The organism is Luteimonas sp. S4-F44, from assembly GCF_022637415.1.
In the GTDB taxonomy this organism is placed as follows: domain Bacteria; phylum Pseudomonadota; class Gammaproteobacteria; order Xanthomonadales; family Xanthomonadaceae; genus Luteimonas.
Window position 1 is genome coordinate 2549982 of the sequence record NZ_CP093340.1, and the last position, 57671, is coordinate 2607652.

49 protein-coding genes and 1 tRNA gene (1 of these 50 only partly in view) are annotated in these 57671 nt (G+C 69.6%); 16 read left to right on the forward strand and 34 right to left on the reverse strand.

The features are described from left to right. Positions 1-23 precede the first annotated feature (23 nt). From MNO14_RS11710 to thrS, 11 genes are all read right to left on the reverse strand, one after another. Complete coding sequence (locus MNO14_RS11710) at positions 24-542, reverse strand: hypothetical protein (RefSeq protein ID WP_241943910.1); 519 nt, start codon at positions 540-542, stop codon at positions 24-26. A 91-nt stretch (positions 543-633) separates the two neighbouring features. Continuing rightward, on the reverse strand, positions 634-1662 hold the full coding sequence (locus MNO14_RS11715) for a TraB/GumN family protein (protein WP_241943911.1): 1029 nt from the start codon (positions 1660-1662) through the stop codon (positions 634-636). A 136-nt stretch (positions 1663-1798) separates the two neighbouring features. Beyond that, positions 1799-1875: transfer RNA gene (locus MNO14_RS11720), tRNA-Pro, on the reverse strand. A gap of 48 nt (positions 1876-1923) precedes the next feature. After that, positions 1924-2280, reverse strand: coding sequence for a MerR family transcriptional regulator (locus tag MNO14_RS11725; protein WP_183425933.1), 357 nt, complete (start codon positions 2278-2280; stop codon positions 1924-1926). Continuing rightward, the gene (locus MNO14_RS11730) at positions 2273-2590 is read right to left on the reverse strand and encodes an integration host factor subunit alpha (RefSeq protein ID WP_183425934.1); all 318 of its coding nucleotides are present in this window, start codon (positions 2588-2590) and stop codon (positions 2273-2275) included. Before MNO14_RS11730 ends, MNO14_RS11725 begins: the two co-directional genes overlap by 8 nt. 21 nt (positions 2591-2611) lie before the next feature. Then, positions 2612-4996 (reverse strand): phenylalanine--tRNA ligase subunit beta, encoded by a 2385-nt coding sequence (gene pheT, locus MNO14_RS11735; RefSeq protein WP_241943912.1) that lies wholly within the window; start codon positions 4994-4996, stop codon positions 2612-2614. Positions 4997-5099: 103 nt separating this feature from the next. After that, the gene (pheS, locus tag MNO14_RS11740; RefSeq protein WP_241943913.1) at positions 5100-6110 is read right to left on the reverse strand and encodes a phenylalanine--tRNA ligase subunit alpha; all 1011 of its coding nucleotides are present in this window, start codon (positions 6108-6110) and stop codon (positions 5100-5102) included. Between the two features lie 166 nt (positions 6111-6276). Further along, on the reverse strand, positions 6277-6636 hold the full coding sequence (gene rplT / locus MNO14_RS11745; protein ID WP_047136498.1) for a 50S ribosomal protein L20: 360 nt from the start codon (positions 6634-6636) through the stop codon (positions 6277-6279). A gap of 13 nt (positions 6637-6649) precedes the next feature. Then, a complete protein-coding gene (gene rpmI, locus MNO14_RS11750) occupies positions 6650-6847 on the reverse strand; it encodes a 50S ribosomal protein L35 (protein ID WP_047136497.1) in 198 nt (65 codons plus the stop codon). A gap of 370 nt (positions 6848-7217) precedes the next feature. Beyond that, positions 7218-7763, reverse strand: a complete 546-nt coding sequence (infC, locus tag MNO14_RS11755; protein WP_241943914.1) for a translation initiation factor IF-3 — start codon at positions 7761-7763, stop codon at positions 7218-7220. Positions 7764-7829: 66 nt separating this feature from the next. Continuing rightward, a complete protein-coding gene (thrS, locus tag MNO14_RS11760) occupies positions 7830-9737 on the reverse strand; it encodes a threonine--tRNA ligase (protein WP_241943915.1) in 1908 nt (635 codons plus the stop codon). 307 nt (positions 9738-10044) lie between these two features. On the opposite strand from thrS, the gene MNO14_RS11765 reads away from it, so the two are divergent. After that, positions 10045-11097, forward strand: coding sequence for a LacI family DNA-binding transcriptional regulator (locus MNO14_RS11765; protein ID WP_241943916.1), 1053 nt, complete (start codon positions 10045-10047; stop codon positions 11095-11097). On the opposite strand, the gene MNO14_RS11770 is transcribed toward MNO14_RS11765, so the two are convergent. Then, positions 11076-11468, reverse strand: a complete 393-nt coding sequence (locus MNO14_RS11770; RefSeq protein WP_241943917.1) for a group III truncated hemoglobin — start codon at positions 11466-11468, stop codon at positions 11076-11078. The genes MNO14_RS11765 and MNO14_RS11770 overlap by 22 nt on opposite strands. A 163-nt stretch (positions 11469-11631) precedes the next feature. Here MNO14_RS11770 and azu point away from each other — a divergent pair, with 163 nt between their 5' ends. Together azu and nirK are read left to right on the forward strand one after the other, a co-directional pair. Beyond that, positions 11632-12087: an azurin gene (azu, locus tag MNO14_RS11775; protein ID WP_241943918.1), complete on the forward strand. Its 456-nt coding sequence runs from the start codon at positions 11632-11634 to the stop codon at positions 12085-12087. A gap of 612 nt (positions 12088-12699) precedes the next feature. Beyond that, on the forward strand, positions 12700-13869 hold the full coding sequence (nirK, locus tag MNO14_RS11780; RefSeq protein WP_241943919.1) for a copper-containing nitrite reductase: 1170 nt from the start codon (positions 12700-12702) through the stop codon (positions 13867-13869). 76 nt (positions 13870-13945) lie between these two features. On the opposite strand, the gene MNO14_RS11785 is transcribed toward nirK, so the two are convergent. The 4 genes from MNO14_RS11785 to MNO14_RS11800 all read right to left on the reverse strand — a co-directional run bounded on the left by MNO14_RS11785 (position 13946) and on the right by MNO14_RS11800 (position 19189). After that, the gene (locus tag MNO14_RS11785) at positions 13946-14341 is read right to left on the reverse strand and encodes a SirB2 family protein (protein WP_241943920.1); all 396 of its coding nucleotides are present in this window, start codon (positions 14339-14341) and stop codon (positions 13946-13948) included. Between the two features lie 68 nt (positions 14342-14409). Next, complete coding sequence (hemN, locus tag MNO14_RS11790) at positions 14410-15822, reverse strand: oxygen-independent coproporphyrinogen III oxidase (protein WP_241943921.1); 1413 nt, start codon at positions 15820-15822, stop codon at positions 14410-14412. 110 nt (positions 15823-15932) lie between these two features. Next, complete coding sequence (locus MNO14_RS11795) at positions 15933-17657, reverse strand: alpha-amylase family glycosyl hydrolase (protein WP_241943922.1); 1725 nt, start codon at positions 17655-17657, stop codon at positions 15933-15935. A gap of 53 nt (positions 17658-17710) precedes the next feature. Then, the gene (locus tag MNO14_RS11800; protein ID WP_241943923.1) at positions 17711-19189 is read right to left on the reverse strand and encodes an MFS transporter; all 1479 of its coding nucleotides are present in this window, start codon (positions 19187-19189) and stop codon (positions 17711-17713) included. 195 nt (positions 19190-19384) lie between these two features. Between MNO14_RS11800 and MNO14_RS11805 the strand changes: the two genes are divergently transcribed. Continuing rightward, complete coding sequence (locus MNO14_RS11805; protein ID WP_241943924.1) at positions 19385-21004, forward strand: alpha-glucosidase family protein; 1620 nt, start codon at positions 19385-19387, stop codon at positions 21002-21004. A gap of 4 nt (positions 21005-21008) precedes the next feature. Beyond that, positions 21009-23723, forward strand: coding sequence for an alpha-1,6-glucosidase domain-containing protein (locus tag MNO14_RS11810; protein WP_241943925.1), 2715 nt, complete (start codon positions 21009-21011; stop codon positions 23721-23723). Positions 23724-23759: 36 nt separating this feature from the next. Here MNO14_RS11810 and MNO14_RS11815 read toward each other — a convergent pair whose 3' ends face one another. The 7 genes from MNO14_RS11815 to MNO14_RS11845 all read right to left on the reverse strand — a co-directional run bounded on the left by MNO14_RS11815 (position 23760) and on the right by MNO14_RS11845 (position 34111). Then, positions 23760-24530, reverse strand: a complete 771-nt coding sequence (locus MNO14_RS11815) for a 2,3-dihydro-2,3-dihydroxybenzoate dehydrogenase (protein ID WP_241943926.1) — start codon at positions 24528-24530, stop codon at positions 23760-23762. 84 nt (positions 24531-24614) lie between these two features. After that, on the reverse strand, positions 24615-28670 hold the full coding sequence (locus MNO14_RS11820; RefSeq protein WP_241943927.1) for an amino acid adenylation domain-containing protein: 4056 nt from the start codon (positions 28668-28670) through the stop codon (positions 24615-24617). Then, on the reverse strand, positions 28670-28915 hold the full coding sequence (locus MNO14_RS11825) for a phosphopantetheine-binding protein (protein ID WP_183426800.1): 246 nt from the start codon (positions 28913-28915) through the stop codon (positions 28670-28672). Before MNO14_RS11825 ends, MNO14_RS11820 begins: the two co-directional genes overlap by 1 nt. After that, positions 28912-29547, reverse strand: a complete 636-nt coding sequence (locus tag MNO14_RS11830) for an isochorismatase family protein (protein WP_241943928.1) — start codon at positions 29545-29547, stop codon at positions 28912-28914. The genes MNO14_RS11825 and MNO14_RS11830 overlap by 4 nt, the downstream gene beginning before the upstream one ends. Before the next feature lie 508 nt (positions 29548-30055). Then, a complete protein-coding gene (locus MNO14_RS11835) occupies positions 30056-31702 on the reverse strand; it encodes an AMP-binding protein (protein WP_241943929.1) in 1647 nt (548 codons plus the stop codon). A 16-nt stretch (positions 31703-31718) separates the two neighbouring features. Further along, complete coding sequence (locus MNO14_RS11840) at positions 31719-32903, reverse strand: isochorismate synthase (RefSeq protein ID WP_241943930.1); 1185 nt, start codon at positions 32901-32903, stop codon at positions 31719-31721. Further along, positions 32900-34111: an MFS transporter gene (locus MNO14_RS11845; RefSeq protein WP_241943931.1), complete on the reverse strand. Its 1212-nt coding sequence runs from the start codon at positions 34109-34111 to the stop codon at positions 32900-32902. Before MNO14_RS11845 ends, MNO14_RS11840 begins: the two co-directional genes overlap by 4 nt. A 256-nt stretch (positions 34112-34367) precedes the next feature. Here MNO14_RS11845 and MNO14_RS11850 point away from each other — a divergent pair, with 256 nt between their 5' ends. From MNO14_RS11850 to MNO14_RS11880, 7 genes are all read left to right on the forward strand, one after another. Then, positions 34368-36428 (forward strand): TonB-dependent receptor, encoded by a 2061-nt coding sequence (locus MNO14_RS11850; protein ID WP_241943932.1) that lies wholly within the window; start codon positions 34368-34370, stop codon positions 36426-36428. A 129-nt stretch (positions 36429-36557) separates the two neighbouring features. Continuing rightward, the gene (locus tag MNO14_RS11855; protein ID WP_241943933.1) at positions 36558-38789 is read left to right on the forward strand and encodes a FepA family TonB-dependent siderophore receptor; all 2232 of its coding nucleotides are present in this window, start codon (positions 36558-36560) and stop codon (positions 38787-38789) included. Between the two features lie 19 nt (positions 38790-38808). Continuing rightward, positions 38809-39846, forward strand: coding sequence for an alpha/beta hydrolase-fold protein (locus tag MNO14_RS11860; RefSeq protein WP_241943934.1), 1038 nt, complete (start codon positions 38809-38811; stop codon positions 39844-39846). Positions 39847-39997: 151 nt separating this feature from the next. Continuing rightward, the gene (locus MNO14_RS11865; RefSeq protein WP_241943935.1) at positions 39998-41371 is read left to right on the forward strand and encodes a YncE family protein; all 1374 of its coding nucleotides are present in this window, start codon (positions 39998-40000) and stop codon (positions 41369-41371) included. A 168-nt stretch (positions 41372-41539) separates the two neighbouring features. Next, complete coding sequence (locus tag MNO14_RS11870; RefSeq protein ID WP_241943936.1) at positions 41540-42592, forward strand: ABC transporter substrate-binding protein; 1053 nt, start codon at positions 41540-41542, stop codon at positions 42590-42592. A 74-nt stretch (positions 42593-42666) separates the two neighbouring features. Then, a complete protein-coding gene (locus MNO14_RS11875; RefSeq protein WP_241946333.1) occupies positions 42667-43659 on the forward strand; it encodes an iron ABC transporter permease in 993 nt (330 codons plus the stop codon). Then, entirely contained in the window at positions 43656-44444 is a 789-nt protein-coding gene (locus tag MNO14_RS11880; RefSeq protein WP_241943937.1) for a heme ABC transporter ATP-binding protein, read from the forward strand. Before MNO14_RS11875 ends, MNO14_RS11880 begins: the two co-directional genes overlap by 4 nt. A 21-nt stretch (positions 44445-44465) precedes the next feature. Here MNO14_RS11880 and MNO14_RS11885 read toward each other — a convergent pair whose 3' ends face one another. Together MNO14_RS11885 and purE are read right to left on the reverse strand one after the other, a co-directional pair. Then, a complete protein-coding gene (locus tag MNO14_RS11885) occupies positions 44466-45623 on the reverse strand; it encodes a 5-(carboxyamino)imidazole ribonucleotide synthase (protein ID WP_241946334.1) in 1158 nt (385 codons plus the stop codon). A gap of 31 nt (positions 45624-45654) precedes the next feature. Beyond that, a complete protein-coding gene (purE, locus tag MNO14_RS11890; protein ID WP_241943938.1) occupies positions 45655-46119 on the reverse strand; it encodes a 5-(carboxyamino)imidazole ribonucleotide mutase in 465 nt (154 codons plus the stop codon). Positions 46120-46485: 366 nt separating this feature from the next. Between purE and MNO14_RS11895 the strand changes: the two genes are divergently transcribed. From MNO14_RS11895 to MNO14_RS11905, 3 genes are all read left to right on the forward strand, one after another. Continuing rightward, positions 46486-46767, forward strand: coding sequence for a Trm112 family protein (locus MNO14_RS11895; protein ID WP_241943939.1), 282 nt, complete (start codon positions 46486-46488; stop codon positions 46765-46767). 102 nt (positions 46768-46869) lie between these two features. After that, on the forward strand, positions 46870-47748 hold the full coding sequence (gene nadC / locus MNO14_RS11900) for a carboxylating nicotinate-nucleotide diphosphorylase (RefSeq protein WP_241943940.1): 879 nt from the start codon (positions 46870-46872) through the stop codon (positions 47746-47748). A 116-nt stretch (positions 47749-47864) separates the two neighbouring features. Then, entirely contained in the window at positions 47865-48197 is a 333-nt protein-coding gene (locus MNO14_RS11905) for a DUF3301 domain-containing protein (protein ID WP_241943941.1), read from the forward strand. A 45-nt stretch (positions 48198-48242) separates the two neighbouring features. Here MNO14_RS11905 and MNO14_RS11910 read toward each other — a convergent pair whose 3' ends face one another. From MNO14_RS11910 to MNO14_RS11935, 6 genes are all read right to left on the reverse strand, one after another. Beyond that, positions 48243-48752, reverse strand: a complete 510-nt coding sequence (locus MNO14_RS11910; protein ID WP_241943942.1) for a ClpXP protease specificity-enhancing factor — start codon at positions 48750-48752, stop codon at positions 48243-48245. A gap of 76 nt (positions 48753-48828) precedes the next feature. Next, entirely contained in the window at positions 48829-49449 is a 621-nt protein-coding gene (locus MNO14_RS11915; protein WP_241943943.1) for a glutathione S-transferase N-terminal domain-containing protein, read from the reverse strand. Positions 49450-49632: 183 nt separating this feature from the next. Next, a complete protein-coding gene (locus MNO14_RS11920) occupies positions 49633-50376 on the reverse strand; it encodes a cytochrome c1 (RefSeq protein ID WP_241943944.1) in 744 nt (247 codons plus the stop codon). After that, positions 50369-51628: a cytochrome bc complex cytochrome b subunit gene (locus tag MNO14_RS11925; RefSeq protein ID WP_241943945.1), complete on the reverse strand. Its 1260-nt coding sequence runs from the start codon at positions 51626-51628 to the stop codon at positions 50369-50371. The genes MNO14_RS11920 and MNO14_RS11925 overlap by 8 nt, the downstream gene beginning before the upstream one ends. After that, positions 51628-52266, reverse strand: coding sequence for a ubiquinol-cytochrome c reductase iron-sulfur subunit (gene petA, locus MNO14_RS11930; RefSeq protein ID WP_241943946.1), 639 nt, complete (start codon positions 52264-52266; stop codon positions 51628-51630). Before petA ends, MNO14_RS11925 begins: the two co-directional genes overlap by 1 nt. A 145-nt stretch (positions 52267-52411) precedes the next feature. After that, positions 52412-53305 (reverse strand): lytic transglycosylase domain-containing protein, encoded by an 894-nt coding sequence (locus MNO14_RS11935; protein ID WP_241943947.1) that lies wholly within the window; start codon positions 53303-53305, stop codon positions 52412-52414. 167 nt (positions 53306-53472) lie between these two features. Between MNO14_RS11935 and miaB the strand changes: the two genes are divergently transcribed. After that, positions 53473-54930 carry a tRNA (N6-isopentenyl adenosine(37)-C2)-methylthiotransferase MiaB gene (miaB, locus tag MNO14_RS11940; RefSeq protein WP_241943948.1) on the forward strand — a complete coding sequence of 486 codons (1458 nt, stop codon included), beginning with the start codon at positions 53473-53475 and terminating at the stop codon, positions 54928-54930. 42 nt (positions 54931-54972) lie between these two features. Here the strand turns inward: miaB and MNO14_RS11945 are convergent, their stop codons facing one another. The 3 genes in view from MNO14_RS11945 to MNO14_RS11955 are tightly spaced (at most 59 nt apart) and all read right to left on the reverse strand, a layout consistent with a single transcriptional unit that may run on beyond the window. Continuing rightward, entirely contained in the window at positions 54973-56070 is a 1098-nt protein-coding gene (locus tag MNO14_RS11945; protein WP_241943949.1) for an ABC transporter permease, read from the reverse strand. Then, positions 56067-56990: an ABC transporter ATP-binding protein gene (locus MNO14_RS11950; protein WP_241946335.1), complete on the reverse strand. Its 924-nt coding sequence runs from the start codon at positions 56988-56990 to the stop codon at positions 56067-56069. Before MNO14_RS11950 ends, MNO14_RS11945 begins: the two co-directional genes overlap by 4 nt. 59 nt (positions 56991-57049) lie before the next feature. Further along, positions 57050-57671: the 3' portion of an HlyD family efflux transporter periplasmic adaptor subunit gene (locus tag MNO14_RS11955; RefSeq protein ID WP_241943950.1), read on the reverse strand. Its footprint extends 326 nt past the window's final position; the window shows 622 of its 948 coding nt (coding positions 327-948); its start codon lies beyond the right edge, outside the window; the stop codon is at positions 57050-57052.

Below are 57671 nucleotides of genomic sequence, written 5' to 3' on the forward strand. Positions count from 1 at the left end.
GCCCCCGGCCCGGCGCGCAGGCGCTATGCGGTGTCAGCTTCGATCTTGTCCGGCAGTGCGAAGCAGCCGATGAACCGCGCGGCGATCCCGCGATCGCCGATAAGCCGCAACGCGCCCGCGGCTTCGGCCTCGTCGAACGACAGGCCGCCATAGACCAAACCGACGAAGGTCGTGGTCGTCTCGGTTTCGAACGCGACGTCCACCGCGTCCGAATCGCCGCGCTCGATCGCCAGCCCCGCCGCAGACAGCCGGCCGACGAAGGCACTGCCGGGGAAGCGGAAGGCCACCGTCATCGTCAGCGGTGCACGATCGGGCCGCAGCATCGTCCGCAGCGACAACATCGTCGACACCGCCGACAGCGGCCGCGTCGGGTCGTGCAGCGGCGAACGCACCGCCCAGCGGCCGAGCACCTGGAAGATCGGCTCGGCCTCGTAGCCCCAGGCCGTCAGCGCGTAGGCCTGCACCCAGGCCGGTGGTGGCAACTGGCATTTGCGCAGCACGCCGATGCGTGACGGCGAGATGCCGTTCGATGGCCAGCGCATGATCTACGGCGGCTTTACCCTGCTTGTGGAGGCCTGAGCCTACGCACTGCGCGTGCACGGTCCGCCGCGCCGTGGGCGCCGGCGGATGACGCTACGGCGCTTGGACCTCGTAGCCCTTCGCCGCCAGCTTGGCGAGATAGCCGTGCTCGCCGAGCACGAGCGACATCGGCAGCACGGCGAACGTCGTCTGGTTCTGCGCAAGCGCGGTCTCGGCGGCCTGGAGCCACTGCGCCTCGACGCGCCGGTCGACGTCTTCCACCCCGAGCCGCTTGGCCAGCGCGCCCTGGGTGAAGGTCCGCATACACACGGTGTAAGTGTTCTCGCCCTGCAGCGCACGCAACGCATCGATGTCGCCGACGGCCCAGGCGTTGGCACGCTCGCCCATGTGCTGCAGATCGCGCTCGATGCGCGCGAGCATGCGCTCGAAGCACGGCAGATCGTCGAGTGGGGCGCCACCGAACTCGCGTAGCGCCGCCTTCGTGTCGTCCACCCGGATCTCGAGGTCGGTGCGGACGATGGGCACCCGATGCGCCTTCGCCAGACGCGTGACCACCGGCTCGATGATGCCGTCCTGGCGCATGCGCATGCGTGCGATCGCCGAGGCATAGAGTTCGCCGGCCGCAAACACTGGGCGCCAGCGCTCGACGCGATCGCTGCGCCCGATCCATCGCGCCTTCAGCGGCACCCAGCGCGCGTAAAGCGTGGGCGGCACGACCTCCTGCAGTTGCTTGCCGTCCGGATTGCGCCGCGCCCGCAGCAACGCCGGCACCATCAGCAGCGTTCGCAACCGCCCGACATCGGCGCGCAACTCGATCTGCGGCGCGGCGATCACGGTCTGCGCGCGCGCGATGACCGCCTCGACTTCGTCGGTGTTCCAGTCGATGTCGCGCGGCAACGGCGACACCTCGCCGAGCACATACAGCGTGTGATCGCCGCGGCGCACCTGCCAGAGCCCCGGGCCCGGCTGGACGCCCGAGACCACGACCGGCCCCATATCGACGATGCCTGCCTCACCGGACGGCGGAGGCTGCGCGCCGGCCGCAGGCGCCTGCGCCCACGCGGTAACCGCGCCTGCGATCAGCACCATGCCCATCACGATTCCGACGATTCGCCCGCGCATCGATGGCTTTCCAAGTCCGAAGCCGCGATTGGATGCCGGCGCGGGTCGCCGGGCAAGTCTCTGAAGATCCAGCCACCAGGCCGCAGTCAGGTGGGCGCGCAAAAAAAAAGACCCGCGCGAGGCGGGCCTGAATATTTGGTCGGGGTAGCCGGATTCGAACCGACGACCACTTGTCCCCCAGACAAGTGCGCTACCAGGCTGCGCTATACCCCGGAAAGCTGGGCAGTATACCCGTTGGCGGGCGTTTCGCCCATGCCTGCGTCAACGCTTGAGCAGTTGCAGCACGTCTTCGAGTTCCATGCGCACCTGGCGCACGATCTGGCTGCTGAGCGCCGATTCCTGCTTGGCACCTGCGCCTTCCAGGCGCAGACGCGCGCCGCCGATCGTGTAGCCCTGCTCGTAGAGCAGGCCGCGGATCTGACGCACCATCAGCACATCGTGGCGCTGGTAGTAGCGACGGTTGCCGCGGCGCTTGACCGGGCTGAGGCTCGGGAACTCGGTCTCCCAGTAGCGCAGCACATGCGGCTTGACGTCGCACAGCTCGCTGACCTCGCCGATCGTGAAATAGCGCTTGGCCGGGATCGGCGGCAGTTCGCGGTTGCTGCCCGGGTCAAGCATGACCGGCTCCCGCGCCGACGGTGCCGGTGTAGGCCTCGACCCGCTCCTTGAGCTTCTGCCCAGGGCGGAAGGTGACCACCGTGCGCGCTGAGATCGGAATCTCCTCGCCGGTCTTGGGGTTGCGGCCGGGGCGCTCGTTCTTGCGCCGAAGGTCGAAGTTGCCGAAGCCCGACAGCTTGACCTGGCGGCCGTGCTGCAGCGCTTCGCGCAGGACGTCGAAGAACGCATCGACGAACTCCTTGGCCTCGCGCTTGTTCAGCCCGACTTCCTCGTAGAGCTTCTCGGCCATGTCCGCCTTCGTCAACGCCACGCCCGCATCCCCTTGTCCACCTCAGCCTCGGATCTTCGCGCCGTGGTCGCGCGCCAGCGCTTCGACCACGTTCGCGACCACTGTTTCGACATCGCGATCGGTCAGAGTGCGTGAAGTTTCTTGCAGAATCAAGCCCATGGCGAGACTCCTGAAACCCGATTCGACGCCCTGCCCGGCATAGCGGTCGAACAGCCGGATCCCGGTCAGCAGTGGGCCGGCGGCCCCGCGCGCGGTGGCCTCCAGCGCGGCCCAATCGACCGCGTCGGGGGCAACGATCGCCAGATCACGGCGCACCGAGGGGAAGCGCGAGAGCGGCGCCACGCGCGGCAGCGCGCGGGCCTGCAGCGCCGCGGCATCGAGCTCGAACGCCACGACCGACGTGTCGATGTCCAGCGCGCGCAGCAGGCGCGGATGCAGTTCGCCGATCCAACCGACCCGCGCGCCATCGCGCAGCACGTCGGCCGAGCGGCCCGGATGGCCATGCGCCGCGGTCGAGCGCCTGAACGTCAGCTGGGCACCGGCCACCGCGGCCAGCGCCTCGAGGTCGCCCTTGAGGTCGAAATAGTCGACCGGCCGCGCCGGTTGGCCCCACTGCTCGGCCTGCGCATCGCCGGCGACCGCCGCCGCGACCCGCAATGTCTCCGCCGGCGCGCCCGTGGTTCCCGCCTGATCCGCGCTTACGAACACCTTGCCGAGTTCGAACAACCGCACGCGCGTCTGCTGGCGGGCGAGGTTGCGCGCCAGCGTCGCGACCAGCCCCGGCAGCAACGCGGTCCGCATGACGCCCAGTTCGGCGCTGAGCGGATTGGCCAGCGGTACGGCGCCGTCGTCGGCCTGCCAGGCTGCGAGCAGCGCGGCGTCGACGAAGGCGAAGTTGACCGTCTCCAGGCAGTCGCGGGCCACCAGTTGGCGACGTAGTTCGGCCTCGGCGACCCGGGTCTCGCTGGGGGCGGCAATCCGCGTCGCGCCCCCAGGCAACGTCTTCGGCACCCGGTCGTAGCCGTGGATGCGCACGACCTCTTCGATCAGGTCCTCTTCGATCGCCAGGTCGAAGCGCCGCGTCGGCGCGGTGACCTGCCAGCCGTCGGCATCGGCGACGACCTCGAGCCCGAGCGCGCGCAGGATGCGCTCGACCTCGGCGTCGTCGACGGTCAGCCCGAGCACGCGCGCCAGCCGTGCGCGGCGCAGCGCGATCGTACGCGGCTGCGCCAGATGCGCATCGAGTTCGGCGGCGGTCACCGGGCCAGCGCGGCCGCCGGCAACATCGAGGATCAGCCGCGTCGCGTACTCGAGTGCGGTGCGCGGCAGCTCGGGGTCGACACCGCGTTCGAAGCGATGCGCGGCATCGGTGTGCAGGCCCAAGCGTCGGCTGCGGCCGATGATCGCATCGGGTGCGAAGTGCGCCGACTCCAGGAACACGTTGCGCGTGGCATCGGTCACCCGCGTGTCGAAGCCGCCCATCAGACCGGCGAGCGCGACGACGCGGTCGTTGTCGGTGATCGCCAGGAACTGCGGGTCGAGCGTCGCGTCGCGGCCGTCGAGCAGCTTGAGCGTCTCGCCCGGGCGCGCACGGCGCACACCGACGGGACCGGTCAGCAGGTCGCGGTCGAAGGCGTGCATCGGCTGGCCGAGTTCGAGCATCACGTACTGGGTGACGTCGACAAGGAAGCTGACCGGGCGGATGCCGCTGCGGCGCAGGCGCTCGGCCATCCACACCGGCGTCGGACGCGTCGCATCGACGCCCTCGATCACACGGCCCAGGTAGCGCGGCGCGTCGCTGCCGGCATTGAGCGTCACCGGCAGTGCGGCGTCCGATGCGACGTCCACGGGTGGCGCCTGCAACGGCGCGACCTGGCTACCGAAGGCGGCAGCGACGTCGAACGCGATGCCGCGCACGCTGAAGCAGTCGGCGCGGTTGGGGGTCAGCTTGAGCTCGATCGTGGCGTCCGGCAGGCCGAGATAGTCGGCCAGCGGGCGGCCGACCGGCGCGTCGTCGGGCAGTTCGAGCAGCCCCGAGGCATCGGCGTCGAGCCCCAGTTCCTTGGCCGAGCACAGCATGCCGTTGGACGCGACGCCGCGCAGCTTGGCGGCCTGGATCGTCAACGCGCCCACGCGCGTGCCGATCGTCGCCAGCGGCGCGACCAGGCCCGGGCGCGCATTCGGCGCACCGCAGACGATCTGCAGCGGCGACGCGCCGCCGGCGTCGACCTGGCACACCTGCAGCCGGTCGGCTTCGGGGTGCTTCTCGGCCGAGACGATGCGCGCCACGACCACGCCCTCGAGCGCGTCGCCCAGCGGCACGATGTCCTCGACCTCCAAGCCGATCGCAGTCAGCGTCGCGGTGAGGTCTTCGCGCGATGCCTCGGTGCGCACGTGCTGGCGAAGCCAGCGTTCGGAAAATTTCATGCTGAAATTCCGTGATTCGTCATAAGTGAGTCGTGGTTCGAAAAGGCGGCGTGGCACGATGGGGTGCGTGATCCGTCTGCCCGGATCACGTATCGCCCATCCCTCAGGCGAACTGCCTGAGAAACCGCACGTCGTTTTCGAAGAACGCGCGCAGGTCGTCGACGCCATAGCGCAGCATGGCGAAGCGCTCCACGCCCATGCCGAACGCGAACCCGGTATAGCGCTCGGGGTCGATGCCGACCGCCTTGAGCACGTTGGGATGGACCATGCCGCAGCCCAGCACCTCCAACCAGCGGGTGCTGCCGTCGGCCTGCTGCCAGGCGATATCGACTTCGGCGCCGGGTTCGACGAACGGGAAGTAGCTGGGGCGGAAGCGCATCTCGAAATCGCGCTCGAAGAACGCGCGCACGAACTCGCTGAGCGTGCCCTTGAGATCGGCGAACGTCGCGTGCTCGTCGACCAGCAGGCCTTCGACCTGATGAAACATCGGCGAGTGCGTCTGGTCGCTGTCGGAGCGGTAGACCTTGCCGGCGGCGATCATCCGCAGCGGCGGGCGGTGCTCGCCCATGTAGCGCACCTGCACCCCGGAGGTGTGCGTGCGCAGCAGGCGCGCGACCCCGGCCGCGTCGGGCGCGAAGTAGAACGTGTCGTGCATCGCGCGTGCCGGATGGTGCGGCGGGAAGTTCAGCGCCTCGAAGTTGTGCCAGTCGTCCTCGATTTCCGGGCCGTCGGCCAGTTCGTAGCCCAGCCGGCCGAAGATGTCGGCGATGCGCTCGAGGGTGCGGCTGATCGGGTGCACGCCGCCGCGGCCGGCGTCGCGTCCGGGCAGGGTCACGTCGATCGTCTGCGAGGCCAGGCGCGCGTCGAGCGCGGCCTCCTCGAGCGCACTCTTGCGCCGGGCCAGGGCCGCACCGATCGCGTCGCGCGCGCGGTTGATGGCCTCGCCGGCCGCCTTGCGCTGGTCGCCGGGCAGCGCGCCGAGCGCCTTGAGCTGGGCGGTGATACTGCCGCTCTTGCCCAGCAGCGCCACGCGTAGCGCTTCGAGCGCCTCGGGCGTGTCCGCCGCGTCGATGTCGGCCAGCGCCCGGCTCGACAGGGATTCGATTTCGCTCATCTACAGGCCCGTCACTGAGGGAGGTCCGCGTCGCGGACGCGCCCGAAACCGGGGCGCCGCACGTTCGGATGCCGCAAAAAACGATGGGGAAGGACTTGCGCCCTTCCCCACGTGGCCGCCGGACGGATCCGGCGGCAGTACCGCTTTACGGTGGAGACGACGGCCCTTAGGCCGCCAGCGCGCCCTTCGCCTTCTCGGCAAGCGCGGTAAAGCCGGTCGCATCGTGCACCGCGATGTCGGCCAGGACCTTGCGGTCCAGCGTGATGCCGGCCTTGAGCAGGCCGTTCATGAAGCGGCTGTAGCTGATGCCGTTCAGACGGGCCGCCGCGTTGATGCGCGTGATCCACAGCGAACGGTAGTCGCGCTTCTTCTGCTTGCGACCGATGTACGCGTACTGGCCGGCCTTGATGACGGCCTGCTTGGCGACGCGGAAGACCTTGCGACGGGCGTTGTAATAGCCCTTCGCGCGGCCGAGGACCTTCTTGTGACGGCGGCGCGCTTGGACGCCACGCTTGACTCGTGCCATGGTTCAGTCCTCCTCAGAGATACGGCAGCATGCGGTCGAGACGACCGCTGTCGCACGCCGGAATGTGGTTCGTCTGGCGGAGATTGCGCTTCCGCTTCGTCGCCTTCTTGGTGAGGATGTGGCTGCGATTGGCGTGGCCGGCCTTGTACTTGCCGGAAGCCGTCTTCCGGAAACGCTTGGAAGCGCCCCGGTGCGTCTTGATCTTGGGCATTGCGAGAGTCCTTGTAGGATACGAGTACTGACCGGGCGGTGGCCTGCGCCACACTTTCCATCCATGCCCATGCCGGTGTTCAGGCCTCGATCCCCACGGGATTCCGGCCGGTCCTGATACCGCTCAAACCACCCGGACAGGCCGGGAGCCGCGCATTATGCCGCGCGCCGCTTTGGCTTGCAAATCATCGGCTTGGCCTTCCGGCAGCGGCGCTTCGCCGCGCGCCGGACCCCGCGGACGCGGGTCCCGCCCGCGCCGACGGGGCACGGCGCGCCGAAACGCAAAGAGGCGCCTTGCGGCGCCTCTCTTCACCCTGCCCCGGGTCCGCAATAGGCGAACCGGAGTCCAGTCGCGCCCAGGGCGCAACCGGTCAGCGCTTCTTCGGCGCGATCATCATCACCATCTGCCGGCCTTCCAGGCGCGGCCGCGACTCGATGACGATGTCCTCGCCCAGGTCGGCCTCGATCCGCGCCGCCATCTCGCGGCCCAGCTCCTGATGGCTCATCTCGCGGCCACGGAAGCGGATGTTGACCTTGATCTTGTCGCCCTCCTCCAGGAAGCCCCGCATCTTGCGCAGCTTGATCTGGTAGTCGCCCTCGTCGGTGACCGGCCGGAACTTCAGCTCCTTGATCTCGACCTGCTTGGTCTTCTTCTTGGCCTCGTTGGCCTTTTTCTGGGCTTCGAACTTGAACTTGCCGAAGTCCATGATCTTGCAGACCGGCGGGTCCGCATTGGGCTGGATCTCAACGAGGTCGAGTCCCTCCTCCTCGGCGGCGCGCAATGCATCGTCGCGCGAGAGCACGCCAATCATTTCTCCGTCCGAACCGATCACGCGCACACGGGGTACGCGGATATCCTGGTTGCGCCGATTCTGCTTGTCAGGGGTGCTAATACTGCAATCTCCGAAATGGAACATACCGCCGGCTCGTCAGCCAACGGGGCGACCGGCGCGGCCGATGATGGCGCCGCGCCGGTGAAGAACTCATGCTGACACCGGCTCCGCACGGAGGCGCGAAACGAAATCGCCGACCGGCATCGTGCCCAGATCTTCCCCGGACCGCGTCCGAACCGCGACTGCGCCGTTTTCCTTCTCGCGGTCCCCGACCACGAGCAGATACGGCACCCGCTGCAGCGTGTGCTCGCGGATCTTATAGCCGATTTTCTCGTTCCGCAAATCGGCCTCGACCCGGACACCTTGATTCGCAAGGGATTTCCGCACCTCCTCGACGAAGTCGGCCTGGGCGTCTGTGATGTTCATCACCACCGCCTGCACCGGGGCCAGCCAGGCGGGGAACTGCCCGGCGTGGTGCTCGATCAGAATGCCGATGAAACGCTCCATCGAACCGACGATCGCCCGGTGCAGCATGACCGGGGTGCGGCGCTGGCTCTGCTCATCGACGTACTCCGCGCCCAGGCGCCCGGGCATCATGAAATCGACCTGCATGGTGCCCAACTGCCAAGTCCGGCCGATGGCGTCCTTGAGGTGGTACTCGATCTTCGGGCCGTAGAACGCACCCTCGCCCGGCAACTCCTCCCAGGCCACGCCGCAGGCCGACAACGCATTGCGCAGCGCGGCCTCGGCCTTGTCCCAGGTCGCGTCGTCGCCGAGCCGCGACTCGGGCCGCAGCGCGATCTTGATCTGGATCTCGTCGAAGCCGAAGTGCTTGTACACCGCCAGCGCCTGCTGGTGGAACGCCGTCACCTCCGACTCGATCTGCGCCTCGGTGCAGAACACGTGGCCGTCGTCCTGGGTGAAGCCGCGCACGCGCAGGATGCCGTGCAGCGCGCCCGAAGGCTCGTTGCGATGGCACGACCCGAATTCGCCATAGCGGATCGGCAGGTCGCGGTAGCTGTGCAGGCCCTGGTTGAAGACCTGCACGTGGCCGGGGCAGTTCATCGGCTTCACCGCATAGGTCCGCTTCTCGGACTCGGTGAAGAACATGTTGTCCTTGTAGTTGTCCCAGTGGCCGGACTTCTGCCACAGCGAGACATCGAGGATCTGCGGGCAGCGCACCTCGCCGTAACCGCTGTCGCGGTAGACCCGGCGCATGTACTGCTCGACCACCTGCCACAGCGCCCAGCCCTTGGGGTGCCAGAACACCAGGCCCGGCGCTTCCTCCTGCAGGTGGAACAGGTCCTGCGCCTTGCCGATGCGCCGGTGGTCGCGCTTCTCGGCTTCCTCGATGCGCTGGATGTAGGCCTTGAGCTGCTTGGTGTCGGCCCAGGCCGTGCCGTAGATGCGCTGGAGCTGCTCGTTCTTCGAATCGCCGCGCCAGTACGCGCCGGAGATGCGCGTGAGCTTGAACGCCTTGAGGAAGCGCGTGTTGGGCACGTGCGGGCCGCGACACATGTCGACATATTCCTGATGGAAGTACAGGCCCATCTCGGTGATGTCCGGGCTCATGTCGTCGATCAGCCGCAGCTTGTAGTCCTCGCCGCGCGCGCGGAACGTCTCGATGACCTCCGCACGCGGGGTCATCTTTTTGATCACGTCGTACTCGGTGTCGATCAGCTCGCCCATGCGCTTCTCGATCGCCGCCAGATCCTCGGGCGTGAACGGCCGCTCGCTGTAGACGTCGTAGTAGAAGCCTTCGTCGATCACCGGGCCGATGACCATCTTGACCTCGGGGTAGAGCTGCTTGACCGCGTGTCCGACCAGGTGCGCGCAGGAGTGACGGATGATCTCCACGCCCTCCGGGTCCTTGGGGGTGAGGATCTGCAGCGAGGCGTCGTGGTCGATCAGATCGGAGGCGTCGACCTGGCGGCCGTCGACCTTGCCGGCGACCGTGGCCTTGGCCAGGCCCGGGCCGATCGACTGGGCGACCTGCATGACCGTGACGGGGTGTTCGAACTCGCGGCGGCTGCCGTCGGGAAGCGTGATGGTGATCATGGGCGTGATGGGTATGAGGAAAGGTGGTGAGGCGCGAAAGCGGGCCGATCGCCAGCGTCCGATCGCCGCTCCCGAATGGATGCGCGTCGCACAAAAAAAGCGCCGCGAGGGCGCCTTGGAGAACCCGCGGGAACGATCAACGCTGGAAGGCAGTAGTGCTCATGTCGCACGCTCGGCCGGCGCAAACGCGGGCCACCTGTCGGCTGGAGGGACACCAGGGTCCGATTCTAGCCCAGAACGGCCGATCGGCGCTGCGCGCCGCGGCCGTGGCATCATGCGGTCGGCCCCAGCGCCGCAACCGCGTGCGATGACGATCAAAGGCAAGCCCACCTCCCTCGATATCGCGCACCTGGCCGGCGTCTCCCAGCCGACGGTCTCGCGCGCGTTGCGCGGGCACCCGTCGGTGAGCCGGGACACGCGCGAACGCATCCTCGCAATCGCCCGCGAGCTCAACTACAAGGTCGACAAGAACGCCTCCAACCTGCGCTGCCAGCAGTCCGGCACACTGGCGCTGCTGTTCTTCGAGGAACCGGCGGACGACGCGATCAACCCGTTCTTCCTGTCGATGCTCGGCGCGATCACCCGCGCATGCGCGCTGCGCGGCTACGACCTGCTGATCTCGTTCCAGCAGCTTTCCAGCGACTGGCATGCCGATTACGAGGACTCCCACAAGGCCGATGGCCTGCTGCTGCTGGGCTACGGCGACTACCTGCAGGCCCGCGACCGGTTACAGCAACTGGTCGAACAGGGCACCCGCTTCGTGCGCTGGGGCGCGGCGCTGCCGGGCCAGCCGGGGGTGTCGATCGGCAGCGATAACTTCCAGGGCGGCCGGGCGATGGCCGAGCACCTGCTCGCGCAGGGGCGCCGGCGCATCGCCTTCCTCGGCGACGCTTCCGCGCGCTATCCGGAGTTCCAGGAGCGCCACCGCGGCCTGGCCGCAGCGCTGGCCGAAGCCGGCCTGGCCGCCGGGCCTGCCTTGCAGGTCGATGCGGTCACCAGCGAACACTCGGGCTTCGAGGCCGTCCGCGCCCTGCTTGCCCGCGGCACGCCATTCGACGCAATCTTCGCCGGCAGCGATCTGATCGCAATCGGCGCGATGAAGGCGCTGCACGAGCACGGCCTGCGGGTGCCCGACGATGTCGCGGTCGCCGGATTCGACGACATCCCGCTGGCCGCGTTCGTGACCCCGGGGCTGTCGACCGTGCAGCAGGACACGCGCCAGGCTGGCGCGCTGCTGGTCGACACGTTGATCGCGCAGATCGAAGGCGCGCCGGCCGAAAGCCAGACGATTCCAGGCCGGTTGGTGCTGCGCGGCTCGACTGGTGCGCCGTCGCCAACTCAGCCGCGCGCGTCGCGGTAGCGCGCCAGGAACGTCGCGGCGACCCGCTCGGCCATCTCGTTGGCCAGCTGCTGCATCGGCGCATTGCCCAACGCGGCGGTGGTCTGGCGGAACAGTGCCAGCCAGCGCGCGAACATCGCCTCGTCGAGCCCGTCCAATCGCATATGCCGCTGGACCGGCGCGCCGCGGAACCGGCGGGTCCCGCGCAGCATCGCCGACCAGAAGTCGATCAGCAGCGCCAGGTGGGCCGACCAGTCCTCGACATGCGCCTCGAACACCGGCCCAAGTTGCGCATCCGCGCGGACCCGCGCGTAGAAGGCGTGGACCAGCAGGATCACCTCCTCCTCGGTGCACAGAGAAGGACGGGGGGCGGCGTACGAACTGTCGGGCATGGACGGTGCGCGGGGCGGTCAGCGCCCGGAATGAACGGCAGAAACGCCCATCATCCGGTCAGGTGACCCGAAAGGCCAGGACTGATCCAGATCAAGGCGCAGCGGTCGGCGAGGCGGGAAGATGGCCTTACGCAAGAAGACCAGACCCCAACGGAGACGCTCCATGAACACCCGTACGATGCTGCTCGGCCTCGCCCTCCTCGGCGCCGCCGGCACGGCCCACGCGACCCCGAACTGCAAGGTCAGCCTGAAGGGCAACGACCAGATGCAGTTCGACCAGCGAACCGCGACGGTGTCGGCAAGCTGCCGCACGGTCACGATCGAACTGGCCCACGTCGGCAACCTGCCGGTCACGGCCATGGGCCATAACGTGGTCCTGACCGCGACCCCGGACGCCGATGCCGTCGCCCGCGACGGCATCAAGGCCGGCGCTGCGGCCGACTACATCCAGGCCGGCGACAAGCGCGTGCTGGCGCACACCAAGCTGGTCGGTGGCGGCCAGACGGCCACGATCACCCTGCCCGGCTCGGCGCTCAAGGCCGGTGGCGACTACACCTACTTCTGCTCCTTCCCGGGCCACTCGGCAATCATGCGCGGCAAGCTGGTTGTCCAGCCCTGACCGCGCGACCCGGGCGCACGGCCCGACCTGCGACACCGGGCGCCACCTTCGGGTGGCGCTTTTTTCTTGGCTCTTCACCCCAAGCCACCGACAACCGGGGTCAGAGTGCAATTTCATCTTGCGAAATTGCACTCTGACCCCGGTTTTCTGGTGGCTCGTTGTCGGGATGTTGATGGCTTCACTTTGGGTGCGGGTGGAATCCGCTAAAGAAGCTGCGCTCTTTCTCATTGCGTCGCGCAGGCCGGGGGCTGCTCACGGCTCGGTGGCCCGTTCGGCTTCGCGGGTCGATCCGTACGACCACTTGCCTCGAAACATCGCAGGCGCATGCGCTGTCGGCGTTCTCGCCTGATATCGCCGCCTCCTACCCAGGTCGCGGACTGCACGAACATCGAGCTTCCAGTCTGACAACAAGCGTCCATCGAACAGGTTTTGCGATCCAATTGATCCGAATCAATATCGGTTTTGACCGAAGTCAATTCATTCAATTGAATTGAAGACCAATCGATTATTCGCTCACATATTCTTGATCCCGATCAAGGCGGAAGATAACCCCCGGGCGCATCTTGTTTCCACGCCAATCACACGCGAACGGAAACAAAGGAGACACCCCGGATGAAGGTCCTGAAGACCAGCCTGCTCGCCGCTGCGATCGCCCTCGCAGCCTCCCCACTGCTGTCCAGCCCCGCCCAGGCGGTCGATGCCAAGGACCTCGTCAACGCGACGCTGAGCGACGCCTCGGATCTGGACAACCTGCCGCGCCAGCACGTCGAACTCAAGCGCCCGCCTTTCGTCCACGACCACGACCAGGTTGCCCAGGGCGGCCCCAAGATCATCCAGTTCACGCTGCCCATCGTCGAGAAGGAGATCGTCATCGACGGCCAGGGCACCACGATGCACGCGATGACGTTCGGTGGCTCGGTACCGGGTCCGCTGATGGTCGTGCACGAAGGCGATTATGTCGAACTCACGCTGGTCAATCCTTCGACCAATTCGATGGTGCACAACATCGATTTCCACGCGGCCACCGGCGCGCTGGGCGGCGGCGACCTGACGGTCATCCAGCCCGGTGAGGAAGTGGTGTTGCGCTGGAAGGCCACGCGCCCGGGCACGTTCGTCTATCACTGCGCGCCCGGCGGTCCGATGACGCCCTGGCATGTGGTCTCGGGCATGCAGGGCACGGTGATGGTGCTGCCCCGCGACGGCCTCAAGGACGGCGACGGCAAGCCGCTGCATTACGACCGCGCCTACTATGTCGGCGAGACCGACTTCTACGTCCCGCGCGATGCCGACGGCAACTTCAAGAGCTATGGCTCGCACGCCGAGGCACTGCCCGACACCCTGGCCACGATGAAGAGCCTCACGCCTTCGCATATCGTGTTCAACGGGTCCGTCGGCGCACTGACGGGCGAGCAGGCGATGACCAGCAAGGTCGGTGAAACGGTGCTGCTGGTGCATTCCCAGGCCAACCGCGACAGCCGTCCGCACCTGATCGGTGGCCACGGCGACTATGTCTGGGAGGAAGGCAAGTTCAACAACGCGCCGCTCAAGGACCTGGAGACCTGGTTCATCCGCGGCGGCTCGGCCGGCGCCGCGCTCTACACCTTCCGTCAGCCGGGTCTGTACGTCTACCTCAACCACAACCTGATCGAAGCCATCCTGCTCGGCGCCGCCGCACACATCAAGGTCGAAGGCGACACGTGGAACCATGACCTGATGACCACGCCCGCGCCGGCCGGCCCGATCAAGGCCAGCACGAGCCTCGCGCTGCCTGCTGACAAGTAAGTCGCGGGCACGCGCCAGCGCTTGGGCCGCCCCTGTATCGCAGGGGTGGTCTTTCTCGTTGGATGTCGGCGCGTGCTCAGAGCAAGGAAAGGAGCCCCAGCGGGTGATGCGCACGGGCGATGCCGTAAATCTGCCCGAACGTCAGCAACGCGGCGGCATAGAACATGATCCGTGCGCGCCGCGGCCGCTTGTCGCCGAAGGCCAACATGCCCAGCACGACATAGACCACGATCAATACCACCTTGGTCGCCAGCCAGCCGTTGGCATAGAGCGCGCCGGGCAAGAGAGTCAGCAGCAGTATCGCCGCAGTCAGCAACGCGGTATCGATCGTGTAGCTGGTGTAGCGCACGCTGGCCGCCTTCGGCCAGCGCATGCCGGCAAGCAGGGCAGCCCCCCGTAGCGCGAACAGTGCGCCGCTGGTCAACGCCAGATCCATATGCGCGTGCTTGATCTGCGGGTAGAACTCGATCATCGGAACGGATCTTCGACAGGGTGCAGGTCAGCACGTGCCGACCATGGGCGGACTCCGGACGCGCGGCGTCAGATCGTGCGGGAATAGCGAGGCTGCTCACTCGGCTTTTGCAGGTACCGGTCGAAACACATCGCGATGATACGCAGCAACGGCCGACCTCTGGACGTGGCCCGGATCTCCGTGGGCGTGCACTCGACTAGCGCATCGGCCTGCAGTGGCGCCAGCGCCGCCAGTTCTCCAGCGAAGTAGGCCGCGAAGTCGAGCGCGTAGGCGCGCTCGATCGCGCCGATGTCGATCTCGCCCTGGCACATCAACCGCTGGATGAGGTCGGCGCGCAGCACGTCGTCGTGCCCGAGCGCCAGGCCGCGCCAGATCGGCAGCATGCCCGCGTCGATCGCCGCTTCCCACTCGGCCAGGCCGCGGTGGTTCTGAGAAAAACTGTCGCCGACATGGCTGATCGCGCTCACGCCCAGGCCCACCAGATCGGTCTGCGCGTGCGTGGTGTAGCCCATGAAGTTGCGGTGTAGCCCGCCCTCGCGCTGGGCCCGCGCCAGTTCGTCGTCGGGCAGTGCGAAGTGGTCCATGCCGACGTAGCGGTAGCCGGCCGCCGCGAGCTTCTCGACCGCCAGGCCCAACAGCGCAAGCTTCTCCTCGGGCGCCGGCAGCGTGGCGGAATCGATCTGGCGCTGTGGTCGGAACATGTCCGGCAGGTGCGCATAGCCGTAGATCGCGAGCCGGTCTGGGCGTACCTGCATCACGGTGTCGAGCGTGCGGCCGAAGCCCTCAAGCGTCTGCTTGGGCAGGCCGTAGATCAGGTCGACGTTGAGCGAGCGCATGCCATGGCGACGGCTGGCCTCGATGATCTCCAAGGTTTGCTCGACGCTCTGGATGCGGTTGACCGCCGCCTGCACGACCGGGTCGAAATCCTGCACCCCGAGACTGGCGCGGTTGAAGCCGATCTCGGCCAGGCGGCCGATGTCGTCAGGGGTGACGAAGCGCGGGTCGAGCTCGATCGAAAAATCGCGCGCCGAGTCCTGGCTGAACCGGAAGTGCGTCCCCAGGCGTTCGACCAGTTCGGCGATCTGGCCGGGGCCGAGGAAGTTCGGCGTCCCGCCGCCCAGATGCAGTTGCACCACCTCACGATCGGCGTCGAACAGCGGCGCGACCATCGCGATCTCGCGATGCAGACGGTCCAGGTAGACCTGCCCGCGCTCCTCGTCGCGGGTGATGATGCGGTTGCAGCCGCAGTAGAAGCAGGGGCTGCGGCAGAACGGCACGTGCACGTACAGCGACAGCTGGCGCGGGATCGGGTCCTCGTTACCGCGCCGCGCGAGCGCCTGGAAGTCGTCCTCGCCAAAGCCGGGCAGGAACTGCGGCGCGGTCGGGTACGAGGTGTACCGGGGCCCGGGCCGGTCGTAGCGACGCAGCAGGTCCGGGTCGAAAGGCCAGTCCTGCGGACAGGCGGAAGCGATGGTGGTCATGCGGCCAGTATCCGCGACAGTGTGTCGCTCCCGCCTTGACTGAAGTCAATCCGATCAATCGGATAGGCGCATTCAATCTGAACGCGCATGCCGCGCGCCCGGCTCGCCGATCAGCGCGGCCCGCCTAGCCGGCCGTCCATCGCCTGCCGCAAACGGGCGCGCAGGTCGGCACGCCGCGGCGCCGCGTCGAGCACGAAGACCCGCAGCCCGTGCGCGGGCACGGTGGCCGACAGCCGGTTGGTCACCGCATGCGTGCCGCCGTCGAGCGCGTCGCGCCAGGTCCCCGGCTCGAGCCACCGCGTCACCTCGGCCTGCCACGGCGCCTCGCCCTTGTTGAGCAACACCAGCGCAATCTGCGCGCTGCCCTCGACATCGAGCACGCGGTAGAACGCGGCATGATCGCCCTCGAGCCCGAGATCGAGCTGCAGCCCGCGCTGCAACGCCGGAGTCGTGCGACGCAGGTTCGCGACCCGGGTCAGTGCGGCGTGGATCGGATGCGCGGCGGCGGCATCGACGCGCGCCTGGCCGAAGTAGGCGCGGTTGCCGGCGTGCTCGGCGCGGCCGCGCATGAAACCGGTCTCCGAGCCGTAGTAGATCACCGGGATGCCGCGCGCGGTGAACAGCCAGTTGTGCGCGTCGATGAAGCCGGCATCGCTGGCGTCCATACGCGGCATATCGTGGTTGTCGTAGAACGTCGTCAGCTCGTACGGATTCGCGTACGGCCCGCCTTCCAGATGCAGCGATGGCGCCAGGCGCTCGAAGCCGGCGCCCTTGGCGAAGACCTCGTCCATCGCCTGCTTCATCGGGAAATCCAGCACGCTGATACCGCCGTTGGCGGGCCAGGTGTGCTCGGCGATCCGATTGGCATCGAACTCGAACGCCTCGCCGAACATGAAGAAGCCTGGATGCCGGGCGCGGATGCGCTCGGCGAATTCGCGCCAGAACGCATGCGGCATCCAGGCGATGGTGTCGACCCGGAAGGCATCCGCGCCCTGATCGATCCACTGCAGGTAGGCGCCGGCCAGGTAATCCATGACCGCCGGGTTCGCGGCATCGAAATCGCTGAGCTGGGCGAGGTTGCCATCGAAGATCGACCCGGTCTTCGCGTCGACCGGGCCGACGTTGCTGTAGAACGCATGCAGCGGATTGCCCGCCGGGTCGAGTTGCTGCGGCGGCAGGTTCTGGTGGTCGGCGACCAGCCTACCCTGCGCATCGAAGATCTGGCCGAAGCCGGGCTGCGCGGTGGGCATCGTCCACGACGGCGAGCCGTGGTTGCCGACGATGTCGAGCACGGTCTTCAGGCCCGCGGCGCGCATGCCGTCGGTGAAACCGCGGAAGTCGAGATCGGCGCTGGGCAGGTGTTCGTCGAGCGTGTAGAAGTTCGTGCCCCAGTAGCCGTGGTAGCCGGTCTTGCCGCGGTCGCTGAGCGTGCTGTTGCAGGTGATCGGGTCACCACCCGTGAACGCCTCGTCAGGGTTGTCGACGATCGGCGTGATCCACACCGCGCCAAAGCCCATGGCGCGGATGTAGCCGGCGTTGTCGAGCACGCCGCGGAAGTCGCCGCCGAGGTAGCCGATGTTGCCGTCGATGCCGTCCGGACACCGCACCGGGATGTCGAAGGTGCGATGCGCCCCGCCCTGGTCGCGGTGGTCGTTGCTCGGATCGCCGTTGACGAAGCGGTCGGTGACGACGAAGTACACCGCGTGCTCGGCGAACGGCTCGAGCGTGCCGTACAGACCTGTGGTTTCAGATGCTCCTGGCGCATCGTGGGTCGCGACGTGGCTGCAGCCGGCGCACAGCAGCGCGGTGAGCAGGACGGTGGGGGTTCGCGGCATCGCGGAACTCCTGGTGTGGGAACGTGAAGAAAGACCAGCGCGGGCCGCGCGCCTCATGCGATGCGCGGACGCGAGACCCGCAACACGCACAGCCCTGCGATCGCGAGGCTCGCGCCGCCGAGCATCAGCACGCGCATCGGCTCGCCATCGAACACGCGTCCGAGCAGGAATCCCAGCGTGCTGACCGCAACCAGCTGCGGAATCACGATGAAGAAATTGAAGATACCCATGTACACGCCCATCTTCTCGGCCGGCAGGCTGTCGGACAGCAGCGCATACGGCAGCGACAGGATCGAGGCCCAGGCGAAGCCGACGCCGACCATCGAGGCGAGCAGCCAGCGCGGGTCGTCGACGAATGCGATCGACAGCAACCCCAGCGCGCCGAGCATCAGGTTGACCAGATGCGCGCCGCGCAGCCCCAAGCGACGCGCCAGCCACGGGATCACGATCGCGGCCAGCGCGGCGAAGCCGTTGTAGGCGGCGAACAACACGCCGACCCAGTTGGCACCGTCGTTGTAGGCCGCCGACTGCGGATCGCTGCTGCCGTAGTGGGTCTGTGCGACGGCTGCAGTGGTGTAGATCCACATCGCGAACAGGCCGAACCACGAGAAGAACTGCACGACCGCCAGCTGGCGCATCGTCGTGGGCATCGCATGCAGGTCGGCGGCGATCGTGGCCAGCATCCGCTGCGGGGCCAGCCGCGCGGCGACCAACCGCAGCAGGCCGTAGCCCAGCGGCAGACTGGCCAGCACATAGAGCATGCGGTCCAGGTCGAGCGCAGCCACCGCGGCGACGCCAGCCACGCCGACCAACAGCCAGACGAGCCCGCCGCCCGCCGGCGGCACCGGCGCGTCGGCGGCCGGCAACGCGCCTTCGGGCGTCGCATCGTCGAAGGTGCGCAGCACCTCGGGCGGGTATTCGCGCGTGCGCACCACCGTCCACAACACGGCCAGCAGCAGCACCGCGCCGCCGAACCAGAACGCATAGCGCACCGTGTCGGGCACTTCACCGGGCCCGGCGGTGTTGGCGACGCCCGCCTTGGCGAGCACGAACGGCAGCGCACTGGCGATCACCGAGCCGACGCCGATGAAGAAGCTCTGCATCGCATAGCCGGTCGGGCGCTGGCGCGGTGCCAATTGGTCGCCAACGAAGGCGCGGAACGGTTCCATCGACACGTTCAGCGACGCGTCGAGTACCCACAGCGTGCCGGCGGCGATCCACAACTCGGGCGAGGTCGGCATCACCACCAGTGCGGCAGTCGAGAACAGCGCGCCCCACAGGAAGTACGGGCGGCGGCGGCCCAGCCGCGTCCAGGTGCGGTCGGAGAAGTAGCCGATCACCGGCTGCACCAGCAGGCCGGTCAGCGGGGCGGCGATCCACAGGCCGGGGACCTGCTCCATGTCGGCGCCGAGCGTCTGGAAGATGCGGCTGACGTTGGCGTTCTGCAGGGCGAACCCGAACTGGATGCCCAGAAAGCCGAAGCACATGTTCCAGATCTGCCAGAACGACAGTGACGGTTTGCGGTTGCCCATCGCTGCGAGGCCCCTCCCAAGGTCCGCTGCGCCGACGCAGGGTGCGCCGGCCAGGCCATGGTAGCGAGCGCACTCACAGCGGCGGCGACCTGCATACGTATTCATGCCACAGGCCCAGGACGTGCGCTTTCGCAGGCGACGCGGCATCGTCTACCGTCCCACCGCGCCACAGAAGGCGACCGAAGGCAGAGAGCGATGAGCGACAGGAGGTGGTGGCGGGGCGCGGTGATCTACCAGATCTACCCGCGCAGCTTCATGGACAGCGACGGCGACGGCGTGGGCGACCTGCCCGGCATCATCGACCGGCTGGCGCATGTCGCTAGCCTGGGCGTGGATGCGATCTGGATCTCGCCGTTCTTCCGCTCGCCGATGGCCGACTACGGCTACGACATCGCCGACCAGTGCGACGTCGATCCGATGTTCGGCACCCTGGCCGACTTCGATGCGTTGCTGGCCAAGGCGCACGCGCTGGGCCTGAAGGTGATGATCGACCAGGTCTTCAGCCACACCTCCGATGCGCATGCCTGGTTCGAGGAGAGCCGGCAATCGCGCGACAACCCCAAGGCCGACTGGTACGTCTGGGCCGATGCCAAGCCCGATGGCACGCCGCCCAACAATTGGCTGTCGATCTTCGGCGGCCCGGCCTGGCGTTGGGACCCGCGGCGCTGCCAGTACTACCTGCACAACTTCCTGTCGAGCCAGCCCGACCTGAACTTCCACAACCCGGACGTGCAGCAGGCCACGCTGGACTATGTGAAGTTCTGGCTCGATCGCGGCGTCGACGGCTTCCGGCTGGATTCGATCAACTTCTGCTTCCACGACGCGCAGTTGCGCGACAACCCCGCCAAGCCCGAGGCGCTGCGCGTGGGCCGAGGCTTTGCGCCCGACAACCCGTACGCCTTCCAGTACCACTGGTACAACAACACCCAGCCGGAGAACATCGGCTTTCTCGAGCGGCTGCGTGCACTGATGGACGGCTACGCGGATGTCGCCGCGCTGGGCGAGATCTCGGCTGAGGATTCGCTGGCGACCACCGCCGAGTACACCAGCGCCGGCCGCCTGCACATGGGTTACAGCTTCGAGCTGCTGGTCGACGATTTCAGCGCCGGCTACATCCGCGACACCGTCGAACGCCTGGAAGCGGCGATGACCGACGGCTGGCCATGCTGGGCGATCTCCAACCACGATGTCCAGCGCGCAGTCACGCGCTGGGGCGGTACACAACCCAGCGACGATTTCGCCCGGCAGCTGGTCGGCCTGGTCTGCGCGCTGCGCGGTTCGGTCTGTCTGTATCAGGGCGAGGAACTGGGTCTGCCCGAGGCCGAGGTGCCGTTCGAGCAACTGCGCGACCCCTACGGCATCGCGTTCTGGCCCAACTTCAAGGGCCGCGACGGCTGCCGCACGCCGATGCCTTGGACCGACGAGGCCGGCGCCGGCTTCACCACCGGTCAGCCGTGGCTGCCGATCCCCGACGCGCATCGCGCGCGCAGTGTCGAGGCGCAGTCGCGCGACGACGGCTCGGTGCTCGCCGGCGTGCGCCGCTTCCTGCACTGGCGGCGCGCGCAACCGGCGCTGGTCGTCGGCACGCAGCGCTTCGTCGATGCGCCCGAGCCGGTGCTGGCCTTCGTGCGCGGCGACGGCGACGACCGCGTGCTGGCGGTGTTCAATCTGTCGGGACAGGCACTCGACTGGACGCTGCCCACGGCACTCGCACGCCTGCGCGTGCTCGACGGCCACGGCCTGTTGCCCGGCGTCCTCGATGGTGACCGCGTCCGCCTGCCGCCACACGCGGCGCTGTTCGCTGCGGTGGACTGACGCGGTGCGCCTGTCGCGCACCGCGCGGTACGGAACGCTTGCCGCCGGTCTGCTGGCCTGCGGCGGTGCCCTCGCCGCTCCCGGCGCACTGGCCGACTGCGACGCGCCCGACGTCGCGCGCACGCTGCACCCCGTCCAGGCCGGCGCGCTGCCCGATCACGCCCGCGCCCACTGGCTCGATCGCCATCTGTTGCGCTGGCCGGGCACCGCGGCCGCAGCCGGAACCCGCTTCCGTCTGTATCACGCCGCCGACGCCACGTTGATCGTCCGACCGGGCGCGCGCGTGCAAGGCGACGATGGCGCACTTGAGCTCGTCGTGCGCGCAGCTCAGGTGCCCGCGGCGCTGCGCGATCGCTTTGGCTTCGTCGGCGAGGGCGTCACTCTGGAAACCGACGCGGACGACGCGACGCTGTCGACGCTGCATCGCAGCCAGTTGCTGCTGGTGCACGAAGACGCGCACGGCCGCGTTCTCGCCGCGACCGCAATCCAGCATGCCGGCGCCCTCGACGACCTCTACGCCGCAGCAACCACGCTGCCGGCGCTCGGCGCATCGCCCGACAACGCAGGAACCGCGTTCCGGCTGTGGGCGCCCACGGCGCAGTCGGTCGCGCTGTGCCTCTACGACGCTGCCGACGCACCGGCCGCCGCGGTCCGCACGCTCGAGCGCGACGCCGCGACCGGCAGTTGGTCGACCGTGGTCCCCGGCGACCTGTCGGGCCAGTCCTATCTGTGGCTGGTCGACGTGTTCGTGCCGGGCACCGGTGTCGTCCGCAACCGCGTCACCGACCCTTACTCCGTCGCGCTGACCGCCGACTCGCGGCGCAGCGTCGTGTTCGACCTGGACGCACCCGCGCTCAAGCCCGAGGGCTGGGACGCGCACGCCGCGCCCGCGCTCCGCACCGCGGCCGACCAGGTGGTCTACGAGCTGCACGTGCGCGACTTCTCGCGCGACGACGCCAGCGTACCGGCAGCCCAGCGCGGCCGCTATACCGCCTTCGCACAGGCTGACTCGCACGGCGTGCGCCATCTGCGCCGGCTGCGCGCGGCCGGCGTGACCGACGTGCACCTGCTGCCCGTGTTCGATCTGGCCACGGTGCCGGAGGTCGGCTGCGTCACGCCCGATGTGCCCGATGCGGCGCCCGACAGCGCTGCGCAACAGGCCGCGGTCATGGCGGTCGCGGCGCAGGACTGCTTCAACTGGGGCTACGATCCACTGCACTTCAACGCGCCCGAGGGCAGCTTCGCCAGCGACGCGACGGACCCGGCCGCGCGCATCGTCGAGTTCCGGCAGATGGTGCAGGCGTTGCACGCGCTCGATCTGCGCGTGGGCATGGACGTGGTCTATAACCACACCAGCGCCTGGGGCCAAGACCCACACTCGGTGCTCGACCGTATCGTGCCGGGCTATTACCACCGCTACGACGCCGACGGCCGCGTCGCGCATTCGACCTGCTGCGCCAACACCGCGACCGAGCACGCGATGATGGCCAAGCTCATGATCGATTCGGCCGAGCTATGGGTGCGTCACTACCGTATCGATTCGTTCCGCTTCGACCTGATGGGCCATCAGCCGCGTGCGGCGATGGTCGCGTTGCAGGCGCGCGTGGACGCCGCGGCCGGGCGCCCGGTGCAGCTGCTGGGCGAAGGTTGGAACTTCGGCGAGGTCGCCGATGGCGCGCGCTTCGTGCAGGCCTCGCAGCGGTCGCTCGGAGGGACCGGCATCGGCAGTTTCAGCGACCGCGCCCGCGACGCGGTGCGCGGCGGCGCGCCCTCGGACAGCGGCGCGGCCTTGCACGCCCACCGTGGCTGGATCCACGGCCACGCCGATGCGGCGTTGCTGCGGCGCCAGGCCGAGCTGGTCCGCGTCGGCCTGGCCGGCACATTGCGCGACTACCGGCTGCCAGACGGCCGCACGCTCGCGCAGATCGACTACGCCGGCCAGCCGGCCGGCTTTGCGACCCAGCCGACCGAGGTCGTGAACTACGTCGAGAACCACGACAACCAGACATTGTTCGACATCAACGTGTTCCGCCTGCCGGCCGATGCCGACGCCGATGCGCGCGTCAACGCGCAGGTGCTGGCCATCGCCACCACCGCGTTCAGCCAGGGCATCGCCTACCTGCACGCCGGCGTCGAGCTGCTGCGCTCCAAGTCGCTGGACCGCAACAGCTTCGACTCGGGCGACTGGTTCAACCGCATCGACTGGACCGGCGCTACACACGGCTTCGGCACCGGCCTGCCGCCTGCGCCCGACAACAGCGCCAACTGGTCGCTGATGCGCCCGTTGCTGGCCGATGCGATGCGCATCCGCCCCGACCAGCGCGATGTGCTGCGCACGCGCGACATGAGCCTGGACCTGCTGCGCATCCGCGCCAGTACGCCGCTGTTCCGCCTGCCCGACGCCGCGCAGGTCCAGGCCCGCCTGCGTTTTCCCGGCGCCGATGCCGACCCCGAACTCGTCGCCGGGCACCTGGACGGCCGCGGGCTGGCCGATGCCGGCTTTGCCGACGTGCTCTACGCGATCAACGTCGCCGATGAGGCGCGCACGCTCGATGCGCCCGAGCTTGCCGGGCGCGCGTGGACCCTGCATCCGGTGCACCGCGCGCCCGAGGCGGCCGATCCACGTCCGCGCGACGCCGCCCGGATCGACGCCGCGCGCGGCCGCTTCACCGTGCCGCCGCGCACGGCGCTCGTCTTCGTCGTGCCGACGGACGCGTGACGGCGTGCCGCGCGCGCAACGCGCGACGCGATCGACTCAGGCCCGCAGCGTCGCCCCGCCGTCGACGTACAGGTCCTGCATCGCGATATGGCCGGCCTGCTCGGACAGCAGAAACATCGCGGCATTCGCCACGTCCATCGGCTCGGCGAGCTTGCCGAGCGGGATGCCGCTCTTGAACGTCGCCAGACTGCCGGCGATGACCTTGGCCTCACCGTTGGCATCGGCCCACATCCCGGTCTGCATCGGCGTGCGCGTGGACCCCGGCGCAACCAAGTTGCAGCGGATGCCCAGCGGCGCGAGCTCCAGCCCCAGACAGCGCACGAACATCGTCGCCGCGGCCTTCGACGCCGCGTAGGCCGACATCGCATGGCGCGGGATACCTGCGGCGTTGGACCCGACGACGACCAGCGCGCCGCGGCGGCGTGGCGCCATGACCCGGGCGAGTGCGCGACCGACGTGGAACACGCCGTCGGCATTGACCGCGAACGTGCGCCGCCACTCCGCATCGCTAGTCTCCAGCACCGGGGTCGTCGACAGCACGCCGGCAACATGCGCGGCGAGGTCGATCGGCCCGACATCGGCCTCCACCTGCGCGATGAGCGCATCGACCGCCGCCGCGTCGGTTACATCGAGCGCGAACGCATGGGCCGGCGCGACGCCGCTCGCCGCGGCGAGTTCGGGCGCGCGCACGTCGGTCGCGATCACTGTCGCGCCGCTGGCGCGCAGCAGATCCACCACGGCGGCGCCGATGCCGCCGGCCGCGCCGGTGACCAGCGCGATCCGGCCTTCGAATCCTGTGAGTTGCATGAGGGTCTCCGCAATGGGGCGTGGACGTGGTCGTACACTGTGGCCTGAGACTTCAACGCGCGCCCGGCGCATCGTCCGCCGCGCTCAGGGGCGTGGGTCGAAGGCGGCCAGCCGCGCGTCGAGCAGCGGCGCGATCGCCGCCGTCGCGTCGCGGCCGGTCAACTCGCCGTGCCGGAACGGCAACTCGACCGCCTCCACCCGCGCCGCGTGCGCCTGCCATAACGCCGACTGCAGCTGCGGCCGGTCGACGTGGTCGAGGCCGGCGCGCACATGCAGCAGTGTGCCGTCATAGCGCGTGTGGTGGTGCCGGCGCACGAGCCGATTGGTGTCGACGACCGCACGCACCACGCCGTCGAGCACGTGGCCCGGCAGGTTGCCGAGCGCGCTGTCGCCGCGGCGCAGGAACTCGACGATCGCCTCGCGGCTGCGCAGCTCGGGATGGCGGTCCGGATCGTAACCGGCGATCGCCAGCAACGCCCGCAGCGCATCGACCGCATCAGGCTCGGGCTCGGCGCGCCAGCACTCGCTGGGATAGGCATCGAGCAATGTGAGCAGGCCGACCTCGCGACCGAGCGCCCGCAGCCGCACCGCCATCGCCTGGGCGAGGATGCCGCCGACCGACCAGCCAAGCAGGTGCAGCGGGCCAGTCGGCTGCAGCGCGGCCACGCGGCGGGCGTAGTCGTCGGCCAGCGCGTCGATGCTGCCGGGCAGCGGCTGCGCCAGATCCAGCGCCGGCGACTGCAGACCGTGGACGTCGCGCCGGGGACGCAGGGCGCGTGCCAGCTCCCGGTAGCACCACGCGATGCCACCGGCAGGATGCACAACGAACAGGGGCGCACGCGCTGGCGCCGCATCACCGCGCGCCAGCGCGATCGTCGGGCCAAGACCGTCATCGGGCGTGGCCTCGTCGGCATCGAGCAGCGCGGCGATGCCGGCCACCGTCGGCGTCGCGAACAACGCGCCGAGGCCCGGATCGCGACCGAACCGGCGCTGGATCGACAGCAGCAGGTGCACCGCCGACAAGGAATCGCCGCCCAGCGCAAAGAAGTCACCATCGCCGCCGACACGCGCGACGCCCAGCGCCTGCGCGAACAAGCCGGCGACCGCGGCCTCGGTCGGGGTGCGCGGCGCCACGAACGCCCCGGCATCGAACGCCGGCGCCGGCAGCGCATCGCGGTCGAGCTTGCCGTTGGCCGTCACCGGCCAGGTGTCCAGCGCGACGAACGCGGCCGGCACCATGTAGTCGGGCACCTGCGCGGCGACGGCCGTGCGCAGCGCCTCGGCATCGAACGCACCGGCGTCGACCGGCTGCAGATACCCGACCAGGCGTCGGTCGCCGGCGCGGTCCTCGCGCACGATCACCGCCGCCTGGGCGGCCTGTCCGCTGGCGACGATCGCCGCCTCGATCTCGCCCAGTTCGATGCGCAGGCCACGCAGCTTGACCTGGTGGTCGCTGCGACCGAGGAATTCGACGGCACCATCGGCGCGCCAGCGCGCGAGGTCGCCGGTGCGGTACAGACGCCCACCGGGCCGATGCGGATCGGCGATGAACCGCTCGGCGGTCAGGTCGGCACGACCGAGGTAGCCGCGCGCGAGCTGCACGCCGCCCAGGTACAGGTCACCGACGACGCCGGGCGGCAGCGGGCGCATGCGCGCATCGAGCACATCGAGCTGCGTGTTCCAGACCGGGAAGCCGATTGGCACCGGGCGCGAGGTGTCGTCGGCGCCGGCCGGCCAGAAACTCACATCGACCGCGGCTTCGGTCGGCCCGTAGAGGTTATGCAACTCGGCGCGCACACTGCGGTGGAAGCGATCGCGCAGGTCGGCATCCAGCGCCTCGCCGCTGCAGAACACCCGGCGCACGGCCAGCCCGTCGGCATCGGGCGCCGCCAGGAACGCGGCCAACATCGACGGCACGAAATGCAGCGTGGTGATGCCGCGCTCGCGGATCAGCCGGGCCAACGCGACCGGATCGCGATGCGCATCCGGCGGCGCGACATCGAGCACTGCGCCCGCGATCAACGGCAGGAAGAACTCCCACACCGAGACATCGAAGGTTGCCGGCGTCTTTTGCAGGATGCGATCGGACGCGTCGATGCGGTAATGCGTGCGCATCCATTCCAGGCGGTTGACGATCGCGCGGTGCTCGACGACGACGCCCTTCGGCTCGCCGGTCGAGCCCGAGGTGTAGATCACGTAGGCCGCATCGCCCGGCTGTGCCGGGGACACGAACGGCACATCGGCAGTTCCACCTCCCCCGCGTGCAGGGGAGGTCGGCGCCGAAGGCGACGGGTGGGGGCCGGGCGCGTCGCGGCGTTCGCCCCCACCCAGCCCTCGCCCGCTGGCGGGGGAGGGTTCGCTTCCCATCCCAGTCACGCCGAAGGCGGGCCAGTCGTCCGGCGCGAACAGCGGCACGTCGCTGGGCCACCTCGGCGCGGTGTCGCGCGCAGCCAGCACGCAAAGCGGCTGGGCCGAGCGCAGGATGCGGGCGAGCCGCTCGTCCGGGTGCGCAAGGTCGAGCGGCAGGTAGGCGCCGCCGGCGCGCAGCACCGCGACCAGGGCGACCACGAGCTCCAGCGAGCGCGGCAGTGCGACCGCGACAACATCGTCGCGGCCGAGTCCGCGCGCCTGCAGTGCGCGCGCCAGAGCGCGGGTCCGGCGATCGAGCTCGGCGTAGGTCAGCGTGGTGTCGCCGAAGGCCAGCGCCGGCGCGTCTGGTGTCGCCGCCATTGCCGCCTCGATCAATGCAGCCAGCGTCATATCGGGCAGCGGGTGCGCGGTCGCGTTGAAGTCCACCAGCGCGCGCCGCGCCTCGTCCGCTGTCGCCAACGGGATGTCATCGATGCCATCGGCCGTGCAGGCCGCGGCGAGAAACGCCTGCAACCGCTGCGCGTGCGCGGCGATCTCGTCGGCGCCGTACAGATCCGGATTGGCCTCGAACTCCAGTTCGAGCGCGGTCGCCCCGTCGCCGCGGAAGCCGATCGTCACATCGTCGATCGGTCCGGTCCCCAGGATCTCCAGCCGCACCTGCGCGCCATGCAACCGCGGCGGCCGGTAGAACGGCTGCACGTTGACCAGCGGGCCATGCAGGCGGCGCTGGCCGCCGATCAAGCCGAGGTCGCGGCGCAACTGCTCGCCACGATAGCGGCCGTGGCGTCGCCCGCGCACCAACGCGCGCGCGGTCGCCTGCACGAAGTCGGCCAGCGACGCGCCGGGCATCGCCGGCACGCGCAGCGGCAGCACGTTCATGACCATCGCCGGCACCCGCGCGCTTGCGCTGCCCAGTCGGCCCATGTACGGCACCCCGACTACCGCCTCCGCCTGCCCGGCCATGCGCCGGCAGTACTCGGCGGCCAGCGCGGTCAACACGTCCGGCCAGGGCTGTTCGAGCCGCTGCGCAAGCGCAAGCAGGCCGGCGCGCAACGCAGCATCGAGGCCGACACTCAGGCGATGACAGCCATGCGCGGCCGGCGCGAAGCCCGCGCCGAGGCCGGAGACCGCCGGCATACCGGCCAACGCCTGGCGCCAGTAGGCAGCGTCCTGACGGCATTTGTCCGACACGGCGTAGGCCGCGTCCTCGGCGATCGCGGCCTCGAGCGGCGCGAACGGCGCGCCCGCGTCGGCCCCGCCTCGCGCGGCCCCGTACAGGGCCAGCACGCGTTCGGTCAGCAGCGCCATGCCGTAGCCGTCGGTCGCCAGGTGGTGCACGCGCAGGTACCAGACGAACCGGTCGTCGCCGAGCGTGTACAGCCGCTGCAGCGCAAGCCGGTCGCGCGTCGGGTCGACCGGCGTATCGCGGTCACGCGCCATCGCCGCCCGCGCAGCGCGCTCGGGCGCGTCCGTACGCGACAGATCGACCACCTCCAATGGCGGCAGATGCTCGGGATCGACGTCCATCCGCGGACCCTCGGCGGTATCGCGCATGCGCAGCGACAACGCCGACGCCTCGGCCGCGGCCTGCTCGGCCGCGCGCACGAACGCGTCCACGTCCAGCGCCCCGTCGATCCACAGCGCATGCGCGGTGTTGAACGCCGGGTTGTCCGGCGCCAACCGCTGCGCATACCACAGGCCCGACTGCGCCTGGGTCAACGGCCAATCGCCGGCGACCGACGCCACGGACGCCTTCACCGCCTCGGCCATCAGACGCGCTTCTGCTGCAGGTCCTGCACCACGCGCCACCAACCGGCCAGCGTGGTGTGCTCTGCCAGGTGCGAGAACTCCAGCGGCAGGCCGGACTCGCCCCACTTCATCACCAGACCGAGCACGCGCATCGAGTCCAGGCCCAGATCCATCAGATTGTCGTCATCGCCGATATCCTCGGGCGCCTCGCCCAACTGTCGGGCGATGTCGGCGCGCATGCGCGCCAAGGTCAGGGGATCGCTCATCGCAACAGCTCCAGAATTCGGTCGGTGGTCAGCGGCACGCCGCAGGTGCGCGCAATCCAATGCAGCGCCATGTCATGGTCGGCGCGGGTGAAATCGGCGACAGCATCAGCAGCGACGAACGTCTGGATGTCGCGCTGGAACGCCTCGGTCGCCGTCGAAAGCACGCCGATGTGCGCGTAGATCCCGGTGATCAGCACCTGGTCGCGACCGCGCGCCCGCATCAACGTCTCCAGGTTGCTGCGCTGGAACGCGCTGTAACGATGCTTGACCAGCACATGGTCGCCATCGGCCGGCGCCAGCGCATCGACGATCGTCTCGTGCTCGGGCACCGCACGCATGCCCGGGCCCCACAGATCGGCCTGCAGCCCACGATCGCGCCGATCCTGATTGCCGCGCTGCGCGGTGTAGACCACCGGAATACCACGTCCGCGCGCATGCGCCAGCAACCGTGCCAGGTTGGCAATCGCCGGCGCGATCGGCGCGGCCTGCACCTCGTAGGCCGCCAGGAAATAGCGCTGCATGTCATGCACCAGCAACACCAGGCGATCGGCCTCGGGCTGCCACGGCCCACGCGCGGCCGGCAACTCGGCCGCCGTCGGCAACGGGTACACAGGAATCGTCGGAAGGCCCATGTCTACTCGCTCAATCCATCTGCAGTCGTCAGTACACGCCCGACACTCGCCTCATTCGCAGACGCCAGGTGATCTGCTTCAAAACGCAGCGCCGAACTCTCCGAAGGCACCATCGACACGTCGCCGGCAGCGGACTGATGGCCGGTGGCCGCGCCAAGCGCGCCAGGGGTGAGCCCGCTCTGCCTGCGCGGCGCAGGCCGCGCGAACGGGCGAACGCCCGGCGTGCTGCGCCGGGCCGGACCGCTCCGCAAAGCGGAGGGCGCGCGCGCCCGAGTCCGGGCAGGATGCCCTGACCGAGGGAAAAGCGGCTGCCGAGCACCAGGCCGATGCCCATCCGAAGTCGCGGAAGCGGACGGGTGACCGATGGCGCACACCAGAGTCAGGGCACGACGCTCTGACCGAGGGACAAGCGGCTGCCGGCCAGCAGGCCGATGCCCCACTAACGCGGCAACCGCGAACGGGCGGCCAGTAACCACGCCAAGCGCACCATCGGTGATACGCGCCCTGATCACGCGCCCTGCTCCGCAAGAAACCGCTCGCGCAACTGCGCACGCAACTCACGGCGGCTCACCTTGCCCACCGCCGTCGTACCGAACGCATCCACGAACACGATCTGATCGGGCACCTTGAACCCCGCCAACCCCCGCCCACGCACCCAAGCCTTCAACTCGGCAGGCCGCGGCCGCACCTCACCCGGAATCACGAACGCACAACTGCGCTCGCCAAGAAAATCGTCCGGAATCGACACCACCGCCGCATCGAACACCTGCGGATGCGCGAGCAGATGATCCTCGATCTCCTCGGCCGAGATCTTCTCGCCCGCCCGATTGATGTGATCGGTCGCCCGTCCCTGCACCACCAGATTGCCCTCGGCCGTCCGCAGGACCATATCGCCCGTGCGGTACCACCCGTCATCGGTGAACGACCGCGCATTCGCCACCGGATCATTGTGATACGCGCGGATCGTGTACGGACCGCGCGTGAGCAGATGCCCCGTGCTGCCCTCCGGCACCGGCGCGCCCTGATCGTCGACAATCAACACCTCGTCGTCGGGACTGATCGGCCGCCCCTGCGTCTGGACCACGACCGCTTCCGGATCGTCGAGCCGGGTGTAGTTGACCAGGCCCTCGGCCATGCCGAACACCTGCTGCAGCGTGCAGCCCAGCCCCGCGATCACCCGCCGCGCCGCTTCCGGCACCAGCTTGGCGCCGCCGACCTGCACCACCCGCAGACTCGACAGGTCGTGCGCAGTCTTGCCTGCCGCGTCGGCCCACAGCAGCGCCAGCGGCGGCACCAGGCCGACGCAGGTCACGCCTTCGCGCGCGATCAGCGGAAACGCCACATCCGGGCCCGGCCCCGGACTCAGCACCACACGCGCGCCGGCGTACAGTGCCCCGAAGAACCCGGGCGAGCTCATCGGGAAATTGTGCGCAGCCGGCAGCGCGACCAGATACACGCTGTCGCGGTCGATCCCGCAGATGTCGTTGCTGGCGCGGAAACTGTAGATGTAGTCGTCGTGCGTGCGCGGGATCAGCTTCGACAGCCCGGTGCTGCCGCCGGAGATCTGCAGGAAGGCGACCGACTGCGGATCCGGATCGCCCGGCAGCGCGGCGCGATCGCCGTCGAGCGCGGCGACCGACCCGAATTCCGCACCATCACCGACCACGCACACGTGGCGCACCGCCGGCACCTCGCGCTGCAACTCACGCGCCAGCGTGCGGTAATCGAAGGCTTCGTACTTCTCCGCGCAGACGTAGGCGCTCGCCTCGGCCTTGCGCGCGAAATGCGCGACCTCGGTCAACCGGTGCGCCGGCAACGCATACACCGGCACCAGCTGCGCGCGGAACAGCGCGCACACCACCGCGATGAACTCGGGCACGTTGCCCAGCTGCACGACCACCCGATCGCCCGGCGCCAGGCCTTGGGCCAGCAGACCGGCGGCGATGCGCTCGGCCTCGGCCCACAACTGCGCGTAGCTCCAGCGCACCGCGCCGCCGACCACGGCGATCGCATCGGGATGCGCCGCCGCGCGCGCGCGCAGGAAACCGGGAAAGGTCTCGCCGCGCCAGTAACCGGCCGCGCGGTAGTGCGCGGCCTGCGCCTCGGGCCAGACCTGGCGCAGCGGCAGGCGCTGCGGGGCGGGAGTGTCGCTCATGGCATCCTCGATCGAATCAGGCAGCGCGCACGTCGTCGATGTCCAATGCATCGAGCAGCGCACGGAACTTGGCCGCGGTCTCGTCGACCTCGAGCGCCGGCTGCGAGCCGGCCACGATACCCGCACCGGCGAACAGACGCATCGTGCGGCCCTGCACGCGCGCGCAGCGGATCGACACGTACCAGTCGCCATCGCCCTGCGCATCGGTCCAGCCCACCGCGCCCGCGTAGAACCCGCGATCGACCGGCTCGAGTGCGCGGATCGCCGCCAGCGCGGCCTCGCGCGGCGTGCCGCAGACCGCCGGCGTGGGATGCAGCAGGCCGGCCAGCGCGGCCGAGGACAGTGATGGATCCTTCAACGTGCCGACGATCCGCGTGCCCAGGTGCCACATCGTCGCGGTCGCGTGCAGCGCCGGCGTTGGCGGCGCCTGCAGCCTGCTGCACAGCGGCGCGAGCGCGTCGACGATCGCTTCGACCACATGCCGGTGCTCGTCGTGGTCCTTGGCCGAGGCCAGCAGCGCCTGCGCGGCGCGCGCGTCCTGCGCCGGGTCGCGCGCGCGGCGCGCCGAGCCGGCCAATGGATGCGAGACCACCTCCAGGCCGCGGCGCGACATCAGCAGTTCGGGCGTGGCGCCGACCAGCCAGGCCGGTGCCTCGCCCGCGGCCACCGGCAGCGGCGCGACATAGGCGGTCACGCTGACATCGGCGCCCAGACGCGACGCCAACGCGAGAGGATCGATCGGCGACGCCGCATCGATCCGCAGGCTGCGCGCGAGCACGACCTTGCGCAGTGGCTCGGCGGCGTCCGCCGCATGCAAGCGTTCGAGACAGCGCGCGACCGCCGTCGCATAAGCATCGGCCGCCGGTTCGGCGACCTGGCCGCACATTGGCGGCGGCCAGGTCGCGGCCACCAGGGTGTCATCCGCCGTCGCCACACGCGCAGGCTGGTACAGCGCATCGTCGCCGTGCGGGTCGAACGGCAGCGCCCCGACCAGCACGTCCGGCCCGGTGCGCGCCTGTGCGAAAAACGCCGCCACCCGGGCGCCGAGCGTCGACGTCGGCCCCGCAGGCAGCGCTGCCTGCCGGCCTTCGGCGGCGATCCGCCGCGCAGGACCGAGCAGACGGAACCAGGTCGATGCCGCAGTGGGATCGCCGTCGCCGACGATCGCTTCGGGCCCTGCCATGAACGCCGATTCGGTCATCGCGCCGCCTCGCGCAGGTGCCACGCGGCGGCCGTGGATAGCACCAGCAGCACGACACCGATCAGCAGATACGGCGCGCTGGGCGAGACGCGGTAGAGCAGCGTGCCCAGCAGCGGGCCGACGACCATGCCGAGGCCCTGAACCGAGGCGATCGTGCCGGCGGCCGCACCCTGCTCATGCGCCTGGACCGAATCGGCCGCCAGCGCCTGGAACGACGGAAACACGAACCCCATGCCGAAGGCCGCCACGCCATAGGCCAGCAGCAACTGCCATTGCACGGCCACCAGCGCCGACGCGGCGAACCCCAGCGCCGAAATCAGCGCGCCGATCGCGATCCAGCGCGCCGGCGGCACCGTGCGCAATCGCATCACCAGCGCCTGGGCGCACATCAGGCCCAGGCCGACCGCAGTCAGCGACAACCCGGCCGCGCGCGCGCCGTCGGTCGGTGACAGACCCAGCCGGTCGATCGCGAAAAATCCGACCACCACCTGCGCGATCGTCACCGAGACCATCGCCGCAAACACCGCGTAGACCGGCAGGCGCAGGCGGCGATCGGCAATCGGCATCGCCTGGCGCGGGCCCGATCGCGGCGCCGACGCGACTGGCGCTGCGGGTAGCCGCCACCACAGCACCAGCAGCGACAGCAGCGGCAGCGCCGCCGCCAGGTACAGCGCCAGCGCGATGCTGCGATAGGCGATCCAACCGGCCGCTGCCGGGCCCAGCACCATGCCGATCGCGTTCGCGCTGCCCAGCCGCGCCATGACCGCGCCGCGCGCCCCCGCCGGCACTGCGTCGGCGACCAGCGCCGCGGCAGTCGGCGGCACCGCGGCATAGAACAGTCCGACCAGCGCGCGCGTGGCGACCAGCGCAAGCACCGACAGCAGCACCGCCGGCGGATGCCGCAACGCCAGATCGACGAACACCGCCATCGCGATGTAGACCAGGGCATAGCCGACCAGGCCTGCGAGCAGGACGCGCCGGCGTCCGATGCGATCGCTCAGCGTGCCCCAGCGGCGCGCCGCCAGCATCCACAGCACGCCGGCGGCGGTCACCGACAAGCCGGCATGCCACTCCGCCAGCCCCAGCAACCGCACGACCGGGCCGACGACAGCGACGAACGCCATCATCGCCATCGTCCCGGCGAACGCAGTGAACACAAGCGCCGACAGGCCGGGCACGCGAGGGGGCGACGCGGGAACAGCGGACATGCGCAAATCTCGATCCGCCGGCGGCGCCGGCGACAGGGCCAGGGACGACGGAACCGCCGCCCCGCGCCGACCGGCATCCCCGAAGTGGGGCGGTACGACGCTGCCAAATGATACCAACTCTCATTTGCGAGCTGTAGCAGATCTATTGTTGAGAACCGTTCGCAAATAAGTATCATTCACTTTCCTGCGTGGGCGCCGGATGTCGGCACCCACAACCTCCTGCCCTCCTCCTACACAGACGCCCTTCGGAGTTCTGATGTCACGCCGTCACGCCTTCCGTCCCCTGGCCGCCCTGGTTGGGTTCGTCCTCGCGCACCCCGCCGCCGCCCAGTCCACCGCGCCGGCACCGGCGGCGACCGACTTCGATACCGTCGTGGTCACCGCGACCGGCGTGCAGCAGTGGATCCGCGACGCCCCGGCGAGCATCAGCGTGATCACGCGCGAGGAGATCGAGCGCAAACCGGTCAGCAGCCTCGGGCAGTTGCTCAGCACGATCCCGGGCGTGACTGGCGGCTACGCGCTGTCGGGCGCGCAGTCCAAGATCCGGCTGCGCGGCCTGCCCGAGCAGTACACGCTGATCCTCATCGACGGGCGCCGCCAGGGCAATTCGGCGGGTGTGAACTACCGCGACGACCTGGGCCCGCAGGATCTGAACTGGCTGTCGCCGGACATGATCGAGCGTATCGAGGTCGTGCGCGGTCCGATGTCGTCGCTGTACGGCTCCGACGCGATGGGCGGCGTGATCAACATCATCACCCGCAAGATCGCGCCCGAATGGGGCGGCACGGCGACCTACAACTACAGCCGCCCCAGCGACAACGCGCGCGGCGACATCATCCAGCTCGGCGCCCAGTTCAGCGGCCCGCTGACCGACCGTCTGGGCCTGCGCGTCGGCGCCAACCTCACTGATCGCGATGCCGATACCGGCGCGGGCTTCGCCCGGACCCCCGGCACCAAGTCCGAGAACGCCAACGCCCTGCTCAACTGGCGCATCAACGGCGACCACACCATCGGCCTGGAGGCCTCGCGCGGCGTGCAGCGCAACGTGGGCAGCGAGGCGGTCAGTGCCTGGGGCCTGTCGAAGCTGGTGCACACCGGCTACGTGGTCACGCACGACGGCCGCTACGGCGATGCCTCGACCTCCAAGACCACGCTGGTCCAGAACGAGTACGAGGACGAGGGCAGCGCGGTGGGCAACCACTCCAAGGAGACCGTGCTCGACGCCGTGTTCAACACCGGCTTCGACTGGGGCATCCCGCACGCGCTCAACGTCGGCGGACAGTGGAAGCGCGAGGAACTGCAGAACCTCGACACCATCGGCACCGTGCCGGTGACCTGGACCGGCAGTGGCCGGATCAGCCCGAAAAACGAGGCCGATGCCTGGGCGCTGTTCGTCGAGGACCACCTGTCGCTGCACGAGACCCTGACGCTGACGCTGGGCCTGCGCTGGGACAACACCGAGAACTACGACGACAACCTGAGCCCGCGCGTCTATGCAGTCTGGCATCCCTCGCGCGACTGGACCGTCCGCGGCGGCGTCTCGCGCGGCTTCCGCGCCCCCAACCTCAAGCAGGGTTCGGCCGGCGCGGCGACCCAGTCGGGTGGCAACGGCTGCCGCAGCCTCGCGCCCGAGGGCTGGACCAACGACACCACCTCGCCGACCTATCGGCCCAACGCAGACGGCACGCGCGGCTGTTACATGGCCGGCAATCCCAACCTCGAGCCGGAGACGAGTACGAACTACGAGATCGGCGCCGGCTTCGATCGTGGCGGCTGGTCGCTGGCGGCGACGTACTTCCACACCGATTTCGAGGACAAGATCGAGCAGATGCCGCTCATTGCACTGCCCGGCTTCGACAGCAGCTACGTCAACGGGTTCTGGTGGACGGTCGCGCAGAACATCCAGGAGGCGCGCACCCGCGGCCTCGAGGCCAGCATCGTCGTGCCGCTGCACGAACGCCTGCGCTGGTCCACCAATGCCACCCGGATGCTCGAGTCGAAGAACCGCACCACCGGCGCCAGCCTGCTGGTCGTGCCCAAGCTCACGGCCAACACCTCGCTGGACTGGCGCATCGACGACGCCTGGGCGCTGTCGCTGAGCGCGCAGCATGTCGGTGAGCAATTGATCTCGGCCACCAGCCCGACGTTCGCCAAGGCCTACACCACCTGGGACCTGGTCGGCGGCTTCGACGTCAACGCCCACCTGACGCTGCGCGCGGGTGTGCGCAATCTCACCGACGAATCGACGCTGGAAGACGGCAGCAACTACGACGCCGGCGGCCGAACCTGGTTCGTGGGGGCCACCGCGCGTTTCTGAGCGGCCGCAGCGTGCACGGTTCGCTGGCCGACCCGCACGACGGTCACATCACGATTGAGAATCAATCTCATAAACCATAAAATAACGAGGCCTTCACGCGACTCGCCTCGCGCCGTCTCCTGAGATCCCATGCCCGTCCGCCCCCGTCCGCCCCTCCGTCCCGCCCGGTTGGCCTGCGCCATCGCCGCGCTGCTGCCTTTCACGGCCCTGGCCCAAACGCCGGAGGATGCGAAGACACTCGACACCGTGCGGGTCACCGCCGAGCAGATCGCACGCCAGGCGCTGGGCGCGTCCACCGTGCTCGCCGACGACATCGAGCGCCAGCCGCCGCGCAACGACATCGCCGAACTCCTGCGCACGCTGCCGGGCGTCAACCTGACCGGCAATTCGACCAGCGGCCAGCGCGGCAACAACCGCCAGATCGACATCCGCGGCATGGGCCCGGAAAACACCCTGATCCTGGTCGACGGCATCCCGGTGTCGAGCCGCAACTCGGTGCGCTACGGCTGGCGCGGCGAGCGCGACACGCGTGGCGATACCGGCTGGGTGCCGCCCGAGCAGATCGAGCGCATCGAAGTGCTGCGCGGCCCGGCCGCGGCGCGCTACGGCAGCGGCGCAGCGGGCGGCGTGGTCAACATCGTCACCCGCGCACCGGGCCCGCAGGTCGGTGGCTCGCTGAACGTCTATGGGCTGGTGCCCACCCACGGCGTCGATGGCGGCAGCCAGCGCGCTGGTGTGCAGATGAGCGGGCCGCTGTCGGACCGACTGTCGTTCCGCCTGTCAGGGAGCGCCGGCAAAGCCGAGTCCGACGACTTCGCCATCAACCGCGACCACGCATCGCAGCGCAGCGGCAGCAATGCCGGCACCTTCCCCGCCGGACGCGAGGGCGTGCGCAACCGCAACGCCTCGGCCAAGCTGTTGTGGGACGTGCTGCCCGGCCACCGCATCGACGTGGGCGCCGGTTTCAGTCGCCAGGGCAACCTCTACGCCGGCGACACCCAGAACACCAACCGCAATCCCGAAGTGCTCAAGTGGATCGATGCGGAGACCAACCGGCTCTACCGTCGGACCTTCGACGTCAGCCATCGCGGCGAGTACGGCCAGGCCACCCGCTCGCTGGCCTACGCCGCCATCGAGAAGACCCGCAACACGCGCCTGCTCGAAGGCTTGGCCGGCGGTACCGAGGGCATCTTCATCGTCGACGGCGGCTTCGGCGACATCGACCTGCGCACGCTCACCCTGCACGGCGAGGTCAACCACACGATGACCGGCGACAGCGTCGACCACGTGTTGACGGTCGGCGCCGAATGGGTCGACAGCCGACTCGAGGACAACGCCTCCGGCCTGAAGGACCGCAATCCGCAGCCGAACGTGCCGGTGCCGCCGACGCAGTGGACCGGCCGCAGCGATGCGCGCATCGCCTCGGTGTTCGTCGAGGACAACCTCTACATCGGCGACGCGCTGACCGTGACGCCGACGCTGCGCTACGACCACCATGACCAGCTGGGCGGCAACCTCAGCCCGGCGGTCAGCGCCGCGTTCGCGTTCCTGCCGTCCTGGACGTTGCGCGCCGGCATCGCCCGCGCCTACAAGGCGCCCAATCTCTATCAGAGCAACGCCGGCTACGCGCTCTACAGCGCGGGCATCGGCTGCTGGGGCGGTGGCGGCCCGTGCTTTCTGGTCGGCAACGACGCGCTCGATGCCGAGACCAGCGTCAACAAGGAACTGGGCTTGCAATTCGCCGACGGCCGCGTGCAGGCCGGCCTGACCTGGTTCCGCAACGACTACCGCGACAAGGTCGAGGCCGGCCACGTCGCGATCGATCGCGTCGGCAACGTCGACGTGTTCCGCTGGGACAACATTCCCAAGGCGGTGATCGAGGGCCTGGAGGGCAGCGTGGAACTGCCGCTGGCCGAGGCGTTGCGCTGGAACACCAATGTGACCTGGATGCTCGAGTCGAAAAACCGCAGCACCGGCGACGCGCTGTCGACGATTCCCGAATACACGGTCAACACCGCGTTCGACTGGCGCCCCAGCGCGCGCCTGTCGCTGCTGGCCAAGGCGACGTTCTACGGCGAGCAGGTGCCGCAGCGCCTCGACTACCAGGGCCGTCCGGTCACCGGCAGTGCCGCCGACCGCATGCCGCCCTACGCGCTGGTGGGCCTGAGCGGGCGCTACCGCATCACCGACCGGGTCAGCGTCACGCTGGGTGTCGACAATCTGCTCGACAAGCGCATCTTCCGCCGCGGCAACGCCTCCGGCGTCAACCTCGGCACGCCCAACGAGATCCAAGGCGCCGGCGCCTACACCTACAACGAGCCTGGACGCGCCTGGTTCGTCAGCACCAACATCGGGTTCTGACCCCTCGATGCGCACGCCCATGCACAGCCGCCGCCCCACGACCCACCGCCGGATTCGCCTGGCGACGCTGGCCGCGACCGCCGGCCTGTTGCTCGCACTGCAGGCCGTTCCGTCGACCGCGGCCGCGCAGCAGCGCGATCCCACGCGTGCGATCGGCCAGACCGTCGCCGACCACACCTCGCCCCACTACGCCTTCGAGCGCTTCGACGTCACCAGTCGCGATGGCCAGCGCACCTGGCGCGTGCACGTCGCGGTGCCGAAGGCGCCGGCACCCGCGGCCGGCTATCCGGCGCTGTGGATGCTCGACGGCAATGCCGCGCTGGTCGAATTCGATGACGCACTGCTGGCCGAGCTCGCCGCGCAGCCGGCGCCGCATGCGCTGGTGTTCGTCGGCTATCCCAATGACCTGCGGATCGACTCGCAGGCGCGCACGCGCGACTACACCCCGTTCGAAGGCGAACGTCCGGTGCGCGGCGGCGGCACGATCGTCGGCGGTGGTGGCGCCGATGCGATGCTCGAGACCATCGAGCGCACGATCCGGCCCGAAATCGCGCGGCGGGTACAAACCGATCCGGCACGGCAAACCCTGTGGGGCCATTCGCTGGCCGGCCTGTTCGCGCTGCATGCGCTGTACACGCGCACCGGCGCCTTCGACACCTACGCTGCCGGCAGCCCGTCGCTGTGGTGGGGCGATGGCGCGCTGCTGGGCGCGCCCGAGCAGCGATTCGTGACCAACAACGCCGGCCGCCACGCACGCGTGCTGATCGGGCTGGGCGAGGGTGAGCGCACGCGGCAGGTCGCGCACCGCGACCTGTCCGACCCGCGCGTGCAGGTCCACCTGCGCCGCATCGAAGCCGCGCCGCCGGACGCGGCGCACCGCCTCGCCGAGCGCCTGTCCGGTGTCGACGGCCTGCAGGTGAGCTACCGCGAGTTCCCCGGGTTGACCCACGGCCCGATGTTCCGAGCCTCGCTGATGTGGACGCTGCATGCCGTCGCCGGCATCGCCGACCACAGCGACACCCCGAGCCATGCCGATGGCGTGGATCCGACCCGATGATTCTGGCGCGGCCGCCGCCGCGCCCCGCCCGACCCGGACCCCGGCCCTGCCGGCGTCCGCCATCGCCACGACGCGCGACGTCCCAGCCACCGAGTTTCCCTTCCTCCGGCTGCACGTTCCGCCGGTTCTTTCAGCGCTCCAGGAGTCCGTCATGACAACCTCGCCTTCCCGCCGCCTGCGGCTGGCCGCCCTCGCTCTCGCCCTGTCGGCCGTGACCGGCCTCGCCGCCGCCCAGGTGTTCAGCCAGCCCGATGTCGATTTCAAGGGCAATGTCCGCGCCGCCAGCCAGGTCGTGCTGCCGGGCAGCGAAGTCGAGCTCAACGGCAGTGGCTTCAAGCCCGGCCAGCAGGTCACCTTGCTGCGTGGGGAGACCGTGCTCAACGCGCAGCCGTTCGTCGCCGACGCTCAGGGCGCCTTCAAGGGCCGAGTCGCAATCCCGGCCGATGCCGCCGTCGGCGTGCACCCGGTGGTCGTGCGCACCAGCGGCCCGGATGCGGCCTCGATCTTCGAGCTGAAGGTCTCGCAGCAGTTGCCGGTGTCGGGCGAAGCACGCTTCGACGTGCGCAACGCCAAACTCGCGCAGGGGCTCTACCAGGTTGCCTACAGCACGAAGAACGACGCGCTGTTCGTGACCAGCGCGGTTGGCCGCCCGCCGGTCACCGTGTCGGCGCTGCAGAAGGTCGATCCGCAATCGCTGCAGGTCGTGGCGAGCGCCACGCCCGGCGCGGCGCCGGCCGGCGGCGTATTCGCCGTGTACGGCGTCGGTGTCGACGACGCCAACGGCCACGTCTGGGTCACCAACACCCGCCAGGACACCGTCGCCGTCTACCGCCAGTCCGATCTGTCGCTGGTCAAGCAGTTCCCGGTCGGCGCTGTGCCGCATGCGCGCGATGTCGTCGTCGACACCCAGCGCGGCCGCGTCTACGCCACTGCGACCGGCGAGAACTTCATCTCGGTGTTCGACGCCAAGCGCCTGACCCAGCTCGACAACATCGTGATTGAATCGGGCTTGCGCGGTGAATCCTTCACCCCGACCAGCCTCGACCTGGACGTGGCGACTGGCAAGCTCTACACCGCCAGCATGTCCACGCCCGAGGCCGCGGTCATCGACACCGCCAGCAATGCGGTGGAGAAGGTGGTCCCGCTGGTCAACGCACGTAGCGCGATCGGCGTGGCCTGGAACCCGGTCGGCCAGCGCCTGCTGGTGGTGTCGCAGGGCAGCGACAACCTGCTGATCGTCGATCCGCAGACCGGCACGATCGACCACGACGTCTATGTCGGCGCCGGCGCACTGAACGTCGCCTACGAGCCGACCCAGCGGCTGGCCTATGTCGTCAACCGCGGCGCCGACACGCTCACCGTCGTCGACGACAATGGCCAGGTCGTGGCGAACTTCGACGGCGGCAGCTTCCCCAACCATGTCAGCAAAGGCGCGGACGGCGTCGTCTACGCGGTCAACAAGGCGCGCGGCGCCGAAGATCCGAAGGGCGACCACATCCGCCGCATCGCGCCCAAGGCCCACTGATCGCGCTGGCGGCGTGCCGATGCCGGTGCCCGCGTCACCTTTGGTGGCGTCGGCATCGCGCGGCGCGCCACCGCCCGATAGGGCGATACCGGCTAAAATCCATCACCGCCGCGGCCGGCACCGTCCGGCCGCGGCGTCTTCAATCCGATTCGACAAGGTGACAGGCCGATGTTCCAGCGCGCCACGATCCGCCATGCGGCCCTGCTTGCCGCCAGCCTCGCCTGTGCCCTCGCCGGCTGCGTCCGCGACGGCGACGACACCGCGACCGTCCCCGCGCAGACCACTGCCGACACGGCCCTGCCCGATGGCTGGCGCCGGGTCGCCGGCACCGATGTGCCCCAGGTCCTGCGCTCGACCCAGGACCTGCCGGCGACTGTCCGCTCCGACGACGGCGTCGAGGTCACCATCACCGACACCAGCCGCACGATCGTCGGCAACGACGACATCGTCATGGTCATGGACGCGCTCGGCCTGTCGGACCAGGTGTTCGCCGCGCCGGTCAACACTGTCACCGAGACCGGACGCAAGGCGCCGCACCATTTTCTGTTCAACCGCACGACCGGGGTCGAGGGCGTGCTGAGCCTCGACGGCACCTTGTTCGTCGGCAACAGCCTGCGTCGACACGGCAAGCTCGCACAGCCGCTGCGCGATGCCGGTCACGCGATGATCATCGTCGACGAACTGCAGCCGGCGCCGGACAAGGTGCGCAAGATCGCCGCCGCCTTCGGCCACGCCGACGAGGGCGAACACCTGGCCGCGCGCGTGCAGGCCCAGCTCGACGAGGCCGCCAGCATCGCCGCGCACCACACCCGGCGCCCGCGGGTGATCCACGTCTCGGCCACCGGCGGCGGCGGCGCGCCCACCGTCGGCGGCGCCGACACCGCGGCGGCCGAGGTCATCCGCCTGGCCGGCGGCATCAACGTCGGCGACGAGGCCCGCGTGGCCAACTATTCGCAGCTGAGCAACGAGGGCATCATCGCCGCCGACCCGGAAGTCATCCTGGTCAGCGAGGACGACCTGCGCGTGTTCGGGGGCCCTGACGGCCTGTGGAAGGCCTATCCGACCCTGCGGCAGACGCCGGCAGGCATCGCCAACCGCGTTTGGGTGATGCCCGACTTGCAGCTCAAAGCGACCAGCGTCGCCAGCGGGACCGGCGCTGTGGCGTTGGCGACCGCGCTGGCCGAACTGGCCGCCGAGCTCGACGCCCAGCCCGGCGCATGAGCGCCGAGGGCCGCGCGACGCCGCGGCGCACCGGCCAGGTCCGACGGCCGCCCGGCGGCCTGTTGTTCCTCGCGATGCTCGCGCTGCTGGCGCTGGTGATCGTGCTGTCGTTCGGCGTCGGCCCGCTGCGCATTCCGCCCGGCGACGTGGTCCACGTGATCGCCCACCAGGTGGGCCTGGCCGATGCCGGCACGCTGACTCAGCGCGACATCTCGGTGGTGTGGAACCTGCGCGTGCCGCGCGCACTGCTGGCCGTCATCGTCGGCGCCTCGCTGGCGATGGCCGGCGCCGGGCTCCAGGGCCTGTTCGGCAATCCGTTGGCCGACCCGGGCATCGTCGGCGTGACCCACGGCGCCGCACTCGGCGCAGTGGCGGCGATCGTGCTCGGTGCCACGGTGCTCGGCGCCTGGACGATACCGGTCGCGGCGTTCGCTGGCGGCGCGGTGACGACCACGCTGATCTATCTGCTCGCCCGCCCCGACCGCGGCGGCGGCACCGCGACGCTGCTGCTGGTGGGCATCGCGATCGCCGCGGGCTGCTCGGCAGCGATCGGGTTCTTCACCTACATCGCGCGCAGCGACGAACTGCAGTCGCTGGTGTTCTGGCAGATGGGCTCGCTGGCGATGGCCGACTGGGCCGACCTGCTGGCCGCAATGCCGGCGTTCGCGGTCGGCGCGATCGCGCTCACCCGCCTGGCGACGCCGCTGGACATGCTCGCGCTGGGCGAACGCCAGGCCCAGCACATCGGCCTGGACGTGCGCCGCACGCGCGCGCTGCTGGTCGCGGTCTGTGCGCTGCTGGTCGGTTCGGCGGTCGCATTCGCCGGCGTGGTCGGCTTCGTCGGCCTGGTCGTGCCGCATTTCGTGCGCCTGCTCGCCGGCCCCGGCCATCGCTGGCTGCTGCCGCTGTCGGGCGTGACCGGTGGCCTGCTGGTGGTGCTGGCCGACACCGCCGCGCGCAGCCTCGACCCGCCGTCGGAAATCCCGTTGGGCCTGTTCTCCGCCGCGCTCGGCGCGCCGTTCTTCCTCTGGCTGGTGCTGCGCGGTCGCAAACGGGGTGGCGCGTGAACGCAGCCGATGCCACCCAGGACGTGCTGGCGATCGAGCGCGCGAGCGTGCGCATCGACGGCCGCGCGATTCTCGACGACGTCGATCTGCGCTTCGCACGCGGCACGCTGACTGCGCTGGTCGGCCCCAACGGCGCCGGCAAGTCGACCCTGCTTGCGGTCGCCTCCGGCGACCTGGTGCCCGCGACTGGCCACGTCCGGCTCGCGGGCGCACCGCTGCGCGCATGGCAGGCGCGCGCGCTGGCGCGCGAGCGCAGCGTGCTGCCGCAGGACCATGCGGTGCGCTTCGCCTTCAGCGTGCGCGAAGTCGTCGCGATGGGTCGGCTCCCGCACCCGCCGGCACCGGACGAGGACACGCGCATCGCCGCGGCGGCGATGGCCACCGCCGACATCGTCCACCTCGCCGACCGCGACGTGCAGACGCTATCGGGCGGCGAAGCCTCGCGCACCGCGTTCGCGCGCGTGCTCGCGCAGACCACGCCAGTAGTGTTCCTCGACGAGCCCACCGCCGCGCTCGACCTGCAGCACCAGGAGGCGGTGCTGCGGACCGCGCGCCAGTTGGCCGACGACGGCGCCTGCGTGATCGTCGTGCTGCATGACCTCAACCTCGCCGCCGGTCATGCCGACCGCATCGTCATGCTCCAGCATGGCCGGGTCGCCGCCGATGGCAGCCCGCGCGCGGTGCTGACCCGCGAGACCATCGAGCGGGTATACCGGCAACCGGTGCTGGTGCTCGAACACCCGACCCGCGGCGTGCCGCTGGTGGTCAGCGACGATCCCAGATGAGCGGACGCGTGCCGGGCGCGCTCACCCGGCGGTGGTGGACGCGCCCAGCCGCGCGACGACCGGTGCGACCTGCGATTGCCGGCCCAGGGCCTCACCGAGCTCCGTCAGGCGCTGGGCCAGCGTCTGCGCATCATCGGCGCGGACCGTCGCGTGACCGACCTTGCGGCCCTCGCGCGGCTGCTTGCCGTAGTCGTGCCAGTGCACGCCGGGCACCGCCAGCGCGGCGGTGGCGTCGGGCATCGCGCCGAGCCAGTTGAGCATGCACGACACGCCGCGCGGCGCGGTGTCGCCCAGCGGCAGGCCGAGCACGGCGCGCAGGTGGTTCTCGAACTGCGAGGTCTCGGCGCCTTCAATCGTCCAGTGCCCGGAGTTGTGCACGCGCGGCGCGAGCTCGTTGGCGAGTAGGGTGTCGCCGCGGCAGAACAGTTCCAGCGCAAACACGCCGACGTAGTCCAGTCGTTCGGCGATCGCGCGCGCATGCGCGGTCGCGGTATGCACCGTGTCCGCATCGGCGGCCGCCGGCGCCAAGCTCGTCGACAGCACGCCGTCGACATGGCGGTTTTCGGTCAGCGGCCAGCTGCGGAACGTGCCGTCGCGCCCGCGCACCGCGACCACGCTGAGCTCGCGCTCGAACGCGACAAAGCCCTCGAGGATCAAGCCGGTCGCCTGCGCCTGCGCGCCGAGCGCGTCCCAGGCGGCGTCGATGTCGGCCGTCTCGCGGATCCGGAACTGGCCCTTGCCGTCGTAGCCCAGTCGCCGCGTCTTCAGGATGCAGGGCATGCCCAGGCGCGCGACCGCAGCGTCGAGATCGGCGCGGGTGACAATATCGGCGAAATCGGGCACCGGAATGCCGAGTTCGCGGAACAGCGTCTTCTCGGCGAGCCGGTCCTGGCTCAGCGCCAGTGCATCGGGATTGGGGAAGACCGGCACGTCCGCGGCGAGCCGACGCGCCCCGTCGGCGGGCACGTTCTCGAAATCGAACGTCGCCACGTCCACCCGCGCAGCCAGGTCGGCCAGCGCGGCTGGATCGTCGTAGTCGCCCAGCAGCAGCGGTGCGCATTGCCCGGCGCAGGCGTCGGCCGCGCCGTCGAGTACGAGAAAATCCAGTCCCAACGGATGGCCCGCCAGGGCCAGCATGCGCGCCAGCTGGCCACCGCCCAGAATCCCGACCGTCGTCATGCCAGTGCGCGCTCCGATGCGGCCACCGCGCTCATCGACGCGGGTCGTCATTGGCGGCGACCTCTTCGGTCTGCCGCTGCCGGAACGCGTCCAGCGCATGCGCGACTGCCGCGTCGTCGGCGGCCAGCATCGCCGCGGCGAACAGCGCGGCGTTGGCCGCACCGGCATTGCCGATCGCGAACGTCGCGACCGGGACGCCGGCCGGCATCTGCACGATCGACAGCAGCGAATCGAGCCCGTTGAAGGCCTTGGACTGCACCGGCACGCCAAGCACCGGCACCGCGGTCTTGGCGGCAAGCATGCCCGGCAGATGCGCGGCGCCACCGGCGCCGGCGATGATCGCGCGCAGGCCGCGCGTGCGCGCCGAGGCGGCATAGTCGAACAGCACGTCGGGCGTGCGGTGCGCGGAGACCACGCGGACTTCGTGCGGGACGCCGAGCTGCTCGAGCTTCTGCGCGGCGTGCTGCATCGTCTCCCAGTCCGAGCGCGACCCCATCACGATACCCACAACCGGGGCTCTGCCGGTCGCGGCCCTATCGCCTGACGTGGCGCTGGCGGTCGTGCTGCTGTGGTCGTTGGCTGACATTGCGCGGGCTCCGGCCTCAAACCGGCATTTTAGAGGTTCTTCTCCCATGTGCGGAGACGGCGTTTCAGAGCCCCCTGACAAACCGGGGTCAGAGTGCAATTTCGCGCAGCGAAATTGCACTCTGACCCCGGTTTTGGGCTCCGGCCTTTCAGGAGCCGCGGGATTTCAGTTCAGACGGCGCCCGTTTGAAGGCGCGGTGGCTGGTGCTGCCCCGGCGTCGGCGATGCGAGGTGGTACGCTTCCGCGATTCCTAAAAAACGCCCCGGACCCTGCCCCATGGACCGCAAGTTGCTCGACATCCTCGTCTGCCCCGCCAGCCGCCAACCGCTGTCGCTGCTCGACCGCCCCGGCCTGGATGCGCTCAATGCCGCGATCGCCGCCGGCACGGTGCAGCGCGAGGACGGCACGGCGCAGAACGAGCCGCTGCGCGAGGCGCTGATCACCCACGACCGTAAGCGCGTCTACCGCGTCGACGACGGCATTCCGGTGCTGCTGGTCGAAGAGGGCATCGCGACCGGACAAGTCGCCGACTTCCCGAAGGACGGCGCGCGCGCCTGATGTTGCAGGTGCCTGCGACGTGATCGGGCGCCCGGCCATCCCTGGCCCGGCCGCACGCACCGAACACCCGCACCACGACCGGCCCGCCATCGGACGACCCCCATGACCCAGCGCCCCGCCTCACTCCGCATTGCCCCGCCGGCGCAGGACACGGTCGCCGCCAACGTCGCTGCGGCGCTGGCCGAGGACCTGGGCACCGGCGATGTGACCGCGGCGCTGCTGCCCGACCGCGCGGCCACCGCCAGGCTGCTGTGCAAGCAGGATGCGGTGATCTGTGGCCGACCGTGGTTCGACGCCTGCCATCGCGCGCTCGATCCAGCCGTGCGGATCGACTGGCACGTCGCCGAGGGCGACCGGGTCGCCGCCGGCACCGTGCTCGCCACGCTGGCCGGCCGCAGCCGCGCCCTGGTGTCCGCCGAGCGCACCTCGCTGAACTTCCTGCAGACCTTGAGCGCGACGGCCACCGCCACCGCGCACCATGTCGCCGCACTGGCCGGCACCGGCACCCGCCTGCTCGATACCCGCAAGACCCTGCCGGGCCTGCGCCTGGCGCAGAAGTACGCGGTGCGTGTGGGCGGCGGCGAGAATCACCGCATCGGGCTCTACGACACGGTGATGCTCAAGGAGAACCACATCCGCGCCGCCGGCGGCATCGCCGCCGCGATCGCCGACGCCCATGCCCGGGCCCCCGGCCTGCCGCTCGTCGTCGAGGTGGAAACGCTCGACGAACTGCGCGAGGCGCTCGCCGCCGGCTGCACGCGCATCCTGATCGATGACTTCGACGCGGTGATGCGACGCGAGGCCGTCGCCATTGCGCATGCCGCGCCGTTTGACGGCCGCATCCCGCTGGAGGTGTCGGGCAGCGTGGACCTCGAGGCCCTGCGCGCGATCGCCGCCGACGGCGTGGACTATGTCTCGGTCGGCGCACTGACCAAGCACGTGCAGGCGATCGACCTGTCGCTCAAGCTCCAGGACGCCTGACCGCCGCGGGTCCGACCTGTCCGGGCCGGTGCCCGGACGCAGCCCCGACCGGTTTGCGTGGCGCACGTGCCCGCGCGTGACTTGCATGCGCCGCCGCGCGCCGCCACATTGCGCCCATGCCCGATTTCCCGACGATGATTTTCGCGATGCTGGCCGCATTCGCCGCGTTCCTGTGGTGGAGCGCGGCACGCGGCGCGGCCGAACGCGCCGGCCAGCTCGGCCGCGAGGCCTGCGAGCGCGCCGGCGTGCAGTGGCTCGACCAGAGCGTGCACGCCTATGCGATGCGCCTGCGCCGCGACGACAGCGGGCGCCTGCGCGTGGAGCGCAGTTTCCGCTTCGAGTATTCCGAGGACGGTATCGAGCGCCATGTCGGCCAGCTGGTGCTGCGCGGCGAACGGCTGGTCGCGTTCAGTGGACCGACGCGCCGCGACGTCGCCACGCTGCACTGACCATCGCGTTGCCAGCCGACCGGCAGCGCCGGGCGCGCTCGCGACTTACTTGATGACCCGCAGATGCCCGCGTCGCGGCTCGGGCGGGGTGTCGTCGTCCGGCGGACCGTCGGTGTCGTCGTCGCGATCCGGCGCGCCGCCGTCCACCGACGCGAAGGTCGGCCGCGCGGGCGCCGATGCGGGTGCGTCCTCGGCCTGTGCCTCCTGCGCATCGCCGGACGCGACGATGTCCTCGGGCAGTGCCATGCCCTGCCCGGTCTCGCGCGCATAGACCGCCAGGACCGCGGCGATCGGCACCACGACCGATTGGCTGACGCCGCCAAAGCGCGCAGAGAAGCGCACGCTGTCGTTGTCCATCTCCAGCCGCGCCACCGCACGGTCGGCGATGTTGAGCACGACACGTCCGTCCTGCACGGCATGCGCGGGCACGCGCACGCCGGCGCGGCGCGCATCGACCAGGATATGGGGGGTCATGCCGTTGTCGGCGATCCACTCGTACAGCGCACGCAGCAGGTACGGGCGGTGGCTGGTCATCGCAGGCGCTTGGTCCGTCATGCGCGACAGTCTAACGGCTCGTGAAGGCGGCGGGCAGCGCAGCGGTGCCGGCGCGCGGCCGGCACCGGACCTGCACTTACTCGGGCAGTGCGCGCAGCGCGCGTTCCTGCGGGGTCAGGCTGCGCACGAAGCCGGGGCTGCGGAAGATGCGGTTGCCGTAGTCCTCGATCGCCTTGACGCCGTCCTTGGGCAGTGGAATTTCCAGCGCCTGCAGGCGCCAGACGATCGGCGCCATCGCGCAGTCGGCCAGGCTCATTTCCGGATTGAGGAAGAACTTGCTGGCCTTGAACAGCGGCACCGAGGCGGTCAGCAGCTCCTTGAGCCGCTTGCGGCCGGCCTCGGCCTGGGCCTTGTTGCCCATCTGGATCGCCTGGACCTGGGGCACCCAGTCGTGCTCGATGCGCAGCATCGCAAGTCGCAACCGGGCGCGCGACAGCGGATCGACCGGCATCAACGGCGGGTGCGGATAGCGCTCGTCGAGGTACTCGCTGACCACGCTGGCGGCGTAGAGCACCAGTTCGCGCTCGACCAGGGTCGGCACCGAGTGGTAGGGGTTGAGGTCGATCAGGTCCTCGGACGGATTGCGCGGGTCGACCACGACCATGTCGTAGGTGACGCCCTTGGCCGCAAGCACCAGGCGCGCCCGATGGCACAGCACATCATCGACCGAAGAGAACAGTGTCAGCACGTTTCGCATGGATGCACCCGCGGCCTTTCTCGGCCTGTCCGTAAGACTGGCTCCGCCAGCCCTCGCGATGCCGCCTGCACCTCGCAGACGATTGTCGCGGTGCCCGAGTCTCGCATTTCCCTGAGCCGCCCGGCAATGCCGCCGGGTCGATGCCGGCCCGGACCGGGCCGGGAAACGCCCCAGCCGGCGGGATCAGTGGACGTCGCGCCAGTATTCGTTCTTCAGCAACCAGGCCAGGAAGGTCAGCACCACCAGGAACAGCAGTACCCAGACGCCCATCTGCTGGCGCTTGAGCGCGGCCGGCTCGCCGACGTACTCCAGGAACGTGGTGATGTCGCGGACCGTCTGGTCGAACTGCTGGGCGTTCTGGGTGCCCGGAGTGGCGATTTCCAGATGCTCGACGACCGGATCGGCGCCCTCGGCCGCCTCGGCGTAGATCGGGCGCTGCAGGCCCTGCATCTCCCACAGCGGGTTGGGCATTGACGCGTTGGGGAACAGCGCGTTGTTCCAGCCCAGCGGGCGGGTCTCGTCGAGATAGAACGACTTGAGGTAGGTGAAGATCCAGTCCGCACCGCGCGAGCGGGCGATCAGGCTCAAGTCCGGCGGGGTCTGGCCGAACCACTTGGACGCGTGCTCGGCCGGCATCGACGACAGGATGTGCTCGCCGAACGCCGCGCCGGTGAGGTTGAGGTTGTTCATCACCTCGTCCTCGGTCAGCCCCAGATCCTGGGCCATGCGCGAGTAGCGCATGAACTTGAGCGAGTGGCAGCCCGCACAGTAGTTCATATAGGCCTGCGCGCCGCGTTGCAGCGAGGCGCGGTCGCCCAGGTCCGTGCCGGCATGCTGGACCGGTCCGCCGGCCGCGGCCAGCGCGCCGAACGACAGCAGCACGGCGGCCGCCGCGACGGCGATGCGGGCAATGAGTCGGTTAGTCATGCATCGTCACCCGATCGGGCACGGCCTTGGTCCTGTCGAGCTTGGTCCACAGGGGCATCGTGATGAAGAAAGCGAAGTAGAGGAACGTCAGCACGCGACCGATGATGGTCTCGACCGGATCGGTGCCCGGGCCGGCGCCGATCTTGCCCAGCCAGACGAAGCACACGGCCAACAGCAGCAGCATGATCTTGGTCAGCGGGCCGCGGTAGCGGTGCGACTTGACCTTGCAGCGGTCCAGCCACGGGATCAGGAACAGCACCGCGATCGCGGAGAACATCACGATCACGCCGCTGAGCTTGTGCGGCACCACCCGCAACATGGCGTAGTACGGCGTGTAGTACCACACCGGCTTGATGTGCTCGGGTGTGACCAGGCGGTTGGCCTCGGTGAAGTTGTCGTGCTCGAGGAACCAGCCGCCGAACGCCGGGGCGAAGAAGATGATGAACGCCGCGATGATCAGGAAGAAGCAGACGTAGAAGCCGTCCTTGACCGAGTAGTACGGATGGAACGGGATGCCGTCGGCGGGTGCGCTCGAAGACCAGCGATTGCCCTTGGGCCCCTTCTTGATCTCCACGCCGTCGGGGTTGTTGGACCCCACCTCGTGCAGCGCGCCCAGGTGCAGCACGACCAGCAGCAGCAGCACCAGCGGCAGCGCGATCACGTGCAGCGCGAAGAAGCGGTTGAGGGTGGCGTCGCTGGGCAGGTAGTCGCCCATGATCCACTCGGTCAGGCCATTGCCGATGACCGGGATCGCGCCGAACAGCGAGATGATCACCTTCGCGCCCCAAAACGACATCTGACCCCACGGCAGCACGTAGCCCATGAACGCCTCGGCCATCAGCACCAGGTAGATCAGCATGCCCAGGATCCACACCAGCTCGCGCGGCTTCTGGTAGGAGCCGTACATCAGGCCGCGGAACATGTGAATGTAGACGACGATGAAGAACAGCGAGGCGCCCGTGCTGTGCATGTAGCGGATCAGCCAGCCCCACTCCACGTCTCGCATGATGTATTCGACCGAGGCGAAGGCTTCCGCCGCGCTCGGCTTGTAGTGCATCGTCAGGAAGATGCCGGTCAGGATCTGGTTGACCAGCACGACCAGCGACAGCACGCCGAAGATGTACCAGATGTTGAAATTCTTCGGCGCGTAGTACTCGGTCATGTGCTTGCGGTACATCGGCATCAAAGCCGGTGCGCGCTCGTTGACCCAGTTGAAGACGCCGGTGGCGCCGCGGACGAGGACGTTGGCCATCACGCGGCTCCTTGCGGATCGACGCCGATGACGATCGTGCTGTCGTCGGCGTAGTAGTGCGGCGGTACCAGAAGATTGGTCGGCGCGGGCACGCCGTCGTAGACCCGACCGGCCATGTCGAACTTCGACTTGTGGCAGGGGCAGAAGTAGCCCCCCTTCCAGTCGGCGTCGAACGGCTCCGGACGGATCTCGGCGACCATCTCCGGCGAGCAGCCCAGATGCGTGCACAGACCGACGAGCACCGAGATGTCGGGCTTGATCGAGCGCAGTTCCGGGTTCGCCTCGCGCACGTACGCCGGCTGCTGGTCGGCGTTGCTGGACTCGGGGTCCTTGAGCCTGTCGTCGAGCGTGGGCAGCGCGTCGAGGATCGCCTTGGAGCGCTTGACGATCCAGATCGGCTGGCCGCGCCATTCGGCGATCAGGCGCTGGCCTTCCTCGAGCGCACTGATGTCGACAGTCACCGGCGCGCCGGCGAGCTGCGCCCGTGCGCTCGGATTCCAGGACTTGATGAAGGGAATGGCCGTGATGCCCGCCCCCACCGCGCCCACGACCAGGGTGCTCGCGGTCAGAAACCGGCGCCGCCCCACATTGACTGGCTCATCCCCGCCGCCAGGTCCGATCACCGCTTCGTCGACCATCGGTACTCCGCAAAACTTCGGTAGCTACTGTGCGCTGGCTGCCACGGACCCACCCGTTCCGCAGGCGGCCGCATCGATGTGTGCCAGTGTAGCTGAACCCTGAATCAAGCGACAATTGGGTCGAAATGTCGCACCTGCACCGCGCTCAGCGGCTGGCGACCTGGCCGCGATAGCGCTCGGCCAACGTGCCCACGCGCTGCACATAGCGCTGGGTCTCGCTGTAGGGCGGCACGCCCTTGTGGCGGTCAACCGCGCCTTCGCCGGCGTTGTAGCCGGCCGCGGCCAGGGTCAGGTCGCCGTCGAAGCGCCGCAGCAGCCAGGCCAGGTACGCCACGCCGCCGCGGATGTTCTGTTCCGGGTCGAAGGGATTGACCACGCCGAAGCGCCGCGCGGTCGCGGGCATGAGTTGCATCAGGCCCTGCGCGCCGGCGCGCGAGAGTGCGTTGGGATTGAATGCTGACTCGGCATGCATGATCGCGCGCACGATCGCCTCCTCGACGCCGAACTCGCTGGCCGCACGCGCGACCTCGTCGCGATAGGCCTCGCGGTTGAGCCGCACGGTGCCGAAATTGACCCCCGGCGCCGCGCCGCAGGCGTAGCAGGTTTCGAAGAAGCTGTAGCGGATGGTGCGCACCGAGGCGACCTGGGCGCCCCCGGCCGGCCGCGTGCTGCTGTAGTGGCGCACGCCGTCGCGGACATAGGAATAGACCTGGCCCTGCTGCAGCCGGCGCTGTCCGCCGCTGCGGGCCGGGGCCACCTTGGGCGGTGCCGGGTCCGGGCTGGCCGCGGCGGCCGGCTTCGGCGTCGCGCCGCCCATGAAGGTCGCCGGCGCGACGCGATCCGCGCCGGCCGGCGCGGACACCGGTGCGGCGTTGGGCTTGCGAGCGACGGCCCGACGCGGCGCGGCCGGCGCCGTGGCGACCGCGCGGCAGCTCGCACCTGACACCCGCTTGCTGACGTACTGGGGAATGCCGTCGCCGCTGTCGCAGCGATACAACGTACTGCCGGAGACCGGACAGGCCGCCAGCAGACCGAGCATCGCGATGAGACCCCATCCCCGTTTCACGCATCGGAGTGTCGCGTCTTCAGGCAGCGTTGCCAAGTGCTTGATTGTGAACGGGCGACCCGGCCGCGCGGCGCGCCCGGTACACTCTGCGCCCCACCCGCCATCCGGCCCGGACTCAACGCCGTCGCCCCGGACACGCCATGACCCAGCCCGCTCCCTCGGCGCCTGCCGCGCCGACCCTCGATCTTCCTGTCCTGCCCGCCCACGGCGCAGCAGCCCCCGACCCGGCACTGCCGGCGCGCGGCAAGCTCTACATCCAGACCCACGGGTGCCAGATGAACGAGTACGACTCGGCCAAGATGGCCGATGTGCTCGCCGCCGCCGAGGGCCTGGAGCTCACCGACGATGTCGAGGAGGCCGATGTTGTGCTGGTCAACACCTGCTCGATCCGCGAGAAGGCGCAGGAGAAGGTGTTCAGCCAGCTCGGCCGCTGGCGCATGCTCAAGGAAGCCAGGCTCAAGCAGGACGGCAAGGCGATCGTGATCGGCGTCGGCGGCTGCGTCGCATCCCAGGAGGGCGAGGCGATCGTCAAGCGCGCGCCGTATGTGGACCTGGTGTTCGGCCCGCAGACGCTGCACCGCCTGCCCGAGCTGATCCGCGCCAAGCGCGCGACCGGTCAGCCGCAGGTGGACATCAGCTTTCCGGAGATCGAGAAGTTCGACCGCCTGCCCGAGCCGCGCGCAGACGGCCCGAGTGCGTTCGTTTCGATCATGGAAGGCTGCTCGAAGTACTGCTCGTTCTGCGTGGTGCCCTACACCCGCGGCGAAGAGGTCAGCCGGCCGTTCGAGGACGTGCTGGTCGAGGTCGTGCGGCTGGCCGGCCAGGGCGTGCGCGAGATCAATCTGCTGGGGCAGAACGTCAACGCCTACCGCGGGCCGATGGGCGGCGACGAGGTGGCCGACCTGGGCCTGCTGATCCGCACGATCGCGCAGGTCGACGGCATCGAGCGCATCCGCTTCACGACCTCGCACCCGCTGGAGTTCTCCGACTCGCTGATCGAGGCCTACCGCGACGTGCCCCAGCTGGCCAACTACCTGCATCTGCCGGTGCAGGCAGGCAGCGATCGCATCCTCTCGGCGATGAAGCGCGGCTACACGGCGCTGGAGTTCAAGCAGAAGATCCGCAAGTTGCGCGCCGTGCGCCCGGACATTTCGATCTCCTCGGACTTCATCGTCGGTTTCCCCGGCGAGACCGAGGCCGACTTCGAGAAGACGATGAAGCTGATCGAGGACGTGGGCTTCGACCAGTCGTTCTCCTTCATCTATTCGCGCCGGCCCGGCACCCCGGCCGCCGACCTCGAGGACACGGTGACCCAGGCCGAAAAGCACGCCCGGCTCAGGCGACTGCAGGCGCATATCAATGCGTACGCGGCCGGCATCTCGCAACGGATGGTCGGCAGCGTGCAGCGCGTGCTGGTCGAAGGCCCGTCGCGCAAGGACCCCAACGAACTGACCGGCAAGACCGAAAACATGCGCTCGGTGAACTTCCCCGCCCCGCCGCGCCTGATCGGACAGTTCGTCGATGTCGAGATCACCGCCGCGCTCAGCAACTCGCTGCGCGGCCGGGTGCGCTTGGACGAAGACGTCGCGGCCGCGTAATACGGCCTGCCGCCGCGGCGTTCTCGCGCCGCGGCGGGTGCGTCAGTCGAGGCGTTTTCGGAACCGCGCGATCGCCAGCGCCATCGTGACCGCGGTGAACGCGCCCAGCGCCAGGATCGACGGCCACAGCTCCCAGATGCTCGCCCCGCGCAGCATGATGCCGCGCACCAGGCGCAGGAACTGGGTCATCGGCAAGGCCTCGGCGCCCCACTGCACCACGTCCGGCATGCCGGCGAACGGGAACATGAAACCCGAGATCAGGATCGACGGCAGGAACACCAGCATCGCCACCTGGATCGCCTGGAACTGGGTGCGCGCATGCGTGGAGATCAGCAGACCCATCGCCAGGTTGGCGAAGATCAGCAACAGCGAGGCCAGGTAGACGTCGAGCAGGCTGCCGCGCAGCGGCACGTCGAAGAACCAGATCCCCAGCACCAGGATCAACGTGGTCTGGATCAGGCCGATCGCCGCGTACGGCAGCACCTTGCCGACCATCAGTTCGCCACGCGCCAGCGGTGTGGCGATCAGCAGCTCCATGTTGCCGCGCTCGCGTTCGCGCACGATCGCCATCGCGGTGAACATGGTCATGGTCATCGTGAGGATGATGCCGATCAGCCCGGGCACGATGCTCACCGCCGAGCGCCGCTCAGGGTTGTAGAAACTCAAGACTTCGATCTGCGGCGCCGCGCGTGCGTCGCGGTGCCCGTCGGGGCCTTCGAGCGGCAGTTGCGCGATCTGGTTCGCAGCCGCCTGCACCACCGTGTCGGTACCGTCGACCATGACTTGCATCGCCGGACGGCCATCGAGCACGCGGCGCTCGAAATCCGGCGGGATCGTGATCCCGACGCTGATCTCACCGCGGCGCAGCATCTCGACCAGCTGCTGTGGGCTGTCGACGACCGCGACGGTATCGACGACGCCGGTCGCCTGGAGATCCATGACCGCCGCGCGCGAGGTCGCGGTCACCGCTTGATCGGCAATCGCCGCATCGAGCCCGCGCGGGTTGTAGTTGATCGCATAGCCGAACAGCAGCAGGTCGACGACCGGGATCATTACGATCATCACCAGGCTGATCCGGTCTCGGCGGATCTGCCGCAATTCCTTGATCACCACGGCCCATAGCCGGCGCAGGGGGTTCATGCGCGGTCCTCCCCGTCGGCGCCGCGGGTCGCGGCGACGAACACGTCCTCGAGGTTGGGCGTCGCCGGCCGGACCTCGGCCTCGAGGCCAGCGCCGCGCAGCGCCTCGGCCAGCCCGTCGTCCCCATCCGCGCCGTCGCGCGCAAGCACGCGCAGACTGTTGCCGATCTGAGCGACGCTGAGCACGTTGGGAAGACGGGCGAGCACCTGCTGCGCGCGTCGCGGCTGCGCGGCGTGCACTTCGACACTGCGGCCCGACAGTTCGGCCGCCAATGCGCCCGGTGCGCCGTCGGCGACCAGCACGCCGCGGTCGAGGATCGCGATGCGGTGGCAACGCTCGGCCTCGTCCATGTAGTGGGTCGAGACCAGCAGCGTGGTGCCGCTGTCGGCCAGTTCGAAGAGCTTGTCCCAGAAGTCGCGACGCGACTCGGGATCGACCGCGCTGGTCGGCTCGTCGAGAAACAACAATTCCGGGCGGTGGATCACCGCGCCGGCCAATGCCAAGCGCTGCTTCTGGCCGCCGCTCATCGTGCCGGCGAGTTGACCCTGGCGATCGGCGAAATGGTAGAGCTCGACCAGCTCGTCGACCCGGGCGCGTGCCTGCGCACGCGGCAAGCCGTAAACCGCTGCGAGGAACTCCAGGTTCTCGCGCACCGTCAGGTCCTCAAACAGCGAGAACTTCTGCGTCATGTAGCCGATGCGCAGGCGCAGCGCGTCGGCCTGGTCGGGAATGCGCAGGCCGAGCACCTCGATCTCGCCCTCGCTCGGGGTCAGCAGGCCGCAGAGCATGCGGATCGTGGTCGACTTGCCCGAGCCGTTCGGCCCGAGGAACCCGTAGACGCTGGCGCGTGGCACGGTCAGATCGACATGGTCGACCGCGACCAGCCCGCCGAAGCGCTTGACCAGGCCACGGGCGTGGATCGCGGCATCGCCGGCCGCCGCAGATGGCATCGCGCCCGTCGAAGGTCCATCGCCCATCGTCAGAACTCCACCCGCAGCGGCAGGCCCGCCGGCAGGTCGCCGGCCTCTTCCAGTTCGACCTCGGCCAGGTAGCTCAGGCGCGCGGCGTCCTTGCCGCTGAGTGCGTAGTACGGCGTGAACGTCGGCTCGCTGCGCACCATGCGCACGCGGCCGGCGTAGACGCGCTCGCCCTGGGCGCCCACGCGCACGGTGGCGCGATCGCCCACCTGCACGCCGGCCCGCAGCGGCTCGGGCACGTAGACCCGCGCATAGGGTTGTTCGCCGACCAGCAGCACCGCCAGCGGTGCGCCGACCGGCGCCTCGTCGCCGAGCCGGTACGGCAGGCTGTCCACGCGCGCCGCGCGCGGCGCGACGACATCCAGCCGCCCGGTGCTGACCGACTGCGTCCGCGCCTGGGCCTGCGCCGCCTCGAGTGCGGCCTGCGCCTGCGCAATCTGCTCTGGACGCGCGCCGTTCTGCAGCTCGGCCAACGCGGCCTGGGCGCCGGCGACTTGGGCCTGGGCATTGCCGGCGGCCGCACGCGCGCGATCGACATCGGCGGCCGAGACCAGTTGCCGGCCGCCCAGCGGTTGCAAGCGCTCGTAATAAGCGCGCGCATCGCGGGCCTGCGCCTGGGCGGCG

Coding starts and splice junctions, on each gene's coding strand:
- MNO14_RS11710 (WP_241943910.1), bottom strand. CDS start 542: ATGCGCTGGCCATCGAACGGCATCTCGCCGTCACGCATCGGCGTGCTG.
- MNO14_RS11715 (WP_241943911.1), bottom strand. CDS start 1,662: ATGCGCGGGCGAATCGTCGGAATCGTGATGGGCATGGTGCTGATCGCA.
- MNO14_RS11725 (WP_183425933.1), bottom strand. CDS start 2,280: ATGCTTGACCCGGGCAGCAACCGCGAACTGCCGCCGATCCCGGCCAAG.
- pheT (WP_241943912.1), bottom strand. CDS start 4,996: ATGAAATTTTCCGAACGCTGGCTTCGCCAGCACGTGCGCACCGAGGCA.
- pheS (WP_241943913.1), bottom strand. CDS start 6,110: ATGAGCGAAATCGAATCCCTGTCGAGCCGGGCGCTGGCCGACATCGAC.
- rplT (WP_047136498.1), bottom strand. CDS start 6,636: ATGGCACGAGTCAAGCGTGGCGTCCAAGCGCGCCGCCGTCACAAGAAG.
- rpmI (WP_047136497.1), bottom strand. CDS start 6,847: ATGCCCAAGATCAAGACGCACCGGGGCGCTTCCAAGCGTTTCCGGAAG.
- infC (WP_241943914.1), bottom strand. CDS start 7,763: ATGTTCCATTTCGGAGATTGCAGTATTAGCACCCCTGACAAGCAGAAT.
- thrS (WP_241943915.1), bottom strand. CDS start 9,737: ATGATCACCATCACGCTTCCCGACGGCAGCCGCCGCGAGTTCGAACAC.
- MNO14_RS11765 (WP_241943916.1), top strand. CDS start 10,045: ATGACGATCAAAGGCAAGCCCACCTCCCTCGATATCGCGCACCTGGCC.
- MNO14_RS11770 (WP_241943917.1), bottom strand. CDS start 11,468: ATGCCCGACAGTTCGTACGCCGCCCCCCGTCCTTCTCTGTGCACCGAG.
- azu (WP_241943918.1), top strand. CDS start 11,632: ATGAACACCCGTACGATGCTGCTCGGCCTCGCCCTCCTCGGCGCCGCC.
- nirK (WP_241943919.1), top strand. CDS start 12,700: ATGAAGGTCCTGAAGACCAGCCTGCTCGCCGCTGCGATCGCCCTCGCA.
- MNO14_RS11785 (WP_241943920.1), bottom strand. CDS start 14,341: ATGATCGAGTTCTACCCGCAGATCAAGCACGCGCATATGGATCTGGCG.
- hemN (WP_241943921.1), bottom strand. CDS start 15,822: ATGACCACCATCGCTTCCGCCTGTCCGCAGGACTGGCCTTTCGACCCG.
- MNO14_RS11795 (WP_241943922.1), bottom strand. CDS start 17,657: ATGCCGCGAACCCCCACCGTCCTGCTCACCGCGCTGCTGTGCGCCGGC.
- MNO14_RS11800 (WP_241943923.1), bottom strand. CDS start 19,189: ATGGGCAACCGCAAACCGTCACTGTCGTTCTGGCAGATCTGGAACATG.
- MNO14_RS11805 (WP_241943924.1), top strand. CDS start 19,385: ATGAGCGACAGGAGGTGGTGGCGGGGCGCGGTGATCTACCAGATCTAC.
- MNO14_RS11815 (WP_241943926.1), bottom strand. CDS start 24,530: ATGCAACTCACAGGATTCGAAGGCCGGATCGCGCTGGTCACCGGCGCG.
- MNO14_RS11820 (WP_241943927.1), bottom strand. CDS start 28,670: ATGGCCGAGGCGGTGAAGGCGTCCGTGGCGTCGGTCGCCGGCGATTGG.
- MNO14_RS11825 (WP_183426800.1), bottom strand. CDS start 28,915: ATGAGCGATCCCCTGACCTTGGCGCGCATGCGCGCCGACATCGCCCGA.
- MNO14_RS11830 (WP_241943928.1), bottom strand. CDS start 29,547: ATGGGCCTTCCGACGATTCCTGTGTACCCGTTGCCGACGGCGGCCGAG.
- MNO14_RS11835 (WP_241943929.1), bottom strand. CDS start 31,702: ATGAGCGACACTCCCGCCCCGCAGCGCCTGCCGCTGCGCCAGGTCTGG.
- MNO14_RS11840 (WP_241943930.1), bottom strand. CDS start 32,903: ATGACCGAATCGGCGTTCATGGCAGGGCCCGAAGCGATCGTCGGCGAC.
- MNO14_RS11845 (WP_241943931.1), bottom strand. CDS start 34,111: ATGTCCGCTGTTCCCGCGTCGCCCCCTCGCGTGCCCGGCCTGTCGGCG.
- MNO14_RS11850 (WP_241943932.1), top strand. CDS start 34,368: ATGTCACGCCGTCACGCCTTCCGTCCCCTGGCCGCCCTGGTTGGGTTC.
- MNO14_RS11855 (WP_241943933.1), top strand. CDS start 36,558: ATGCCCGTCCGCCCCCGTCCGCCCCTCCGTCCCGCCCGGTTGGCCTGC.
- MNO14_RS11860 (WP_241943934.1), top strand. CDS start 38,809: ATGCACAGCCGCCGCCCCACGACCCACCGCCGGATTCGCCTGGCGACG.
- MNO14_RS11865 (WP_241943935.1), top strand. CDS start 39,998: ATGACAACCTCGCCTTCCCGCCGCCTGCGGCTGGCCGCCCTCGCTCTC.
- MNO14_RS11870 (WP_241943936.1), top strand. CDS start 41,540: ATGTTCCAGCGCGCCACGATCCGCCATGCGGCCCTGCTTGCCGCCAGC.
- MNO14_RS11875 (WP_241946333.1), top strand. CDS start 42,667: ATGCTCGCGCTGCTGGCGCTGGTGATCGTGCTGTCGTTCGGCGTCGGC.
- MNO14_RS11885 (WP_241946334.1), bottom strand. CDS start 45,623: ATGACGACGGTCGGGATTCTGGGCGGTGGCCAGCTGGCGCGCATGCTG.
- purE (WP_241943938.1), bottom strand. CDS start 46,119: ATGGGGTCGCGCTCGGACTGGGAGACGATGCAGCACGCCGCGCAGAAG.
- MNO14_RS11895 (WP_241943939.1), top strand. CDS start 46,486: ATGGACCGCAAGTTGCTCGACATCCTCGTCTGCCCCGCCAGCCGCCAA.
- nadC (WP_241943940.1), top strand. CDS start 46,870: ATGACCCAGCGCCCCGCCTCACTCCGCATTGCCCCGCCGGCGCAGGAC.
- MNO14_RS11905 (WP_241943941.1), top strand. CDS start 47,865: ATGCCCGATTTCCCGACGATGATTTTCGCGATGCTGGCCGCATTCGCC.
- MNO14_RS11910 (WP_241943942.1), bottom strand. CDS start 48,752: ATGACGGACCAAGCGCCTGCGATGACCAGCCACCGCCCGTACCTGCTG.
- MNO14_RS11915 (WP_241943943.1), bottom strand. CDS start 49,449: ATGCGAAACGTGCTGACACTGTTCTCTTCGGTCGATGATGTGCTGTGC.
- MNO14_RS11920 (WP_241943944.1), bottom strand. CDS start 50,376: ATGACTAACCGACTCATTGCCCGCATCGCCGTCGCGGCGGCCGCCGTG.
- MNO14_RS11925 (WP_241943945.1), bottom strand. CDS start 51,628: ATGGCCAACGTCCTCGTCCGCGGCGCCACCGGCGTCTTCAACTGGGTC.
- petA (WP_241943946.1), bottom strand. CDS start 52,266: ATGGTCGACGAAGCGGTGATCGGACCTGGCGGCGGGGATGAGCCAGTC.
- MNO14_RS11935 (WP_241943947.1), bottom strand. CDS start 53,305: ATGCTCGGTCTGCTGGCGGCCTGTCCGGTCTCCGGCAGTACGTTGTAT.
- miaB (WP_241943948.1), top strand. CDS start 53,473: ATGACCCAGCCCGCTCCCTCGGCGCCTGCCGCGCCGACCCTCGATCTT.
- MNO14_RS11945 (WP_241943949.1), bottom strand. CDS start 56,070: ATGAACCCCCTGCGCCGGCTATGGGCCGTGGTGATCAAGGAATTGCGG.